Here is a 49018-nt window from a genome sequence, read left to right as displayed (position 1 = left end):
TCATTCTCCGGCGTGAGGCATTCGACGACGCGGCGCCGACAGGACCGCAGTTAGCGGGTGCGATCCGCGATTTCATCGCGAGCGCGGAGCTCTGGAAGGCGGCCACGCTTAGGAGCTTTGCCTTGACGGCAATGCAGCGCGCCGCACCACCGAAAGGGGCGCGGGCCGGCGGTCCGTGGATGCCAGTCACGGAGAAGAGCGGTCCTGCCCTCCGCGATTTCACGAACTACGCCCGCGAAGAGCCGGCGATCGAACTCGAGGCCCATGCCTAACTCGCTCGCGCAGCTGCTGACAGCGTGGCGCGCACGCGCCGGCGAGCTCCGTGAGTACGGCGGTGACGCCTCGGCTCGCGCGCTCGAGCACTGCGCAGACGATCTCGAGGCTGCGCTGCGCGCGGAGCTCGGCGAAGCACTGTCACTTGACGCCGCCGCGCGCGAGAGCGGATACAGCGTCGACCATCTCGCGCGCCTCATTCGCGAAGGCGCGATTCCGAACGCGGGGCGGAAACATTCGCCGGCGATTCGCCGTGCGGATCTGCCGCACAAGGCCGGAGCCTTGCGCACAGTTGCGCCAGGTGCCACATCCCGCTCGCAGATCGCGCAGTCCGTCGCCAACTCGTATCAAGGGGAACGGCGATGACTGATGCGAAACGATCGAAGCCGTGGAGCTATTCCACTGGCGAGCGAGGTAGGAACCGCGTGCGCGCGTTCGCACACGCGACGACGGGGCGAGTCTTTCTCGAGTATTACGAACAGGTCGGACGCGGCCTCAAGCCGAAGATCTGTCGCGTGGGACTCGGGGTATGCGATCGCGATCGGGCGAAGGCCGCGGCGGAGGAGCTGGCCGCTCGGCTCAGACGCGCAGAAGCACCGACACGAGAGCATGCGACGCTCGGCGTGCTGTTTGACAACTACGCGAAAGAAGTGACTCCGGACAAGTCGTTAGGCAAACAGAAGCACGACCGTGCATGCGCTGAGATGTTCCTTCGTGCGTTCGGTACCGACACCGAGGCACGGCTGCTCAGTCGTCGCGAGTGGGACCGCTTCATTCGTGATCGCCGCAGTGGCGCGATTCGCACGGAACACCAGAAGAAACGCCGGTCTGTCCGCAACCGGGTGATTGCCTACGATCTGCAGTGGCTCCTCGCGGTGCTCAATTGGGCGACCACGGCATCCAACGGCGCCGGTGGCGTCTTCCTCGACCGCAATCCGCTCAAGGGGTTCGAGCTGCCGCGGGAGCCGGCACCCGTGCGGCCGATGTTGTCGGACGAAGAATACCAGGCGATGCTCGCGGCCGCGCCGCGCGTGCATCCGTATTTCGAGCTCGCACTCGTGCTGGCGCACGAGACGGGACACCGCATCGGTTCGATCCGGCAGCTGAGGTGGTCGGATGTGCAGCTCGACGCACGGCTCATCCGTTGGCGAGCCGAGAGCGACAAGATTCAATTCGAGCACGAGACGCCGATGACGGACGCAGTTGGCGAGCTACTCGCGGCGCGGCGCCGTTCGACACTCAGTATCGGCGATGCATGGATATTCGCTGAGCCGGGCGATCCGGGTCGGCCCTGCGATCGGGACACGTTCTCGTGGTGGTGGGAAGAAGCCGAGCGGCACGCAAAAATTCCGCACGTCGCACGCCGCGGCTGGCACAGTCTCAGACGGACGTTCGCGAGCGAATTGAAGCACGTGCCGCTCAAGGACCTGTGCGAGTTAGGCGGCTGGAAGAGCGCGGATACGGTCATTGAGTGCTACATTCGGCCCGACGAGGCGACCATGCGCGACGCGCTAGCGCAGCGGAAGCCGATTCGGAAATCCGGGACGGCCTGACTTTTCGGAGTTCACACATGAGTTCACACATCGCGCCTCACACACCGATACAACACGGCCCCGCACGAGCCCGTAACTCGTTGCAGGGCCTAACGGATGGGGCGAGATTCGAACTCGCGAGGGCTGTTACACCCCACACGCTTTCCAGGCGTGCGCCTTAAACCACTCGGCCACCCATCCTGAATCAGACCCAAAACTAATGACGCGAGCCCGCCGAATACAGCGGGCTCCTCTTGGTTGAAATCGCCACGTGCGGGCGTTGCCGGCGCGTTGCGTTTCGCGCTACGGTCCGGGCGAGGCCGAGCTCGAGCCGGTCGCCGCACCACCGAACGCCGTCACGATTTTGAGCGCCTCGTCTTTGCTGAACCCCTTCGCCATGAGCGCGTCGTACAGATTGCGCACGAACGTCGCCAGGTTCTGCGCCGCGTCGGGCTTGGCAAGCACCGCCAAACGCGCAGTCAGCGATACGGCTGCGAGTTGCCCCATGCGCGCGGTCTGCTGATCCATCATCGACCGCAACATGGTTTCCATTGCGGCGCCCGAGGAGTCCGGCTTCGCCGGCGCCGTCGGCTGCTGGGCACTCGTTGCCGGTACGTACACGGCGAACAACACCGCCGCCAGTGCGATGCTCGCGGCGTGGCACGCGCCTAACACCGCGGGAAGGTTACGACTGCGCTGCATGACCGACCTCGGAGATGGGGAACCGCGCCTAACTTATGGCGGCGTGCGGTGCGCCGCCAGATGCATAGCCGGCGATGCGCTGCGTCCCCCGGGGCGCCGCCCTCGTTAGACCAGGCAACACATCGATCCGGAGATCAGGGCGCCAACACCGCCAGCACCAGCTGCGCCGTCTCCCGCGACGTTCCCTCGTAGTAGAACACATACACCTTGTGCGTCTTCTCATCCACCGCACAGGTGCGCGCCGCGCCGCCCGTCGGCACTTTCTCGACGACCGTGAACTTGTCCGGCGAATCCTCGTGCACCACGGTCATCGTGCTGTCCACGCGGTTCGCGTTGAACGCGAGCTTCGTTCCCGGATCGAACGCGTTCTCGTCGGCGCGGCTCGGCACGTGGATGCGCGACACGACGCTGCCGTTGTCGGCGTTGACGACCACCATCTCGCTGTCGCACGCCATGAAGAGCCGGCGCGACGCATTGTCCATCGCCAGACCCTGCGCGCGCCCGCAGTGCGGAATGCGGTAGGTATCCTCAATGTTGTAGCTCCTCGTGTCGACGCGCTCGACGAACCCCGAGTCCTCGACGTTGAGAAACAACTTCCCCTTCCCGTCCGCGACGCCCGACTCGAGGCCGACGCCGATGTTAGGCTTTGCGATGAGCGCTCCGGTCTTCATGTCGACCACCCACGCGTTCGGACCCTCCCATGTGAACGCGCGGTGCGTCACCGGATCGTAGCGAATGCCGTCGCCCTTCGTGTCGACGTGTCCCGTCACGGCCTGCGTCTTCAGGTCGAACAACACACCATCGCGAACGAAACCGCGGTTCTCATCGTGGGCGATGGCGTACCCGCCGCCGCCGCCCGCGATCGTGCCGATCGCCGTATCCTTGTCCACGTCGAACACCATGTCGCCTAACCCATAGAGCTTGCGCCCAACGGGATCCACAATGATGTAATCGGCGCGCGTGTGACCCAGCACCATGCGCTTGACCACGTGATAGTGCGGGGCCTGAGCCGCAACCGATGAGCTCGCAAGCGACAACGCCGCACATGCGGCGAACGATGCGAACACGCGAGACCGGAGCATGTCGTGTCCTCGGATGAAAGGATGCGATGCTAAACGGCGACCGACCGGCGATGCACCGCTTCGGGCGCCGTGCAGTACATCGTAAGCAGAATCAAGGTACACCGCGTACCTGCCAGCCACGTGACACGCCGCTGGAGATCCTCGCGGCGATGCCCGTAACAGGCCCCTCTCGGACGCTGCCGCACGACGCTCAGTCGGCCTTGAGCGCGACCGCTGGATCGACGCGCGCCGCCTGCCGCGCCGGGACGTAGCTGGCGAGCAACGCACTCACCACCAGCACGGTCGTCGCGACGCCGAACGACGCCGGATCCCGCGCCGACACTCCGACCACCCACGCGCCTAACAGACGCGCCGCGGGGGCAGCGCCGCGGCGAGGCCGAACAACGTCCCGATGACCACCGGGCGAACCGCCGCGCGCATGAAATCGCGCACGACAGCCTGCCTGGTCGCGCCGAGTGCCACGCGCATGCCGATCTCCCGCGTGTGCCGTGCAACGAGAAACGCGATGACACCGGCCAGCCCGAGCGCACAGGGAATGAGCGACACACCGCCGGCGGCCGTGAAGTCAAGGGTGCTGCTGCCACGCGTGATCCAGCGGGCTCTACGTTGGGCGGGTCATCGGCGCCGTGGCTTGGCGCCGGAGAGTGCTGACCTAGGGATCGCCGCTGTGCTCGCTTGGACGATCTCCACGCGGAGATCTTTTCTTGCCGAGCTTTGTGCGCGCCGCCTACATATAGGGCGCGCGCCGAGTCGATCGGCGCCGCCGCCGCGTTCACTGGATGCGGCATTCCCCGGGCAACACGGGAACCATGCTCATAGGGCTCACCGCACGCGCCGTCGTCGCGCCCTTTCTCAGCGGATGTCCGGCGCCCGTTAGGCAGCCGGCGGCATCGCCGTCGTGTTCGCGGCCAATACCGTGACCGCTGTACGGAGCTGGATGGACTCGCGCTATGCGCCCCACGTAAGGCGCTGCTCGGCCGGCCGCTCGAGCGCCACCGCCTAACGGTTCATGCGGGGCGTCGTCCTCGTGCTTGCGGCCGCGGCGATGCCCATCTGGCGGGTCGCCGCGCAGCCGGATTCGATCGCCGGATGGCGGGTCGTCGCCGGAGTCGACGCCGGCGCGCCGGACGGATGGGTGCAGGTGCGCGAGAACGCGACCGCCGGGACGCGCGTGCGATTCGGTCCCGACGTGCGCGTCCGGCGCGTGTTCGACTACTCGTTAGGCGTCGGCCGCCGGCTCGGCGCCCGCACGTGGGCCGACCTCGCGATCACGAGCACGACGCTCGATGGCCGCACGACGCTGCCCCGCGATGTCACGTTCAACGGCGCGACGCTCGAGCGCGGAACCGTTCTCCGCACATCCGTCGGCTTCCCACAATTCATGACGTTGACCGGCACCGTGAGCCGGCGCGTCTTGACGTTAGGCGGCGGCCAGCTCGATGTCCGCGGCGGGATCACGTTCGTCGCCCTGAGCTTCCAGTTGCACGGCACGCTCGCGCCCGGCAGCGCGTTGCACGAAACGAGCGAGGACTTCGTGACGCAGGAACTGCCCATACCGTTAGCCGGCGTGTCGATCGAGCTACCGGTTGCCGCGCGGCTCCGCGTATTCGCCGACGCCGACGGTTCGTACCTGCCGCGCGTCAACAGCCTGCGGCGCGAGGGCGGCGAGGTGACGCTGCGCCAGAGCGGCGCGAGCCTGATTGCAGGATTGCGCGGCGATGTCGCGAGAACGATGCGGATCGATCTCGGCTATCGCGCAAGTGTGCTCGCACAGCACGAGGCAAGTCGCGAAGACGGCAACGACATCGTGCTGCGATCCAGCATGGTCGCGCTGCGAGTCACACTCCGACGATAGCCGACCGCGCCGGCGCCGGCTGCCAGACGCCGGCGGCTCTCGCCTCGCTCTTCTACAAGAGGAGCCACACGTGCCGGCGTGCAAGCGCAAGACACGGGGGGCGTCGAGCCGCGAGGCACGCCGTGTGCGTACCGATAGCATGGGTGTGCGGCGACGGTTGCACCGCATCTCGTGGTGCGCGCCCGGCACTCACCTTCAGCAGGAGGGATCGACCATGGGAGACGTGAAAAACGCACCGCCCGGTCAGAGTGGCAATCCCGGTACGCCGAAGGAACGCGAGCACGAAAACCCCGATCGCGGCCACCGCGAAGAAGGCGGGATGGGCGGCAGCGGCCGGGAGAATCCCAATCACGAGCGGGATAGAGGAACTGGAGGCGGGAGTGGTGGCGGTGGCGGTGGCCAGTCAGGGAGCGACCCCAACCGTCAACGGGGCGGATCCGGCGGGTCCGGCGGATCAGGGGGCCACGGAGGCGGCGGTCACAGCACCTGATTGAAGTACCACCAAACGGCCAGCGACGAGTGATGTCGCTGGCCGTTTGGCGGCTGCGCGACGCAGCAGCCGTGGCAGCGCGTTCGCCTTGATGCGTGGATCCGGCGCGCGCAGGCGGACGCGCTGTCGTACTAACGGACGGGGTGAGATTCGAACTCACGATACGGTTGCCCGTACTCCGGTTTTCGAGACCGGTGCCTTCAGCCACTCGGCCACCCGTCCTTCACGGAACGTGAATGATGCCACGGCGCAGGGCGCGAGTCAACGCGCCGCCCCGCGCACGCTGCCCCCCACCCGTCCGCTCGCCCGCGCCGCGCGCGCCGCGCGCGCCGGCGCTCTTGACAGCCCATAGGTAGATAGCCAACATGTTGGCGACCTAACTATGGCGGCGCGCGTGCCCAAACCCACGAGCCAGAGCGACATCGTCCCCGGGACGCTCGACATGCTCATCCTCAAGACGCTCACGATCGGGCCCATGCACGGGTACTCGATCGCCCAGCACATCGCGCGCCTTTCCAAGGATGTGCTGCACGTCGAGCAAGGCTCGCTCTACCCCGCCCTCGAGCGCGTCCAGAAGAAAGGATGGGCCACCTCGCGCTGGCGCGCGTCGCCCACCGGACGGCAGGCGCGCTACTACACCATTACCGCCGCGGGCCGCCGGCACCTCGGCGAGACCAGAAGCGCGTATCAACGCACGGCGCTCGCCATCGCGCGCGTGATGCGGCGCGCCTGATCCCTGCCCGCTCATGTCGCTGATCGACGGCCTCCGCTATCGTCTCCGCGCTGTGTTCGGCGCCCGCCGCCACGCGCGCGACGCCGAGCGCGAACTGCGGTTCCATCTCGATCTCGAAGCGGCCCAACGCCGCCACGACGGCGCCCCGGCCGCGGACGCCGAGTTCGCCGCGCGCCGTCAGTTAGGCAACCGCACCGCGGTCGCCGAGGCCATGCGCCGCGTCGCGGGGCTCGGCTGGCTCGATACGACGCGGCAAGACGTGGCGTTCGCGCTCCGCGGCATCCGGCGCGCGCCGGGCTTTTCCATCGTCGCGGTCACCACACTGGCGCTCGGAATCGGCGCCGCCACGGCCATCTACGCCGTGGTCAACACGGTTCTGATCCGCCCTCTGCCGATCGTCGACGCCGATCGCGTCCTCGACCTCGAGTTGGTGCGGCCGGACTCGTCACACGAACCGACGATCTTCTTCGTGTCGGTGCCGCAATTCCTCCGCTGGCGCACGGAGCTGCGCAGCTTCGCCGCCATTGGCGCCGTCAGGCCGATGCGTGAGGCTCCGTTAGGAAAACACAGCTTCGCCGAGCGGCCGCTCTGGATGGATGCGAAGGACGTGGTTCGGGTCAGCGCCGTGACACCCAACTATTTCAGTGTGCTCGGAACGGCGCCCGCCCTGGGCCACGGATTCGGTGCCGGCGATGCTGGTGCGACCGCTGATCGCACCGCCATCTTGTCGTACGCCTATTGGCAGCGTGCCTACGCCGGCGATCCACACGCACTGGGCCGAACGATCGAATTCGGCGGCGACACCTACACGATCATCGGCGTCATGCCGAAAGGGTTCGCCTTCCCCGAAGATACGCAGGTTTGGACGTCCGCCGCACCCGACATCGAGTCATTCAAGACCAACGAATACACGTTCGGATTCCATGTGGTGGGCCGCCTGCGCAATGGCATCTCTTCAGCGCAGGCCTTGTCGGACCTGCGCACACGGTTCGCCTCCGACACGGTCGGCGTCCGCTCGCTGACAGACCTGCGCGTCGTGGCGCCGCGCGTTCGCGATGCATTGGTCGAAGAAGTGGCCACGCATCTGGTGATCATGACCGCGTGTGTCGGCCTGCTCCTGCTCATCGCCACGGCGAACGTCACGAACATGCTGCTCGTGCGCGGAACGGCGCGGCGCCACGAGATCGCCGTCCGCCTCGCGTTAGGCGCCGGGCGCCGCCGCGTCGTGCGGCAGCTCATCACCGAGGCGATGATGTTGGCGGCGCTTGGCGCGGGCGCGGGTCTTGGCGCCGCCGCCCTTATCGCCCGGTTCGTCGCGGCCGAGCCCACCCTCAACTTGCCGCGCCGCTCGTTCGTCACCCTCGATGCGTCGGTGGTCCTTGTCGCTGCCGTTGCCGCGATGGTAGTCGGTATCGTGTGCGGACTCGTGCCGGCGCTGACCGTCTCCCGCGAAGCGCTCGAAGCCACCTTGAGAAGCGAGACGGCGCGGCACAGCGTCGGGCGACGCCCTCGTCGACTGCGAAATGCTCTCGTGGTCGGACAAGTGGCGACGGCGATGGTGTTGCTCGCCGGCGCGGGGTTGCTCGTGCAAACATTCCATCACCTGATGGAGCTCCGACCCGGCCTTACGGAGGAGGGCGTCCTCACAGCGAGCATCTATCCTGGCTCGCCGGCGACGGACACGGTCGCACGCGTGCTGGCCGCTCGTCGCATCTCGGACCGCCTGCGCGCCTTGCCCAACCTGTCGGATGCGTCCGTCTCGACGACATCCCCGTTGGGCGGCGCGATCTCGTTCCGCGACCTTCGCGTTCCAGGGCTCGTACCGGCCGACTCCGCGAAGGCCTATACGTTGTTCGCCGGCATCGACAGACACTATTTCACGACGCTGGGCATTCGTGTCGTGCGCGGCCGCGCATTCACGGAACAGGATCTCGCGCGCCGCGATGTCGCGATGGTGAACGAGACGCTTGCCAAGCGCTACTTCGGCTCACTCGATCCGCTCGGTCGCCATATCATCGCCGCAGACTATCCGCTGCCGTTGGAAGTCATCGGCGTGGTGCAAGACATCCGGGGCCACACGGCAAGTCCAACGGCGGAGCCCGAGACGTACGTCCCGATCGCGGCCGAAGGCGCGCAGAATCTCTCGTTGATCGCTCGCGTCGTCCATGGCGACCCGCTCGCACTGGTGCCGGCGGTCGAGTCCGCCGTGGTACAAGCGGCACCGGGTTCGCGGCTCACGTACCTCGGTCCGCTCACGGCGCAGATGGGATACCTGGCGGGAACGGAGCACACGTATATGACACTCCTCGTCGGCTTCGCACTCGCCGCCCTGGTCATCACCGCGGTCGGCCTCTACGGTGTGATCTCCTACACCGTCGCCCAACGCAACCGTGAAATCGGCATCCGCATCGCCCTCGGCGCCTCGCCTAACACAGTACGGCGGAGAGTCGCGCGACAGGGACTGGGCCTCACGCTGGCCGGTGTCGGCGTGGGCGCCGCGGCGGCCGTCGTCGCGACGCGCGTGCTGCGCAACATGCTCTACGGCGTCGCCCCCGGCGACCCCTCCGTGCTCGCGGCCGTCGCGCTCCTGCTCCTGGCCGTCGCGCTCCTCGCCAGCTGGGTCCCCGCGCGCCGCGCCGCGGCAGTCGACCCGCTCGTCGCCATTCGCGCCGAATGACGGCCCCGTTAAGCAGCAGCCGGCCGGATGCCGCCATCCGCCCCCTCCGCGCCCGCGACCGACCCGCCGTCTCGCGCATCCTCGAGTCCACCGGCAAGTTCACGCCGGGCGAAATCGCCGTCGCCCTCGAGCTCGTCGACGCCTGGCTCGCCACCGGCGCCGCCAGCGACTACCTCTGCGCCGTCCTCGATGCCAGCGCCGACCCCGACCGCCCCGACGTGCAAGGCTACGTCTGCTACGGCCCCACGCCGCTCACCGAGTCCACCTTCGACCTGTACTGGATTGCCGTCGACCGCGCGGCGCAAGGCCGCGGCTTCGGCCGGCTGCTCGTCGAGTACGCCGAGCGCGAGGTGCGACGGATGCGCGGCTCCCAACTTCTCATCGAGACGTCGTCGCAGGAATCGTACGGCGCGACGATTCATTTCTACGAGCGCGCGGGTTACGCGCTCGTCGCGCGCGTGCCCAACTTCTACCGCGCCAACGACGACAAACTGATTTTCGCCAAATCGCTCTGACGCACGCGTACGATCACGTCGGCGTCACCAGCCGACGCTCCGCGAAAAACCGCGAGAGCACATCGCCGCATTCGTCGGCCAACACACCCGCCACCACCTCGGGGCGATGATTCAACCGCGGATGCCGCAGCAGATCGCCCACCGATCCGGCCATGCCGGCCTTGTCATCCCAGGCGCCCAGCACCACGCGCCCAACGCGCGCCAACACCATGGCGCCCGCGCACATCGCGCACGGCTCGAGCGTCACGTATACCGTGCACTGCTCCAACCGCCCATAGCCCAGCACCCGGATCGCCTGACGCACCGCCAGCAGCTCGGCGTGCGCCGTCGCATCCTTGTCCCGCACCATCCGGTTGGCCACGCGCGCGATCACCTCGTTAGGCCGACGCCCGTTGGACACGACGACGGCGCCCACGGGAACCTCGCCCGCGAGCGCCGCCTCGCGCGCCACGCTCAACGCCTCGCGCATCCACCGGATGTCGTCGCTGCTCACGGACGCCGGCCTCCACCGCGCGCCGACTCGCGGCCGTTGCCGCCCGCCGCCGCCTCGACCGGCTCGGCGCGCTCGAACTGCAACTCGCCCGCCTCGCCAGGCCCACGCGTCACCAAGATCCGGTCGCCCTCGTTGAACTTCCCTTCCAGCACCGACAGCGCCAGCGGGTTCTGCACGTACCGCTGAATCGCCCGCTTGAGCGGACGCGCCCCGAACGCCGGATCGAATCCCTCCTCGGCCAGGAACCGCTTCGCCTCCGGCGTCAGCTCGATCGTCAGCTTGCGCTCCGCCAACAGGCGCTCGAGATGGTGCAGCTGGATCTCGATGATCTCTTCGATCTGCTCCATGGTGAGCGGCTTGAAGATGATCACGTCGTCGACGCGGTTCAAAAACTCGGGCTTGAAGTGCTGCCTGAGGGCGCCCAACACGTGCGACTCCACCTCGGCCCAGTCGGCGGTGCCACGCTCCAGAATGAACTGGCTGCCGATGTTCGAGGTCATGATGATGACGGTGTTGCGGAAGTCCACGGTGCGGCCCTGCGAGTCCGTTAGGCGGCCGTCATCGAGGATCTGGAGCAGAATGTTGAACACGTCCGGGTGCGCCTTCTCGATCTCGTCGAACAGCACCACCGAGTACGGACGCCGGCGCACCGCTTCCGTGAGCTGGCCGCCTTCCTCGAAACCGATGTAGCCCGGGGGCGCTCCGATGAGGCGCGCCACGGCGTGCTTCTCCATGTACTCCGACATGTCGATGCGCACCATGGCCTGCTCGGAGTCGAACAGGAATTCGGCTAACGCGCGAGCGGTCTCGGTCTTCCCCACCCCGGTGGGGCCGAGGAAGATGAAGGAGCCGATCGGACGGTTCGGATCCTGCAGCCCGGCGCGCGAGCGCCTCACGGCGTCGGCCACGGCGCGCACGGCTTCCCGCTGCCCGATCACGCGCGATCCCAGCACGGTCTCGAGCTTCGTCAGCCGCTCCCGTTCGCTTTCCATCATCCGGGACACCGGTATACCCGTCCAACGGGCAACGATCTCCGCCACGTCGTCTGCGTCGACCTCTTCCTTGAGAAACTGTGGCCGGCCGCCGGGCTTGTTCTTGAGCGCCTGCTCAGCCTCACGCAGTTGCTGTTCCAGTTGCGGCACCTTCCCATACGTTATCTCCGCGGCCCTTCCAAGATCGCCCGACCGTTGGGCGCGGTCGGCCTCGATCCGCGCGGCCTCGAGCTGCTGCTTGATCTCGCCCACCTTGCCTAACGTGTCCTTCTCCCCCTGCCACTGCGCCTTCATCCCCGAGGCGCGCTCCCGGAGCTCGGCCAGCTCGCGCTCGAGCGACGTCCGCCGCTCCACCGACGCCGGGTCCTTCTCTTTCTGCAGCGCCTGCCGCTCGATCTCCAGCTGCATAATCCGCCGCTCCACTTCGTCGATCTCCTGCGGCATCGAATCGATCTCGATGCGCAGCCGCGAGGCGGCCTCGTCGATCAGATCGATCGCCTTGTCGGGCAGAAACCGGTCGCCGATGTACCGATTCGACAGCGTGGCCGCGGCCACCACAGCGCCATCCGTGATCCGCACGCCATGATGCACCTCGTAGCGCTCCTTGAGTCCACGCAGAATCGCAATCGTGTCCTCCACCGTCGGCTCACCGACGTACACCGGCTGGAACCGCCGCTCGAGCGCAGCGTCCTTCTCGACGTGCTTCCGATACTCGTCGAGCGTCGTCGCCCCAACCACCCGCAGCTCACCCCTCGCCAACATCGGCTTGAGCATGTTGCCGGCATCCATAGCGCCCTCTGCCGCGCCGGCGCCGACCAGCGTGTGCATCTCGTCGATGAACACGATGAACACGCCTTCCGCAGACGTGATCTCCTTGAGCACCGCCTTGAGCCGCTCCTCGAACTCACCGCGGAACTTCGCCCCGGCGATCAACGCGCCGAGGTCGAGCGCCACCAGCCGCTTGTTCTTGAGACCCTCCGGCACGTCTCCATTTACAATGCGCTGAGCGAGGCCTTCGACAATCGCCGTCTTGCCGACACCGGGCTCACCGATGAGCACGGGGTTGTTCTTGGTCCGGCGAGAAAGCACCTGAATCACTCGCCGGATCTCCTCGTCGCGACCGATCACCGGATCGAGCTTGCCCTTGCGGGCAGCGTCCGTGAGATCGCGCGTGAACCGCTGCAGAGCCTGGTACTGGTTCTCCGGACTCTGATCCGTCACGCGATGCGACCCGCGCACGGCCTGCAACGCCTCGAGCAGCGCGTCGCGATCGGCGCCTACCGATTTGAGTATCTCGTAGCTCTCCGTGCCGCGCACCGATGCCAGCGCAACGAGCATGTGCTCGGTCGACACGTACTCATCCTTGAGCGACTTGGCCTCCTCTTCGGCCTTGTCGAGCACCTGGTTGAGCTCGCGCGACATCGACGGCTGCGCGCCGCCCGACTGCTTCGGATACCGCTCCACCTCACGCTCGAGCCTGGCTCTCAAGTCCGTGACGTTGGCGCCGAGCTTGTGGAGCAAAGGGATGACGATGCCTTCGTCTTGCCCAAGGAGCGCAAGAAAGAGCTGCCCGTCGTACACGAGCGGATTTCCGTTGCGCCGAGCCATGGCGATGGCCTCGTTGAACGCCTCCGCTGCCTTGACTGTAAGTCGATCCGGGTTGATCATCGCTTGGATACCTGATAAAGTGCTTTAACAGATTTAGCCTAAGTTATTGTGCACACGCAGAAAGCAACGTTTATACCATATCCATGTGCCATTTCGGCGGATTTGGCGACGGCATGGCGACAGCGGCATAGGCGCAGTCAACACATTATCCACATAGTGTCTCGCGGGCGAGGGCGCAATCCGGCTATAGGGTACCCCCCTATACTTTCGCTCGCACATTTCGAGTCGCGGCGTATCGCTGGCGCCCTACTGCATTGGTGCCGGCGGCATGTGTGGGTCGTGAGGACCGAGGAACAGCGGGAGCCGTTGACGTGTGGTGAGGCAACTCGGTAGCGTTGCAGCCAATGATTGCGCGTCGCTTGGCGTTTCTCTTGTCGATCACGATGGTCGCGTGCATCGGCTGTCCGGGTGCGAAGATGCCGACCTCTTCCGTGGATGACTCGACGTTTGTGAGAACGATGGTCGAGTTGCAGCGGCTGCAGGGCGACACGACGTTGGACAGTCTCATGCGCGATTCGACGAGGCGCATCATTCTTCGGCGTCATGGGCTGACGACCGGTGAGTTGGTGCAAGCGGCCCGGGCAATGGCGTACGATCCTGCCCGAGCGGAGCGGGTCTGGACGGCGATCAGCAACGCAAGGACGCCGGGCGGATACAAGCCGATCAGGCGGGCGACGACACCGCAGGCGCCGCAGCACATCGCCACGCCGTCGAGGCCCTGATCCATTTCGCTGGGTGATGAGCCGCGTGAGTGTCGCGTACTCAGCCGCAGGCCTCTTCTGAAGCAGAAGCGCGGCGACGACTGGGTGTCGGCACCGCGCTTCGAGCGCCCGCACAAAACCGGCCGGGCTCAGTGGATCAGGATCAATTTCATCTCAGCACAATCATTTTTCTGCCGAGTGTGTGGCCGTCGAATTCGATGACGTAGATGTAGACACCGGACGGCACCTGACGAGCTGTGTTCATGTAGTTGCCGTTCCAGAACGCGGTGTACGATCCGCAAGTTAGCGTGACGTTCACCACGGGTCGGCCACTATCGGTATTGCTTGTCGAACCTCCTCCAGCACTGGATCCGGTGGTGCCTTGCAGGACCGGAATCCCGACCAATTGTGCAAGTACGTTGTAAATCCGCAAGGACACACGGTGCTGCCGGCCTGCGTCTTTCGAGCAGGTAGGTGGATCTCCGATGGTGAAAGGGATGACCGTGGCCGGATTGAAGGGGTTCGGGAAGTTCTGCCCGAGCTGCACCCCGGGGTTTCGCTCGCCAGCGGTAGGAGGGGAGATTGTGGTCCCCTGCGCCGCCGCCGAAGTCGGCACGAGCGTGCCTAGGGCAAGCACGGTAAGCAGCGCTGCCCAGCGGTGCTTCATGTGCCTTCTCCGACTGACGATAAAGAAAGCCTGTGGGGACACTCCTGCCAGTGGTTGTACCAACGTGCGAACCGCCGGCGAACATAGGCCGCCTGTAAGGCAGTGTCAAGAAAGGCGAATGCCCTCTCGCTCTGGACTTACGCGCGGCCCTGCCGGAGTGCGGGGGCCGAGGACTCGACCCGTCGCTCGTCGCTGTGTGAGACCGGTGCGATCGGCGTATTCGAGCAGCGGGATGAGATATTTTCGCGAGACGCCGAGGGCATCGCGCAGCTCGGACGGGGATTTATCTTTGCCGTCGGCCAACGCCGATCGGAGCACCGCTTCGAGTCGATCGAGGGCTGGGGCTGCGTAGTAGCGATCGGGTGCGACCTGGACGACGCGTCCTTGGCGTTCGAGCAGCTTGAGGACAGACATGCTGTCGGGCCCGAACTTTTGGGCGAGCTCGTCCACCGATGGTGGTTCGCGATCGGCCTGGTCGAGGGCGCGCGCGATGTCGTCGAGTGTCGTTTGCGCGTGTTGATCGAGGGTGGGCGTCCAGCCGTGGCGCATCACGAGGCCGCTGGAGACGTCTACCTGGTGTCGGCCGAGCAGCGTCGAAACGATGAGGTCGGCGAGGGCCTGATTGGCGGTGGTTTGTGCGCGGACGGATTGCAGCGGCGCGCCGGGATCGAGCGGAAACCTGGCGTGGTGGTCGTCGACGAGCGACGCGAAGCGCTGCTCGAGCGCCGTCACGATCGGGGCGGCGTAGAGGACGTCGCCCATGCGTCGCGCGTCGCCGGCGGCGGTGGCCAGCGCTTCGACGTCGGCCGGGTGTGCGCCGACGCGGACGGGAAGGGTCGATACGAGGACGCCTAACGGGCCGGCGTGCCGCAGCACTTCGTCCAGGCGCTGGGCCGGCGTCGCGGCATCAACGGTCCACGGGCGCGCTCGGCGCTGCGGCGGTGACGGGTCGTCGATCACGCCGCCGCCGATGGTGGTGAGCGGCGACGCGCTGCGGAGTACGAAGCGGTCGCCGGCTCGACCGACGACTGGCGCATCGAGGATGACGCGCGCGTGTTTGCGTGCTCCGGGCGCGAGCGCGCCGCCCGGGGCGACGATGCGCGCGCCGACTTCGACCGTGCCCAGGTGGAACCGGACGGTGGTGCGGGGCCCGAGTGCGCGCGGCGCATCGGGCAGCAGCGCCACGTCGGCGAGCAGCACGGTGGACGCCAGCCATGCATCGTCCGACACGAGGACGCTGCCTCTGCCTAACTCCGCCACGCCCAGGGCGGCGAGCGCGATGGCGGCGCGGGTGCCGGGCAGCGCCGCCTCGACTGCCGCGCCGTGGGACTCGATGTTCCGCACGCGGGCGGCCGCCCCGCCGGGCAAGACGCGCACGGCCGCATCTCGCGTTAGGCGCCCGCTCCACACCGTTCCGGTGACCACGGTGCCGGTGCCGCGCACGCTGAACGCGCGGTCGACGGGCAGGCGGAACAGGTCGGCGGCATCGCGCGCCGGCAGGGCGCGCACCGCTGCCGCGAGGGTCGACCGGAGGACGTCCAATCCGCGGCCGGAGACGACCGACGTTTCGACCATCGGCGTGCCGTCGAGCGCGGTGCCGGCAACCAGCGTTAGCACATCGTCGCGCACGAGCGCGAGCCAGTCGTCGTCGACCAAGTCGCACTTGGTGAGCGCGATCACGCCGCCTTTGACGCCGAGGATGTCGAGGATGGCCAGGTGCTCGCGGGTCTGCGGCATCACGCCTTCGTCGGCGGCGATGACGAGGAGCACGAGGTCGACGCCCGTGGCGCCGGCGAGCATGTTGCGCACGAAGGCCTCGTGGCCCGGGACGTCGACGACGCCTAACACCCCGTGGGCGCCGAGGTCGAGCGGCGCGAATCCCAGATCGATGGTGATGCCGCGCCGCTTTTCTTCGGCGAGGCGGTCGGTGTCGACGCCGGTGAGCGCTTTGACCAGGGCGGTCTTCCCGTGGTCGACGTGGCCGGCGGTGCCGAGAATCACGCCGTGCTCCAGGCGCCGAGCTCCCACACGTCGAAAGCGTTGAGGGCGCGTCCGTCGGCGACGTGGTGGTGCAGGAATTCGCGCAGCAGGCGCTGGTGCGCGCGCAGCTCGCGCGGCACGAGCGGCGCTGACGCGCTGCTGCCGGTGTCGCACCATGCGCCGATGGCCGCCCGTGCGTTAGGCGGCAGCGCGCGCGAACCGGGGTGGCGCCCGGCGCAGCGCACGCACAACACGCCGCCGGCGGCGTGGCTGAACGGCGCCGGCGCGTCCTGGCCTAACTCGTCGTGGCAGAGCGCGCACGCGTCGAGCGACGGCGCGAAGCCGAGCTGGGACACGAGCCGCCACGCGCCGGCCAGACCGGCCTCGCCCGCACGGGCAGCGTCCGACGCGGCGACCTGATCGAGCGCGTCGGCGAGCGCGTCGAACATCTCTTCGTTGGTCTCATCGGCCGCGCCGAACCGCAGCACGAGCTCGACGAGCGCCGAGGCGCTGGCAAATCGTCCGAGGTCATTGCCGATTTCGGCGCGTGCGTTCACGATTTCGAACGCGCCAAGGGTCTGGAGCTCCCTGCCCTGCTTCAGGTGGATCTGCGCCGCGCCCTGCGCGAAGAGGTCGAGGGCGGTGCCGAAGCGGCTCTTGGCGCGCCGGGCGCCCCGGGCCATGGCGGACTGCACGCCGGCGTCGCGCGTCAACAGGCGGACGATGACGGAGGTTTCGGAGTAGTCGAAGCAGTGGAGGACGATTGCCTCCGTCGTAAGGAGCATCCAGAAACCTACCAGTCGGAGAAGACCGGACAAAGCCGACAGACGGACAAAACCGACAGGCGGACAAAGCCGGACAATGCCGGAGTAACGGCGACAGGCGGACAAAACGGACAAAGCCGGACAATGCCGGATAACAGCAAGCGCGGAGGGCAGACGAAGCCCGATAACGCTCGTACGAGCTAGGAGAACTAAATTCCTCAACCTCCTTTCGTCTCTACTTTCGTGCGTGCCTTATCCGCCTTACGCTGTACTCCGGCATTGTCCGGAGTTGTCCGCCTGTCGCCTTACGCTGTGAATCCGGCATTGTCCGGATTTGTCCGTTTTGTCCGCCTGTCGGATTTGTCCGCCTGTTGTCCGCCTGTTGTCCGCCTTCAGTCGTGTCCGGCTGTTAGGCGGAATCCGACGTCGAGCGCCATGCCTGGTGCGCGGAAGCCGAAGATCGGAGCGTAGCGCGTGCCAAACACATTCGCGATCCGCGTCGTGAACGTGAGGCCGGGCGTCGCGCCGTGCGCGTCCATGATCGTCAACTCGCCGGCGAGATTCCAGAGCGTGTACGATGGCGCCTCGACGCGCACCGAGTTCAAGAAGTCGACGTCCACGCGGTTGCCCACGTAGCCGGCGGTGGCGAAGAGCGCGGCGCGCGGCGACGGACGATAGGCCAGTGTCGCACTGGCGAGATTGGTCGGGCGGCGCTGGAGCCGCTGGCCGTCGACGAACTCGGCGGTGGGGCCACCATTGATGCCGGCGTCGGTGACGCGGGTGTGCTGCCAGGTGTAGGTGCCCGCGAGCGAGAGCCCGCGCCATGACGCCGTGCGCGCGCTCAACTCGAGGCCATCCGCGATCGCGGACGTGAGGTTGAAATAGTTGGGCAGCGACGTGTCAGGCGGCGCGCCGTCGTACTGGATGATGTCGCGGAAGCGTTGGGCGAAATACGTCGCCGAGATGGCGAGCGCGCCGTGCGCGACATCCTGCGCCACACCGGCTTCCCAGCTTTGCGCCCGCTCGGGCTTCAGGTCGGGGTTTCCGCGCGCGAAGGACAGCGTCGACGACGTCTGATCGAACGTCGGCTCCTTGAACGCGTTGCCGATCGAGGCGTGGAGGCTCGTGCCGGGCAGGAGCACGTAGCCGGCGGCGAGACGATACGTGGTGAACGTGCCGAACTGGCTGTTGTCGTCGGCGCGCACGCCGGCGGTGTACGAAAACGCCTTGCCGACGTTGCCTAACGCTTGGGCGTAGTAGGCGTGGAGCGTGCGCTGCAGCGGGCCGGCGCCCGATTCGCGCGCGCGCTGCTGCTCGGCCGTGGCGCCGGCGGCGAGCGCTGCCCACGGCGCGGCGGTGAAGTCGAGGCGGCCGTCCACCGAGCGGCGGTAGATGCCGGCGCGCGAATCGTAGCACAGATCGCATTCGGCGCCGGGCGTGTCGGGAATCTGCGCCGACTGCTCGTGCTCGTCGCTGGCCGCGAACAGGGCGTGCGCCGTTAGGCGGTTGGTGATGCGGCGATCCGCGTCCAGCGACGCCAGGAGCCGCCGCTCGAGGTGGAACTGGGTGCTGTCGTCCACGGCGCCGGAAAAATCGGTCGGGATGTGCGCGCCGGCGTCCTCGTCGCGGAGGACGAGCTGCAGCGACGTTGCCGCGTCGGGCGCCAGGCGGAGCGCGCCGCTGTAGATGTCGTTGCGGCTCTGGCTGTTGAACGCGTAAATCCCATCGGTGCGGTGCCGCGCGACGGAGGCCGAGCCGCTGATCTTGTCCGAGCCGCCGGCGTAGGACACGCTCGCGTTGGACGTCCCGTAGGTGCCGCCGTCCACGCCTAACGTGAACCGGTCGGGCCCCTGCCCCGACCGCGTGAAAATCTGGATGACGCCCGTGACCGCGTTGGAGCCGTAGAGCACGCTCGTCGGGCCGCGCACGATTTCGATCCGGTCGATGTTGTCCGTCGTCAGGTTGGCGAGGTCGAGGAAGCCGCCGGGATCGTTCACCGGGACGCCGTCGACAAGCACCTCGGTGTAGTCGCTCTCGCCGCCGCGCAGAAAGAGCGACGTCTGCGAGCCGTACGAGCCGCTCTGCGGCGCGAACACGCCGGGCACGGAAGCGAGCGCATCGCCGAGCGTCGAGATACCTTGCGCGCGGAGCTCGGCGCCGGTGAGGACGGTCGTGCTCGCCAGCGGCGCGACGGGGGTCACGTCGACGCGCGTGGCGGTCACCACCACCGGGGCGAGGACCGCCGTGTCCGGCGAGGTCTGTTGGGCGTGACTAACGGACGACAGCGCGGCGCATGCCAGCGGGGTCGCGAGCAATGGGGCGAATCGCACGGACGGAATCCTCGGCGAACGTGAAATGCGGCGGCCGCTCACGGGGCGCGGCCGCGAAGGGGAAGGAGCGCCGGCGCGCCTACCGCCGGGTCGTGCGTGACGACGAGCGGCCAATCGTAGACCGGCTCGAGCACCGCGGCCTGCATCACCGCCGCAGGCGGACCGGCGGCGGCGACGCGGCCGCGGTCGAGCAGCACCATCGCGTCGGCGAACCGCGCCACGAGGTTGAGCTGGTGGCTCACGAGCAGAATGGCCATGCCTTCGCGGGCGAGGCGCGAGAACAATTCGAACATCGCCATCTCGTGCGCGATGTCGAGGAACGTCGTGGGCTCGTCGAGCACGAGCGCGTCGCCGCCCTGGGCGAGCGCGCGCGCGATGCGCACGCGCTGCCACTCGCCGCCCGAGAGCTCGTGGGTGCGGCGATCGGCCAACGGCTCGACGCCGGCCAGGCCGATGGCGCGGCCGACGGCCGCGTCATCGGCCGGGCCGGCGGCGCGCCACGCGCCCTCATGCGGGTACCTGCCTAACGCGACGTACTCCCGCACCGGCAGCGGAAACACGAGCGCCTCCCGCTGCGTCACCACCGCCACCGCCCGCGCGAACGCCCGCCGGTCCATGTCGCCGAGCGCCACGGCGTCGATCGCGATCGCCCCCGAGTCGTGGGGCTGCAGCCGGAGCAGCGCGCCCACGAGCGTGCTCTTGCCGCTGCCGTTGGGCCCGACCAGCGCCGTGATGGCGCCGCGGCGCGCCTCGAACGACACGCCGTCCACCGCCGGCTGCGCCGCGCGCGGATACCGCACCACCACGTCGCGGAACGCGATCATGCGAACCGCCGCAGCTGCACGAGAAAGAACGGCACGCCCACGAGCGCGGTGACGGCGCCCAACGGAAGGTCGGCCGGCGGATGCGCCACCCGCGCGACCAGATCGGCGCACACCACCAGCGCGGCGCCGAGGATCGCCGAGCCGGCGAGCAGCGGGCGGTGGCGGCGCAGGCCGGCGGCGCGCACCATGTGCGGCACCACCAGCCCGACGAATCCCACCAGCCCCGCCGCGGCAACCGTGGCCGCGGCCAGCAGCGAGCTCACCAGAAACACGCGCCGCCCCGCCGCAGAGGCGTCCAGGCCCAGGCCGGCCGCGGACTCTTCGCCCAACGCGAGCAGGTCGATGTCTCTGCCTAAGGCCAGCAGCACCGCGCCGCCGATCGCCGTATAGAGCGCGAGCCACCGCACCTGCTGCCAGTCGGCGCCGGCAACCGAGCCCATCATCCACCACAACGCGCCGCGAATCGTGTCCGCGGGGGCGTCGGCGAGCAGCACCATGATCGCCGCATTGGCGAACGCGCCGATCACCACGCCGGCCATGAGGAGCACGCGCGGATCGGCGCGGCCGCCGGCCGCCCGCGCGACGCCGATGGCGGCGGCGATGGCCGCCGCCGCGCCGGCGAACGCGCCTAACGGGAGCAGCACCGGGCTGCCGAGGCCAAGCGACACGACGATCACCGCGCCCACCGCCGCGCCCCCCGACACGCCGAGCAAGTAGGGCTCGGCCAGCGCGTTGCGCAAGGAACCTTGCAACGCTCCGCCCGACATGCCGAGCGCCGCCCCCACGAGCACCGCCAAGGCGACGCGCGGCAGCCGCAGTGCGCGTACGATGGCCACCGTGTCCGGATCGCCGCGGCCCAACAGCGCCGCGCCGATGGCGTGCGCCGACAGCGGCACCGCGCCCCAGAACACCCCCGCCGCCGCGAGCACCACCAGCGCCACGCACGCCAACGGCCAGAAAAGACGCCGCATCACGGGATCGCTCCGGGATGCAGCGCCCGCGCCAGCTCCACCGCCGCCTCGCCTAACCGTACCGACGGCCGCCCGACCAGCGACGTATCGATCACCACGACGTGCCCGGCGCGCACCGCCGGCACCGCCTGCCACGCGGCGCTCGACCGGATCACCGCCGCGCCCGTTGGGCCAACGAGAATGAGATCGGGATTGCGCCGCACGATGTCCTCCAACGACACCGGCAGCGACGGCCGCGGATCGTCGCCGTACACATTGCGCGCGCCGGCGATCTCCAGCAGCTCGGTCTGGAAGCTGCCGCCGCCCACAGTGATCACCGGCTCGTCCCAGATGTGCCAGAACACGCTCGGGTGCGCGAGCTTCGCGGTGGCCGACCGCACGCGCGCCAACGTCCGATCCACCGTGTCCACGCAGGTCGCCGCGCGCGCGCTGTCGCCGGTGGCCCTGCCTAACAGAAACGCCGTGCGGCGGAAGTCGGCGATGCGATCGGTGCGCACGGCAATCACCGCCACCCCGGCGGCGCGCAGCTGGCTCGCCGCGGCGCGGTCATCGTTGCTCGCGTATAGCACCACCAGGTCCGGATGCACGCCGAGCACCGCTTCGACGTTGGGCCGGAGGCCGGCGCCGAGGTCGGGCACGAGGCGCGCCGAATCCGGCCACAGATCCCAGTGCGTCCGCCCCACGAGACGCGGGCCCGCGCCGATCGCGAACAGGAGATCCGTCGTCGCGGGACTCAAGGACACGATCCGCGCCGGGTGCTCGACCGTGCCCGCGGCCACGGGGTCGCCGAAATCGTCGGCGACCGCCGGCGCCGGCCGCGCGTCGCGCCGCGTGCACGCGCCCAACGCGCAGCACGCGAGTGCGGCGACGGCGAACCAGCGGACTAACGGAGCACGATGCACGATGGGCACCTCCCGCGGCGGGAAGTGCCCAGTGGAAAAACGCGGGAGCTTCAGGAACTCGCGCGCATCGCCACCAGCCCTTCTTCCGAGGGTCTGATCGAGTGGCGCGGACGCGAGGCGTCTCCTGGCTTCGGGGCGCCGCGCTCGCCTTCCCAACCAAAGTCAGTGGCTCGAGAGCGCGGGAGTGATTCTCCCCGTTACAGTGGCGGGACCGCGCCGGAGTTGCACCGGCTTCCGGAACCCGCGACCGCTGTAGTTCAGTTGTCGATGCTCAATCCTACGCTCGCGTGCGGCGCGCGTCAAGCGCACGCGCCAGCGATCGCTTGAGCGCATCGCGGCGCTGCTCGTACTCCGCGCGCGCATCGCTCGACGGCTCCGCTTGCTGCTCAAACTGCGCATCCAGCGACGCGATCTCGCGCGCCAATCGTTCCGCGTCTCCGTCCGCCGGCGTCTCCGCCGGATGCCCAACGATCGCGATCCGCGGCGCGCGGCGCCGCGCGAACACGAACGTCAACGCGCCGAGCATCGCGACACCCAGCGCGATGGCGAGGATTGCCAGATACCGCTGTTGATGCGACGGCGTGCCGCTCGCCGGACTGTCCACCCGCAGCACCGCATCCGCCGGCTCGTTCTGCCCAACGTAGCGCGCGAACTTGCGCCCCTCGATCGCCACCGCGGCCTCGGCCTTGAGGTTGGGCGCGCTCACCGTGGCCCGCGGATCTTCGGTGAGCACCTCGAGCACGCTCACCGGTTTCGTCATCGGAATGGAGAGCGGAAAATCCTTGGCCGGCACACGGTACGAAAACGAGAGCTGCTTGAGCCCCGGCGCGATCGGCGCCACCACCTCGACGCGCCCGCCCGCGTCGCGCACCGCGCGCGGCGAGATGTCGCTCTGCCCAACGGAGAAACCGATGGCGCCCGGCGGCAGCAGCGCGGTCCACGTCGGGTGCGCATCGTCGCGCGAGATCGCGGTGATCCCGCTGTCGTTCGTGATCTCGTACACCTCGACGATGTCGTGCGACCCGTCGACGTTGGGCGCCGACACGATTACGTGGCGCCCGCGAACCGTGAGCGGAAACGTTCGCGAGGTCGTGTCGTACACGATGATTTCGGCGCTGTCGCCGGTGACGCGCGGCGTGAGCAGCGGCAGCGAGAAGTACGCGATGCCGGCGTATGACGCCGACACGAAGTAGATCGCGTCAGCGCGCCCCGTGTGCCGGTACCGGAATTGGTACCTGCCGCCGGCCGCCGTGCGCATCGAGTCGATCGGCCCCGCGGTGTCGGATCCGACGCGGTGCAGTGTCACCCAGATGCCCGGCACACCGGTGACGGCGCTGGAATCGGTCGAGTCCGGCCGCACCACGCGGCCGCTGACCAGGCGCGGCAGCGTATCAGGCGCGGTGCTCGTGTCCGGGCCTAACAGACTCGTCGAGCCCTGCGCGCGTGCGGGAGGGGGCGCCGCAACGGCGGCGATGGCGAGCCCGACCGCCAGCGCGCCGCGCAACCAGCCAAGAGAAAGGCGGCCGCTCAACGCGGCCGCCCCCGTGCGATGCGCCGTTCCGTTAGGCACCAGACGCGGCCGTCACAGGTTGAGTTTGCCGAAGTCCTCGGGACGCATCTTTTCCAGATACGCCTTGAGCTGCTCGGCCGACAGGTCGTGCTGCCCGTAGTCGGGCTCCGGACCCGCGAACGACACGCCGCTCGCGTCGCCGGCGCTCGTCGTCTCGTCCGCATCTTCGACGGAAATCTCGGTGAGCAGCGATTCCTGTGCGAAAATCGGCGCCGCCAGCCGCAGCGCAATCGCAATGCTGTCCGATGGACGCGCGTCGATGTGGAACACGTCGTCGCCGCGATGGAGATGCAGCTCCGCGTAATACGTGTTCTCCTGCACTTTCGTGATCTGCACGCGCTGGAGCGACGCGCCCATGCCGAGGATCAGCCGCTTGCACAGGTCGTGTGTGAGCGGCCGCGGCGGCTTGATCTTCTGCATTTCCATCACGATCGACTCCGCCTCCGGCTGACCGATCCAGATCGGCAGAAGCCGCTCGCCTTCCTTTTCCTGAAGAATGACGACGTACGAGTTGGACACGCTATCGAGCCCGAGACGGGCCACCTTGACTTCAACCATGAGTGCCTCCCTGGAGGCGTCACGTACCCATGTCCCACGACGCCAGGTACTTCTTCTGCTCGTCCGTCAGCACGTCGATGTTCGCGCCGACCGCGGCGAGTTTGAGCCGGGCGATCTCGCGATCGATGGCTTCCGGCACGCGGTGCACGTCGCGCGACAGACTCGCTCCCTTCTGTACCAGATACTCCGCGGCCAGCGATTGGTTCGCGAAGCTCATGTCCATCACGCTCGCCGGGTGTCCCTCGGCTGCAGCAAGGTTGATGAGCCGCCCCTCGCCCAGCAGAAAAATCCGCTTGCCGCGCACCACGTATTCCTCGACGAACGGCCGCACGTCCCGTGACTTGCCCCCGGCCAGCTTGGCCAACGCCGGGATGTCCACTTCCACGTTGAAGTGGCCCGAATTGCAGACCACCGCCCCGTCTTTCATGACGGTGAAATGCTCGGCGCGGATGACGCTGGTGTTGCCGGTGAGCGTGCAGAAGATGTCGCCGATCGGCGCTGCTTCGGCCATCGTCATGACGCGGTATCCATCCATGGTGGCTTCCAGCGCCTTGAGCGGATCGATCTCGGTCACCACGACGTTGGCGCCCTGGCCGCGCGCGCGCATGGCCACGCCGCGCCCGCACCAGCCGTAGCCGGCGACGACGAAGGTCGAGCCGGCGAGCAGCAGGTTGGTCGCGCGAATGATGCCATCGACGGTCGACTGGCCGGTGCCGTAGCGATTGTCGAACAGATGCTTGGTGAACGAGTCGTTCACCGAGATCACCGGGAATTGCAGCACCTTGTCCTTGGCCATCGCCTTGAGGCGGATGACGCCGGTGGTGGTTTCCTCCGTGCTGCCTAACACACGGGACACGAGCGCCTTGCGCCGCGCGCCATCCAGGCCTTCCACCCACCGGCGCACCGACTCCGGCAGGTCATCCAGTCTGCCTAACGCAATCATGTGGATCGCGCCGACGACGTCGGCGCCGTCGTCCATCGTGATCTCGGGCTCGTGCGCGATCGCGGCGCGGATGTGCTCGTAGTACGTGTCGTTGTCCTCGCCCTTGATCGCGAACACCTTGATGCCGTAGTCGCGCACCAGGTGTGCGGCGATGTCATCCTGCGTCGACAACGGATTCGACGCGCACAACGCGATGTCCGCACCGCCGGCCTTGAGCGTGATCATCAAGTTCGCGGTCTCGCTCGTGACGTGCAGACATGCCGACACGCGCTTGCCCTCGAGCGGCCGCTCTTTCGCAAACCGCTCCCGGATCTGCCGCAGCACCTGCATCGAACGCTCGGCCCACTCGGCGCGCTGGCGCCCGTGATCGGCGAGGTTCAGATCTCGAACGTCGTGCGAGGCAGAACGGGATTCCGACTTGGCGATGGTGGCCATGCGTGGTCCGGAAAGGGGTGAAGAGACGCGTCGACCCGAAAGAGCGCAGCGATTGCCGTGCCGCGTGGAGCGGCCGAGCGTCAAATCGCGCGGCCCAGGGCTTCGATGCGATCGGTGCGTTCCCAGGAAAAGTACGTGACGTCGCGGCCGCCGCGCTGTGTCGTGCACGCCTCGCGGCCGAAGTGCCCGTACGACGCCGTGCGCTGATAGATCGGCGCGCGAAGACCCAGCGCTTCGATGATCCCGCGCGGCGTGAGGTCGAACACCTCCCGCACGGCGCGTTCGATCTTGTGCTCGTCGACGGTTGCCGTGCCGAACGTGTCGACCATCACGCTCACGGGATCCCGCACGCCAATCGCGTAGGCCAGCTGCAGCTCGCAGCGGTGCGCGAGTCCGGCGGCCACGATGTTCTTGGCGACCCAGCGCGCCGCGTACGCCGCGCATCGATCGACCTTGGATGGGTCCTTGCCGCTGAACGCGCCGCCGCCGTGTCGCGCTGCGCCGCCGTAGGTGTCGACGATGATCTTGCGTCCCGTTAGGCCGGCGTCGCCCTGCGGACCGCCGACCACGAATCGTCCGGTCGGGTTGACATGGATGGCCGCGCGCCGCGCGTCGAACATCTCGGGCGGCAGCGTCGGCACGATGACGCTCGCGACGATCGCGGTTCGCAGATTCTCGGTCGAAATCGCGTCGGCGTGTTGCGTCGACACGACCACCGTCGGGATGCGCACCGGACGTCCATTCTCGTACTCGACGGTGACCTGCGCTTTCCCGTCGGGCCTGAGCCACGGCAGGTCGCCGCATTTGCGCCGCTCGGCTAACGCACGCGTGAGCGCGTGCGCGAGCTGGAGCGGCATCGGCATGAGCTCGGGCGTCTCGTCGGTCGCGTAGCCGAACATCATGCCCTGGTCGCCCGCGCCGCCGGTGTCCACGCCCATTGCGATGTCCGGCGACTGCCGATCGATGGTGCTCAACACCGCGCACGTCTTGTAGTCGAAACCGAACGTCGCATCGGTGTAGCCGATGTCGGCGATGGTCGAGCGGACGATGTCGGGGATCGAGACGTACGTGCAGGTGGTGATCTCGCCGGCTACGCAGGCAAGACCGGTCGTGACGAGCGTTTCGCACGCGACCCGTGCAGCAGGATCTTCGGCGAGGATCGCGTCCAGGACTCCATCGGAGATCTGGTCGGCAATCTTGTCCGGATGGCCCTCGGTTACCGATTCCGAGGTAAAAAGGAAGCGCTCGGGCACGCGAATCTCCAGCGCAGCCGTCGCAAGCGGCTCAGCGTCTGATCGAGAGTGAAATGACGGTCGAATGATACAGGCAGAGGAGAAGTCGGACAACCCGGAAGGCGGACAGGTCCGACAACGCCGGAGACGGCCGGAGGACTCAAAAGAGCGGACCAGCCGGACAAGGCCGGACAAGGCCGGACGTCTTAATGGAGGGGACAGGCCGTCCGTTCAGGCTTACGCAACGCTTCCATCGCGCAGGAATGGATCGCCTGCGGCGGTTTCCGTGAGGTGGTGCGCGAGGATGCGTTGGGCATCGTGCGCCGTGCGTGCGGCCAGCGCCTCGTTGGCGGCCTGCTCGGCATCGGCCACGGTGATCGCGCAGACGAGGCGTTTCACGAGCGGCACGGCGCGCGGCGCCACGCTCAGCTGGCGCACGCCGAGTCCGATGAGTGCGAAGGCCATGAGCGGTTGCGAGGCCATCTCGCCGCACACGGTGACATCGATGCCGTGCTCGGCGCCAATGCGCACGGTGCGGTAAATCAACCGCAGTACGCCGGGGTGCAGCGGCGTGAAGCGGTTGGCGATGTTCGCGTTCCCGCGGTCGACGGCGAGCGTGTACTGGGTGAGATCGTTGGTCCCGATGCTGAAGAACGACGCGTCGCCGGCGAATGTGTCCGCTGCGATCGCCGCCGCCGGCGTTTCGACCATCACGCCGAGCGGGACGTCGTCGCGGTACGGGACCCCGCGTTGGGCGAGCTCGGCGGCCGCTTGCGCGATGAGGGCGCGCGTGCGGCGCACTTCGTCGACGCTCACGACGAGCGGCAGCATGATGCGCAGGTCGCCGTGCGTGGCGGCCCGGAGGAGCGCGCGCAGTTGGACCAGGAAGATGTCCTGTTCGTCGAGGCACATCCGGATGGCGCGCCAGCCGAGGAAGGGATTCGCCTCGGTGGGATATCCGCCGACGGGGAGTTTGTCGCCGCCGATGTCGAAGGTGCGGATGACGACGGGATGGTGCGCGAACGCCTGCACGACGCGCCGATAGGCGCGGTACTGCTCCTCCTCGTCGGGCAGCGTGGTGCGGCCCACCATGAGGAATTCGGTGCGCATGAGCCCGACGCCGTCGGCGCCGCTGGTGACGGCCGCCGACGCTTCGTCGGGCAGGTCGACGTTCGCGCGCAGCGTTAGGCGAATGCCGTCGCGCGTGACGGGCTCGACGCCCGTGAGTCCCGCGAGCTGCTCGGCCATGGCCACCTCGCGCCGCGAGCGCTCTTTGAAGGCCGAGATCTCCTCGTCGCTGGGCTCGATCACGAGCGTGCCCGCGCCGCCGTCGAGGATGGCGCGCTCGCCGCCCCGCAAGGTCTGGGTGGCGCGGCGCAGCCCGACCACCGCCGGGATGCCTAACGATCGGGCGAGGATCGCCACGTGCGACACGTGCGTGCCGGCGTCGGTCGCGATCGCCGCGATCGCGTCCCGATCCAGCTGCACTGTCAGGCTCGGCGTCAGATCGTGCGTCACCAGGATCGCGTTCGCGCCCTTGGGCAGGTCCACCGGGTCGTGATCGGGCAGGCCTAACAGCAGCGACAAGACGCGGATCTGCACGTCGGTGATGTCGCCCACGCGCTCCCGCATCATCGGCGACGCGTGCCGCGCGAAATGGTGCCGCCACTCCAACATGGTGATCTCGAACGCCGACTCGGCGCTCAGATTCTGCCTGACCAGCCCCTCCACGCGCCCGATGAGCTCCGTGTCCTCGAGGATGAAGAGCTGCGCGTCGAAGATGCGCGCTTCTTCTTCGCCGGCCTGCCCCGCTGCACGCGCACGCACCCGGCGCAGCCGCTCGCGCGCGCGCTCCAGCGTCGCGTGAAAGCGCGCGATCTCCGGCTCGATCTCGTCGTCACCGACGATGCGCTGCGGCACCTCGGGCACCTCCCACAAGAGGAGGTGCACCGTGCCCAGAATGATGCCGGGCGACGCGGGAATCCCGTCCAGCTTACAGGCGGACACGGCGGGACACGGCCGGACACGGCCGGACGAAAAGTTGAAGGCGGACACGTCCGGACAAAGCCGGACACGGCCGGACGAAAAGCTGAAGGCGGACAAAACGGACAGCGCCGGATACGGCCGGACGAGAAAGCTGAAGGCGGACAAAACCGACAGAGCCAGACACGGCCGGATAAGCGGCTAAAGGCGGACAAGATTGAAGGCGAACACGGCGTGACACGACTAGGCACGCCTGGACGTGAGCTTTCACAGCCCCACACCCGAATGCCGCCAACGAATTGAGTTTTGTTCTAACGGAATTGATATCCATTTCTATTTCCCGAGAAATCAGTCGACAAAATCTCAAGAGTTCGCCCGGTCGTCTCCGGCGTGTCCCGTCTTGTCCGCCTTCAGCTTTTCGTCCGGTCGTGTCCGGCGTGTCCGCCCTGTCCGCCTTCAGCCGTATCCGGCTCCGTCCGTACTGTCCGGCTTCATTGCTCGCCGAATTTGCGCGCCACCAAATCTGCGATCGCCTGCACCGCCTGCTCCGCGTCCGGCCCATCGGCGCGCACCACCAGCTCGGCGCCGCACTCGGCCGCCAGCATCATCACGCCCATGATGCTCTTGCCGTTCACCTCGAGATCGTCGCGCACCATCGTGATCTCGCTCTGGAACTTCGACGCGGTCTTCACCAGTTCCGCCGCGGGGCGCGCGTGCAGGCCGTTCTTGTTCACGATCCTAACGGAGCGTTCCATGATCATCTGGCGATCGAGATGAGGATCAGTACGGCGAGCACCACCAGCGCGGCGCGCCATCCTTCTACGCGCGCGGGCAGGCGGACGAGAAGCGCGGCCAGGACGATCGCGAAGAGCGCCGCGAGCGGCAACGCGATCGTCCAGTCGTGCGACGGAATCTCCAACCCGCGCCGGCCGATCACGCGGGCAATGGCTAACGGGAGCGCCAGTCCGGCCAGGAACAGCACGGCGCGCGCCAGATACTGCGGCCCGCGCTGCAGCAAGGGGCTGCCGAGCGATGCGGCGACGCGCAGACCGCCGCGCCATCCCGTGTTCACGCCCCAGGCGCGCAGCGCAACGTGCCCGGCGTTGTACAAGCCGAGAAACAGAATCACGATGACCAACGGCGATGCCCGCAAGCCGAACGCGAGCAGCGCGACGAGCGAGCAGAACGGAAGCCATCCCGCCCACACGAGCCGGTCCCCGAGGCTGCCCAACGGACCGCACATCGCGGTGCGAAAGCGTTCGATCTGCGCCGCCGGCCTGCCTTCGAGCTCGGCGCGCACGAGCGCGCCGATCGCCACCGCCGCGAGATACGGGTGCGCGTTGAAGTATCGCGTCTCGCGCGCGAGCGCGTCCTTGTAGGCCGGACCGTCCGGACCGCCCGGCAGCTCGCGCAGCGCCGGCTCGGCGCAAAACCCGATGCCCGGGCCGAGCATGGTCTCGTAGTTCCACGAGCCCTGCACGGCGAACATGCGCGTGAACACGGCGATGCGCGCGCTCCACGAGAGCGCGGGCGCGATCGCCGTCGGGGCGCGATCGGGCCCGGTCACGCGACGATCACCAGCACGACGCCCAACACGGCGCCGGCCAGGAGATACCATTTCGATCCGGCCGCGCCGTGCGACTGCCGCCAGATCGCGCCTCCCGCCACCGCGGCTGCCGCCGCGGCGAGAATCGAATGCGACGCCGCGCGCCCCACGGTCCAGTGCGCCAGCACGAAGTCGTTGATCGGCGTCCACACCAGGAGCGCGATGGCGGTGACGATCGCGGCACGGAGCAGGTCCGCCGTTAGGCACCTGATCTGGAGCGTCATCACGGCGCGCCGGGATCCCGCTTCCATGGCCGGGAGCGCGCGCTCGGCCCACACCCCGTTGAGGCGTCGCAGCGCGTACATGCTCCACCCGCCGGCCCAGGCCGTCGCGATGCCTACGAACACGCCCAGAATGATGGCGCCCGGGCGCATCACGAGGTGGGATCCGGCGATGGCGCCGCCGACGAGCGAGGCGCTGCCCCACTCCGGATAGCGCGATGCGCCCACGGGCAGCGTCTCCATGGCGACCATTTCGAGCACGGCGCCGGTGAGCACGCCGGCGGCGACGTTGCCGGCCAGCGCGCCGCCTAACGTCGCGGCGACGATCGGCCGCGACAGCATCGCCTGCGGGAAGCTCACGACGTCCGCGCCCAACAGGGCGCCGAGGAGCGAGAACGGGAGCAGCTGGGCGGCGGCGATCATGCCGAGCGGGCGCCCGCCAGCTCGCCTAACCGCATCGCGCGCGCCGACGGCACGTCGCGCACGGTGACCGTGACGCCGCGCGCGTCCATCGCGCGCAGCGCCTGCTCTTCCTCCGGACTCAGGAACAGGTAGCGCAGCCGCTCCGTGCGGCCCGGGCGATGGTGGATGCCGCCGACGTTCACCTCGCGGATCGCCGGCGCCCGCTCCGTTAGGCGGCGCATGGTGTCCACGTCGCCCGTGAGCAGGATGCCGTGCCGCGGATCGGCCCGCCACTCCGCCAGGTGCGCCACCGCGTCGTCCACCGACGCGAAGTACAGCGCCACCTCCGGCGGTACGCCCATGCGGTACAGCTCGCGCTCCCACTCGCTCCCCGCCACCTCATCGTCCACCAGCACCACGAACCCCAGGTCCATCGGCTGGCCCCAGCCGACGATCACCTGGCCGTGAATCAGGCGATCGTCGATGCGGTAGAGCTCAATTGGCACGCGGGCGCCCCGTGAGCACGCGCAGCGCGCTCCCGCCGCGCTCGACGGCGGCCGCTATCGCATCCGCGTCGGACACGCCGTCGCGCAGCGCGTACTGCAGCAGCGCCGGCAAATTGACGCCGGTCACGACGATCAGATCGGGCCGGTCCTTGAGCACCCGGCAGGCGGCAAAGTTGCAGCTGCCCGCGGGCAAGTCGGTGAAGATGACGCGCGCGCCTAACGCATCGATGCGCTCGCGCAGCAGCGCGTCGATCTGCGCCGCGCCCAGATTCTGGTTGGAGAGCGGCGAGAACCGGTCGCCGCGTCCGGTGATCAGATCGACCGCCTCCACCAGCGCTTCGGCCACCGTGCCGTGCGCGAGGACGATCGCCTTGGGACCCGCCGGCGTCGGCGGGCTCGCAGTCTCACTCATCGTCTTCCGCCAGATATTGCCGCACGTCGGACGCGGCGCGCATGCGGCTCATGAGTCGTTCGTTGAACGCTTCGGCGGCATTGATCCCGCTGTAGCGCAGCAGATGGTTCATCGCGACCACCTCCGCCACCACCGTGATGTTTTTTCCCGGGTTGAGCGGAATCGTCACGCGCGGAATCGGCACGTCGAGAATGGTCGCCGTCGCCCCGTCGAGTCCGGTGCGATCCACCTGATCCGCCTGATCCCAGTGCTCGAGCTGCACCACCACCTCGATGCGCTTCTGCTGGCGCACCGAGCGGATGCCAAACACCGATGGAATGTCGATCACGCCGACGCCGCGAATCTCCATGTGGTGCCGCTGCAGCTCGTGCCCGCGTCCGATGAGCACGTCGTTGCCGCGGCGGGTGGCGATCACAATGTCGTCGGCCACCAGCCGGTGTCCGCGCTCGACCAGATCGAGCACGCACTCCGATTTGCCGATGCCGCTTCGCCCAACGAACAGCAGCCCGACGCCGTAGACGTCGGCCAGCGACGCGTGCAGCGTGGTGCTCGGCGCAAATTCCTCGTCGAGCGCCGGCTTGACGCGGCGGTAAAACTCGGTGGTCTTGAGGCTCGACCGCAGCACCGCGACGCCGTGGCTGGCGGCGATGTCGCGCATCTCGTTAGGCACATCCAGCCGCTTGGTGACCACCGCGCACGGGACGTCGAACGAGAAGAACCGCTCGAGCACCATGCGGCGGCGGTCTTCCGGCAGCGACAGGAGATACGTGATCTCGGTCTCGCCGAATACCTGCATCCGCTTGGATGGAAAGCGCTCGACGAACCCCGCCAGCACGAGGCCGGGGCTCGAGACCTCGTTCACCGAGATCACCCGGTCCAGTCCCGCGCCATCGCCGACGAGCTCGAGCTGCAGCGTATCGCGCAGCAGGTCGAGCAGACGCGCCACCGTGAGCGGTTTGGTCACGCGCGCGCCGTTTTCGGGCGCCGCTCGTTCGCGGGCCGCTTGAGGCGCAGGATCTGCGCTTCGACGCGCCGCGCTGCTTCGGCTAACGCAATACCGGCGCTCCGATGCCGCGCCGCGCCGACCAGGGCGCGGCGCCGCGGCGTGTGCAACACGATCTCGACCTTGCGCGTGCTGCCGTCCTGCTCGAAGCGCACGGTCGCGTCCACCGGCCGATGGAGCAGCGAGCCGAGCCGGCCGATCACGCGTTCGGCGCGCGTCCGCAGCATGTTGGAAAGTTCCATGTGATGGGCTTGTACGGTGATGTCCACAGGGCTACCCCTCCTTCGACGCTCCAACGATCTCCCCGAGATGTTGTTCCGTTAGGCGCGCGGCGTCCGGCCAGGTGAACCGCTCCGCGAAGCGGCGCCCGTTGGCGCCGAGCCGTTCGACGAGCGCGGGATCCGCCGCCAGGCGCGCAAAGGCCGCCGTCAGCGCCGGAATGTCTCCATGCGGCACCAGAAACCCGGTCTCCCCGTCGCGCACCGACTCGCGCAACCCCGGCGAATCCGACGCCACGACCGGCGTCGCGCAGGCCGCTGCCTCGAAGTTGGTGATCCCCCATCCCTCCTTTGGCGATGTCAGCGCGAGCGCCCATGCTTCGCGCACCAGGGACAACTTCGTTGCGTCATCGATGAACCCAAGAAACCGTACCCTGCCTCCAAGGTCAAGCGACTGCGAGAGCCGTTCCAACTCCGGCCGGTAATCGCCGGTCCCTGCGATCGCCAGCGCGGCGGTCGGGTGCTGCATCGCCGCGAACGCGCGAATGATGAGATCCACGCGCTTGTAGCGTTTGAGCCGTCCGAGATAGACGAACAGCGGTTGGCGAGCGCGAGCCCCCGGTGCCGGCGCCGGCGTGTAATTCGTGGAGTCGATCCCCGGATAGATGACGCGGATGCGCGAGCGCGCGATGCCGCGCGCCACCAGATCCTCCGCCGTGCTCTCGCTGATCGCCTCGAACGGCGCGTTGTTGTAGTAGTGGACGAGCGGGCGCTCGAGCGCCCAGACCATGCCGGCCATCAGGTACGACACCTCCTGAAATGCCGTGGTGCCGAAAAGATGCGGGACCAACGCCATCACCGGCCGCGTCGTCCAGCGCGTGGTGTACAACGGAATCTTGTTGATGTCCTCGACCAGCACATCATCGCCTGCTGCCGCCAGGTGGCGCTTGTAATATCGACGCGCCATGAACTGAAACGTATACCGAGTACCGACGCGATGGACATCGATGCCGTCGAGCACCGTGCGCGGCGCGCAAGCGTCCCAACCGCTGCAGAGCAGCGTGACGCGGTGGCCGGCCGCGGCCAGCCGGCCGAAGATTTCGTGGAGATGGGTCTCGGCGCCGCCGGCCTGCGGGTTCTCGCGGTCCTGCCAGTTGACGAGCAGGATGCGGAGCGGCCGTGCGGGCGCGCTCACAACTTGCCTGACCGACGGGCGAGCGCGTCGAGCACGCCGTTGACGAACCGCGCGCTGTCCTCCCCGGCGAAACGCTCGGCCAGCCTAACGGACTCCTGCACGACGACCTTCGGGGGCGTGGCGCCCAGCCGCAGCTCCGCTGCGCCTAACCGCAAGATGGATCGCTCCACGGCGCCTAACCGATCGAGGCGCCAGTTGGTGGTCACGTCCGTGAGGTCCGCATCGATCGCCCGCTCCTCCGCCGCCACCGCCCGCACCAAGGCCATCGCACGGTCCCGCAGCGGCCGGGCGAGCGCCAGGTCGTCCCACATCCGCTCGGCCACGCGCGGCAGGGCGGCGTTCCCCTGGCTGCCGGCCCCGCGCACATCCCATGCGTACACCGCCTGGAGCGCCCGCGCGCGGGCGCGCGTCTCAACCCTCATCCGCCACGTTCAACCGGTCGAGCAGGTCCGCCATCTCGAGCGCGGCAATCGCGGCGTCCCACCCTTTGTTGCCGTGCGTGCCCCCGGCGCGCGCCGCCGCTTGCTCCATCGTGTCGCACGTGAGCACGCCCAACGTGACCGGCGTGTCGTATTCGGCGGCGACGTTGGCGAGGCCGCTCGTCGACTCGCGCGCGACGACATCGAAGTGCGGCGTGTCGCCGCGGATCACCGCGCCCAACGCAACCAGCGCGTGGTATCGCTCGGACGCGAGCAGCGCGCGCGCCGCGGCCGGCAGCTCCCACGCGCCCGGCACCCACACCACGTCGATGTCATCGTAGGCGACGCCGTGGCGCGTCAGCGCGTCCATCGCGCCGTCCACCAGGCACTGGGTGACGGCTTCGTTGAACCGGCTGACCACGACCGCGATCCGGCGGCCTTGCCCAACGGGAGTTCCGGCGAATTCGGGCATCAGTGCGCGAGCAGGTGTCCGAGCTTCGTCTGCTTGGTTTCGAGGTAGTCGCGATTCTCGCTCGTGGCCGGCGCGCGAATCGGGACGCGCTCGTCCACCGTCAGGCCGTAGCCCTCGAGCCCGACGAGCTTGCGCGGGTTGTTGGTCAGCGGCCGGATGGACTTGAGCCCCAGGTCGAGCAAAATCTGCGCGCCGATGCCGTAGTTGCGCAGGTCGGGCTTGAATCCGAGCCGCTCGTTCGCTTCGACCGTGTCGGCGCCGCCGTCCTGCAGCTCGTACGCCTTGAGCTTGTTGAGCAGTCCGATGCCCCGCCCTTCCTGATCCAGGTACACCACCACGCCCCGGCCTTCCTCGGCGATCATCTGCATGGCGGCCTGGAGCTGCCAGCCGCAGTCGCAGCGCAGCGAGCCGAACACGTCTCCCGTTAGGCACTTGGAGTGCATGCGCACCAGCACGTGCTCGCCGTCGTGCACGTCGCCGAACACGAGGGCGATGTGCTCGTGCTGGTCGACGTCGTTGCGGTAGCCGCTGATGCGCCACTCGCCCCACTCCGTCGGCAGCCGCGCCTCGGCCACCCGGTGCACCAACCGCTCGGTCTTGAGCCGGTGCGCCACCACTTCGGCGACGGTGATGAACGTGAGCCCGTGCCGCTCGGCGAATTGCTCGAGCTCGGGCCGGCGCGCGGGCTGGCCATCCTCGTCGCGCAGGATCTCGCAGATCACGCCCGCCGGGTACAACCCGGCGCGCCGCGCCAGATCGATGGCCGCTTCGGTATGGCCGACGCGTTGCAGCACGCCGCCATCGCGCCCGCGCAGCGGCTGGATGTGCCCGCCGTAGCGCAGATCGCCGGGCAGCGACGCCGGATCCACCGCCACCTGAATGGTGCGCGCGCGGTCCTGCGCCGAGATGCCGGTGGTCACGCCGAATCGCGGCGCGGCGTCGATGCTCTGCGTGTACGCCGTGCGATAGGCGTCGATGTTGTTCTCGCTGACTAACGTTAGGCCGAGTTGGTCGCAGCGCTCGCCGGTGAGCGCGAGGCAGATCAGACCGCTGGCGCGCTTGGCCATGAAGGTGATGATCTCCGGCGTCACCAGCTGGGCGGCGCAGATGAGATCACCTTCGTTCTCGCGATCCTCGTCGTCGGCCACGATGATCATGCGGCCGGCGGCGATGTCGGCGATGGCCTGCTCGACGGTTCCGAAGGGCATGGTCAGCGCACCGCCGCGAGGTATGGGGCCACGAGCCGCTGCACGTACTTGCCGATCACGTCCGCTTCGACGTGCACGCGCCGCCCAGGCGCGAGATCGCCCAGCGTGGTGTGGCGCAGCGTGTAGTCGATGAGCGACACCTGCACCACATCGACCGCCGGCATGTCGTTCACGGTAAGGCTCACGCCGTCCAGCGCAATCGATCCGTGCGGCACCACGAGGTCGGCCAGCTCCCGCGGAAGGCGGACGTCCACCAGCCGCGCGTCGCCCTCGGTGCGCGCGCCGACGACGGTGCCGGTATCGTCCACGTGTCCCTGCACGAGATGCCCGCCTAACCTGTCGCCCGCCCGGAGCGCACGCTCGAGGTTGACGCGCGTCCCCGGCTCCCACGAGCCGATCTCCGTGCGCTCGAGCGTCGTGACCACGGCCGCCACGCTGAACCACCCGTCACCATGCTCGCGTACCGTTAGGCACGCGCCATTGAGCGCGATGCTCTCACCTCCCGACAGGCGGACAAACGCGGAGCGCACGCGCAGCTCGCGGCCAGCCGGAACGTCCGCTACCCGTTCGATGGTGCCAATGTCGGAGATGATGCCGGTGAACACGTTAGGGCCGACTGAAGGCGGACAACGCCGGACAAAGCCGGAGAACAGCGACACGTGGACTGAAGCCGGACAAGGCCGGACAGAGCCGGAGAAAAAGCTTAGACGTATGCAACACGGAGTACATAAGTGATTGTTCCAGGAGTTATTTCTCGGGCGCTTACGCCCGCGCTTTCTCTGCCTTACCTCAAGCAGCGTCTTTGTTGATCCCGGCGCGGCTGCGCGTCGTCTGCCTACCGGGGATTCTCAAGCTCTGTCCGGCCTTGTCCGTCTTGTCCGCCTTTCGCTGTTCTCAGGCTCTGTCCGGCGTTGTCCGCCTGTAGTCCGCCTGCACACGATCATGCTGTCGTCGCCGAATGCGCGTCGTTCGAGCACTCGAAACCGGTGCGCCTGTCCAATGGGTGTTCCGTTCGTGAACGCGAACGCATTCTGCGCTCCCGAGCCGAGTACGATAGGACCCTGAAAGATAACCAAACGGTCGATCAGAGATTGCTCCATGAGCGCACCCGTAAGTCGCGCTCCGCCCTCGACAAGCAGCGATCGGATACCCTCCGACTTCAGATGTTCCAATCCATTATATAGCGAGCTCGTCCGCAGCACCGTGACCCCGGCCGCCTCCAACGCGCGCGCAGCGCGGGCCGGGGGATGCTCGGCCACGACCATTACCGGGACGTCGCGCGCGGTGCGAACGAGCGCCGAGTCGAGCGGCGTGCGTGCGTGGCGGTCGAAGATAACGCGGCGCGGGGAAATGCGCGGCGCGGGTGCGTCCCGAACTGTGAGCTGTGGGTTGTCGGACAGCACCGTGCCGATGCCGACCGCCACCGCGTCGTGGCCGGCGCGCAGTTCGTGCGCGGCGGCGCGAGCGCGGCGGCCGGTGATCCAGCGCGAGCAGCCGGCGGCGTCGGCGATGGCGCCATCGATCGTGAGCGCCAGCTTGAGCGTGATCCACGGGCGGTTCGCGCCGAACGAAAAGAAAAACGCGGGGTCGACCTCGAGCGCTCGGCGCTTCTCGATTCCTGTAACGACGTCGATGCCGGCATCGCGCAGGCGCGACGCGCCGCCCGACGCTTTCGGGTTCGGGTCCAGGGCGCCGATCACGACGCGCGACACGCCGGCCTCGATCAGGGCGCGCGTGCACGGCGGCGTCTTGCCTTGGTGCGCGCACGGCTCGAGCGACACGTATACGGTGGCGCCTTTGGCCAGCGGTCCCGCGGCGTCGAGTGCCGCGGCCTCGGCGTGCGGTTCGCCGAACCGCGCGTGCCAGCCTTCGCCGACGATGTGGTCGCCGCGAACGACGACGGCGCCGACCATGGGATTCGGCGCCGTCTGGCCCCAGCCGCGTTTGGCCAGGTCGATCGCCCGGCGCATGAACGCGCGATCGCGCCGCGCGGCCGGGGTTTCCGTTAGGCGGTCAGAACGCAAGGCGGGCGCCGATCGACCCGTACCAGCGCGACTGGTTGACGTCGTCGGCGAACGTGTTGAAGGTGCGCACCGAGCCGCCGGACACTCTGCCTAACTCGGCCACCAGCTTCACGAACGGAATCACGTTGAGCGAGACGTCGCCGAAGATGCTGGTGCGGGTGGGGCTCACCATGAGCGCCACCGGCGTCGGCTGCGCTTGGCCATCTACTGTGGAGGTGAGCTTGGCGCTCGCGTCGTAGTAGTCGCGGCCGAAGCCCGCGGCGAGGCTCACCCAGAGCAGATTCTTGCTGGCCACGACCCGCCAGGCTTTGGTGCGAAGATCCAGGTCGCGCACGGAAAAGCTTTCCGTGGAGCTGGCGGTGGCGAAGATCGACGTCATGGGCAGGCTCCGTTCCTGATAGGTGACGGAGATGCCCGGCGTGAGCGCCGTCTCCTGAAGCAGGCCTAACCGAACGCCGTAGCCGAACCGGATGGCGCCGGTGGGATGGCCGATGCGCACGCCCGTCTGCTCTACCGACGGCAGATACGAGGCGCTGACGAGCGCGTCGAGTCCCCCGATGTACGTGAGCCCGATCGGGAAGCCGCGGAAGACGCCCAACGCGCCGTCGATTTCCGGGAACACGACCGTCTTGTTGTTGGTCGTGTATCCGCTGGCCTCGGGCGCGCCCGGCCCGACGTTCACGCCCTGCACGTCGGGGATGCTCGCGTTGAGCAGGTTCACCCGCGCGCCGATGCTGAAGTGGCCCAGCCCGCCTAACGTGCCACCCTGGCCCAACGTCGCGTTGCCGCCGGCGACGAGCGTGCCCAACTGCGTGTTCAAGTACTGGTACAGGTCCACCGCCTTCTGGCATCCGTCGCCGCCGGCCACTTCACTGCGGACGGGACCGCCCGCGGGACCGGTCGCCACGATCACCTGGTTGCACTGCGGATTCTCGACCCCCTGCGCCCCCACCGACGGCGCGGCGATCGCTGCGGCAACTGCGAAGACGAACCAGATACGCTGCATGCTCGACCCCTCCTTGGACTACGCCAGAGTCACCTGCCCCGTACCGGCGCGCACCTCGCCTAACTCCCACGCGTCGATCGAACACGCGCGCGCGGCGGCGATCACGTCGGCCTGGGCGCCGGGCGCCGCGAACACGACCATCCCGACCCCCATGTTGAACGCCCGGAACATCTCGGCCCGCGGCACATCGCCCCCGCGCGCCAGCACTTGGAATACGTTAGGCACCGGCCACGACGCCGTCCGGACCACCGCATCCATGCTGGGCGGCAGCGCCCGATTCACGTTTCCCGTGAGACCGCCCCCGGTAATGTGCGCCATGGCGTGCACCAGGTGAAGCACCGGCTCGAGCGCCGCGCGATACGAGCGATGGACGCGGAGCAGCACGTCGGCCACCGATCCGTCTTCGCCCGGAAACCGGGCGCCCACCGTTAGGCGCATCCGCTCGAACACGATCTTGCGGGCCAGCGAATAGCCGTTCGTGTGCAGTCCCGAGCTGGCAAGCCCGATGAGCCGATCGCCTACCCGAACCCGCTCGGCGCCCAGCACCGCGTCTTCCTCGACGCAGCCCACGATGAACCCCGCCAGATCGTAGTCGGGCGGCGTGTACACCCCCGGCATCTCGGCCGTCTCGCCGCCCACCAGCGCACACTTGTTCTCCCGGCAGCCCGCCGCCACGCCGCGCACCACACTCTCGACCACCTCGGGCACCAGCACGCCGAACGCCACGTAGTCGAGAAAGAACAGCGGCAGCGCGCCCTGCACCAGGATGTCATTCACGCAGTGGTTCACCAGGTCGTGGCCGATCGTGTCGTGGCGATTCGCCTCGATCGCCACCTTGATCTTGGTTCCCACGCCGTCGGCGCTCGACACCAGCACCGGCGCGCGCATCCCCGGCGGCACGCGGAACTGTCCGCCGAATCCGCCGAACTTCCCGCGCGCGCCGGCCGTGAACGTCGACTCGACCAGCGCCTTGATGCGCTGCTTGGCCGCGTCGGCCGCGTCGATGTCGACCCCGGCGTCGCGGTAGTCGAGCGGCACGCTCACGCCGGAATCTCCTGCTCGACGCTGACTAACCGATGGAACTCCTGCACGCGCGCCGCGATGTCGTCTTCGCCGATCTCGAGGAACCGCGTGATCGAGAAGCGCTCGACGGCGAACGACCCCATGGCCGAGCCGTACACCACGGCCCGGCGGAGATTCGTGTCGGTGACGGTGCCGCAGCGCGCGAGATAGCCGATGAACCCGCCGGCGAACGAATCGCCCGCGCCCGTGGGGTCGAACACGTTTTCTAACGGAAAGGCCGGCGAGAAGAACACGCTCCTGGGTCCGAACATGAGCGCGCCGTGCTCGCCCTTCTTGATGATCACGGTCTTGGGGCCGTGCGACTGGATCCAGCGCGCCGCCTTCACGAGGTTCGCTTCCTCGGTGAGCTGGCGCGCTTCGGCGTCGTTGAGCGTGACGAGATCCACGTGGCCGAGCAGCTCGAGGAGGTCGCTACGGCGGCTTTCGATCCAGAAGTTCATCGTGTCGCACGCCACGAGCTGCGGCTTGTGCACCTGTTGCAGCACGTCCAACTGGAGCCGCGGATCGATGTTGCCGAGGAAGACGAACGGCGCGTCGCGGAACGCTTCGGGAATCTTGGGACGAAAGTGCGAGAAGACGCCGAGCCGGGTCTCGAGCGTTTCGGCCGTATTCAGATCGTGGCGGTAGCGGCCGCGCCAGCGAAATGATTCGCCCTGGGCGCGTTCGATCCCCGTGAGGTCCACGCCGCGCTCGGCCAAAACGTCCAGTTGGTCCACCGGGTAGTCGCTGCCCACGACGCCCACCATCTGGACGTCGGTGAGCAAACTTGCCGATGCCGCGAAGAAGACCGCCGAGCCGCCGAGCACGTTCTCGGCGCGGCCGAAGGGCGTTTCTACCGAGTCGAGCGCAATGGAGCCGACGACGAGGACGGTCATGTGTGTTCGAGTGCGGTTGAGACTGAAAGGTAGCGCGACGACGCTCTATTCGCTCGGGCGCCGAGAGCTGAAGCTACCCCGGGGGTCATTGCGGTGTCCACAAAATCGGGTACGCATTGGCCCGATGCTCGGCGCCGCGTCAGCGCACGCTTGCCCCACCTCGCGGCGCATGCCTTGCAAAGGTTGGCCGGGTGAACAGCCGGCGTTGCGCCAACGCCCAGCCGGCCCGACCCGTCACGCGTCTGATGCCAGGTCTGTCCCGTTTCGCCGCAATCGCCGCTGCCGCGTGGTTCGCGTTCGCGACCGCGGCGTGCAGCTCGAGCACGTCGCCTAACGGACCGGTGGGGTCGGTGAAGGTCTCGCCCTCCGTCGACACCGTCGCGGTCGGCAAGACCACCGCCCTGCAGGCAACGGTGACGAGCCCGGGCGGCCAGACCATCTCCGGCCAACGAGTTTTCTGGAACACTGGAAACGCGTCAGTGGGAACGGTGTCCGACGCCGGCGTCGTGACCGGCCGCGCGCAGGGGACCGTGCAGATCGCCGCGAGCGCCGGCGGCGCGTCCGGCATTTCGACCATCACGGTGCTCCCGCCGCGCGTGGCGTCGGTGTCGGTGTCTCCGGGCCGCGACACCATCGTGCTGCCCGGTAGCGCACAACTGACCGCGACGCCGTTCGACGAGAACCATGAGCCGCTCGCCGGCCGGACGGTGGCGTGGAACAGCAAGTCGCCTAACGTCGCCACGGTGAATGCCAGTGGACTCGTCACCGGCGTGGCGGCCGGCGCAGCCACCATCACCGCGACCAGCGACGGGCAGTCCGCGAGCGCCGTGGTCGTCGTGCACGCGCCCGTCGCCGTGACCGTCATGATCACACCGGCTTCTGCCACGCTCACCGTGGGTAAGAGCACCACGTTGACTGCCAAGGTGAAGGACGAGAGAGGCCGCGTGATCCAGGGCGCGCCGATCGCGTGGACCTCGGCGACGCCGTCGGCGGCGACCGTGTCCGCCGAGGGCGTCGTGAAAGCGGTCGGCGCGGGCGCCGCAATCATCACGGCAAGAAGTGGCAACGCGTCCGGGAGCGCGGCCATTGTTACCGTTGCGGCGCCGAAGCCTGCGCCTGCTCCCGCGCCGCCGCCGGCACCGGCACCGGCACCGGCACCGAAGCCGCCGCCTGACCCGAAGCATAAACCTTCGCCGCCGCCGCCCGCACCCAAGCCAGCGCCTAACCCGAAACCGCCGCCGGGTTCAGGCCACCACTAGCCCTGACCCTGGGGGCGGGCAACCAGCTATCGCCAGCCCAGCGCGGGCGCCACGTGCGTCAGGATCGACTCGATCACGTGCGCGTTGTACTCGACGCCGAGCGTGTTAGGCACGGTGAGGAGGAGGGTGTCGGCTAGAGCGATGGCCTCATCGCCCCGCAACGCTTCCACCAGCACGTCCGGCTCGGCCGCATACGACCGGCCGAAGATGGCGCGCATGTTGTCGAGGATCCCGATCTGATCGCTCGACTCATCGCGGCCGAAGTAGGCGCGGTCGCGGTCGTTCATGAGCGCGAAAATCGAGCGGGACACCGAGACGCGCGGCTCGCGTGTATGCCCGGCGTCGGTCCAGGCTTGCCGGAAGATGCGGATCTGGCGGGCCTGCTGGACGTGAAAGGGTTCGCCCGATTCGTCTTCCTTGAGGGTGGAGCTTTGGAGGTTCATCCCATGCTGCGCGGCCCAGATAGCGGTTGCGTTAGACGCCGATCCCCACCAGATGCGATCGCGGAGTCCGGGGGAATGGGGCTCGAGGCGAAGCAGCCCGGGCGGATTGGGAAACATGGGTCGAGGATTGGGTTTGGCGAATCCTTCGCCGCGCAGCAGATCGAGAAAGACTTCCGCATGACGCCGACCCAGGTCCGCGTCGGTTCCCCCTTCGGGCGGCGTGTAGCCGAAGTGACGCCAGCCTTCGATGACTTGTTCCGGCGAGCCTCGGCTGATGCCGAGCTGGAGACGGCCATTGCTGATCAGATCGGCCGAGCCCGCGTTCTCGACCATGTAGAACGGGTTCTCGTACCGCATGTCGATGACCGCCGTTCCGATCTCGATGCGACTCGTCCGGGCAGCGACGGCCGCGAGAAGCGGAAAAGGAGACCCGAGCTGCTGGGCAAAGTGATGCACGCGAAAGTACGAGCCGTCCGCGCCGAGTTGTTCCGCCGCAACGGCGAGCTCGATCGATTGCTGAAGGACATCGCGCGCCGATCGCGCGACCGATGGGCGCGACGGTGTCCAATGACCGAAGGACAGGAATCCGATCTTTTTCATTGCGTCATTAGGGGTTTTTCGACGAAAGCGGCCCCGGCGCGGCCCAGCTGCACCGTCACGTCATGCTGCGCGCCATCATCCACCAACGGGATCGCCGGTGTGTCGAGCACCTGGCCGTCGACGCTGATGGCAACGGCGGCCGCGATGTCGTCTGTGACATGCACGGCGATGATGTACAGACTTCGTCCATAGCGATACCGAATTTCATACTGCCGCCAATCGCGCGGAAGGCAGGGGTGTATCGAGAGCATCGCACCCTGCTTCACGACACCGAGAATCGCCTCCACGCCCACGCGATACATCCAGCTCGCGGAGCCGGTGTACCACGTCCATCCGCCGCGCCCAACGTGTCCCTCGGCCGCATAAATATCGGCGGCTACGACGTAGGGCTCGACCTTGTATCGGTCGACGTCGGTCGGCGTTCGCGAGCGGGTGAGGGGGTTGAGCATCTGAAACATCTCGAACGCGCGATCACCGTCGCCGCGTCGCGCCGTTGCGAGTGCCGCCCAGAGCGCCGCGTGCGTATACTGACCGCCGTTTTCGCGGACGCCCGGCAGGTAGCCCTTGATGTAGCCGGGATCGTGAGGCGTGTGGTCGAACGGCGGAGTGAGCAGCAGCACGAGCCGCGCGTCGTCGCGCACCAGATGCGCATCCAGCGAGCGCATCGCGCGCGACTGCCGCTCTTGATCGCCGGCGGCCGAGATCACGCTCCAGCTCTGGCCCAACGAATCGATGCGGCATTCGTCGCCTAACGCGGAGCCCAAGGGCGTGCCATCGTCGAAGTAGGCGCGGCGGTACCATTCGCCGTCCCAGCCGTCTGACTCGACGGCGCGCGCGTACGCGCCGGCCTGCGTCAGGAATTCGTCCGCGAGCGCGGCGTCGCCACGCGCGGCCGCGACCGGCGCAAACGCGCGCAGCGTGGCGATGAGAAACCACGCCAGCCAGACGCTCTCGCCGCGCCCTTCTACCCCCACACGGTTCATGCCGTCGTTCCAATCGCCGCCCCCGATCAGCGGCAGCCCGTGCGCGCCGGCCGTGCACGCCTTCCGTAAGGCGCGGATGCAGTGCTCGTACACCGTTCCGGTCTCCCCCGGCACCTGCGGCACCTCGTATGCCTCGTGCTCGCCCGGCTCGAGCGCCCGCATCGTGAGAAACGGCGCTGATGCATCGAGCACCGACGCGTCGCCGGTGACGCGCACGTAGTGATCGACGACGTATGGAAGCCACGCCATGTCGTCGGAGAACCGCGTTCGCACACCGCGTCCGCTGCCCGGGTGCCACCAGTGCTGCACATCTCCCTCGATGAACTGGCGCCCCGCGGCGCGAACGATGTGTTCCCGCGCCAACTCCGGCGCCGCATAGACGAACGCCATCACGTCCTGCAGCTGGTCGCGGAACCCGTAGGCTCCGCCGCTCTGATACAGCGCCGAGCGCGCCCACATGCGACACGAGAGCGCCTGGTACAACGTCCATCGGTTGAGCATCGCATCGAAGGTCGGTTCCGGTGTGCGCACGGTGATCACCGAAAGCCGTTCCGCCCAACCGGCAACGGTCTGCGCCACCGCCGACTGTGCTCGCCTAACGTCACCGTATCGCGCCGCGAGCTCCCGGGCCTCGGCGCGGCGCGGCGCCGCGCCCAGGATGACGACCACGTCTCGCGTTTCTCCGGGCCCGATGTCGATTTCGCATTGGAGCGCGGCGCACGGATCGAGACCCACGCCCGCGGCGCCGAGGAGGTTCCGCCGGACGCTCGCGGATCCGCTACCCGTCGCGGCGCGCGCGAGTGCCGCCGGAGCATTGGGCGCGCCGTTCCGCCCGAGGAACTCCCTCCGGTCGCCGGTGTGACCGATCACGCGTTCGCTCACCGCCGTGAACGCCACCCATTCGGCGAACTCGGGATCGAACGTATTCTGCGCGAAGATCGCCCCCAGGTCCGCCTCGAACGACGTTCGCACCTGATGTTGCGTGTGCTCGCGGAGCACGCCGAGCGTGAGCTCGGTGTAGGCGGTGAGGATGATCCTGCGCCGCCGGCCATCATCGTTAGTCAGCCGCAGCACCGAAATCTTGACCGCGTCGTTCTCGGCAATGCCGCACACGAGATGCGTCCTGATCCGCGTGTGCTCGTGCTCGAACGACGACTGTCCCGGCTCGTGGCGCACGACGTACGGTGTGTAATTCTGGACCGGCGCCGGTGTCGCGCTCCACACGTCGCCGGTCTCGTCGTCTTGCAAATAGATCGCGTCGCCGACCGGATCGCTCACCGGATCGTTGTGCCACGGCGTTAGGCGAAAAAGATAGCTGCTCCCGGCCCAGGAAAACCCCCCGCCTCGCTCCGTGACGATGAAACCGCCGTGCGGGTTGGCGATCACGTTCGACCACGGCGCCGGCGGGACGTGATCGCCGTACACGCTCATCTGATACGCGCCGTCGTGTGCGATGCCGCCAAAGCCGTTGGTGTCGAGCGGTCGCGACGGGCCGCCGCCCCTCACGTCGACCGCGTGCGAAGAGACGTCGGACACGAGCGCCGCGCTCGCCTTGCCGTCCGAGCGCAGACGAGAACCCAGATCCCACAACGGGCGCACGGCTTGCGCGGCGCGACGTCCGGATGCCCGCAACGGCGTCAAGAACGGGCCGCCATCATCCTCTTCGCGTTCGTCCGCCGGCTTCGACGCCTCGATGATCCGTCCAAGCGAGCGGCCGTCGCACGGCACGTGCACGCGCGCCGTCGCACGCAGCATCAACAGATCCGCGGCGCTGAGCAAATCCCGTCGGCGCACGAACGCGCCGCCGGGCCGGTCCGTGATGCTCGAGTCGCTCGACGCGAACAACGTTGCGGTGATCTGCTCGTTGAGCGCCTGCAGATACGTATGCGGCTGCTCGTTCAGCACGACGAGATCGACCGTCATACCGTGGCGCCGCCAGAAGTGGTGTGCCGCGAACAATTGGCGCAGCGTCGGCAGTCCGTCGGCCGAGTCGATCGTCGCCAGGACGATCGGCCAGTCGCCGGAAATTCCGTTAGCCCAGAGGCGGGCCTGCGACCCGTTGTTGCGGCGCAGCTCGGATTGGGGAGCGCGCAGTTCCGGGCACGCATAGAAGAGAGAGCCCGCCAACTCCTGGAAGGAGGCCGCGTCTGCAGGAGTGATGTCGAGCTCGTTCAGTTCTACTTGCGCCGATGTCCACGCCAGGTCGAGTGCGCGCTGCGCGGCGTGCGGATCGTGATACCGGCCGGCGAGCTCGAACGCGCGCTCGCGGCTCGTGGCGACGAGCGTCGTGAACGCGACCGACGCCGATTGGCCCGGCGCCAATCGAACACGCGTGCGCAGCGCAAAAATGGGATCGAGGACGGCGCCCGTGGTACCGGACAGCGGTCCATCGACGTCGAGCGCGACCGGGTCGCGAACCGAACGGCCGCGGCCGAGGAACCGCGCACGATCGGTCTCGCAGCTCGTTAGGCCGACGCGCTCCGCGCCGGTGTCGACCACGTGGACACACCACAGCGGTCGCTCGTTGGCCGACCGGGGACGACGAATGGCCGTGATCGCCGAGCACCAGGCATGCCACTCGGTCTCGATAAAGAGATTCCCGAACGCCGGATGCGCACGATCCGCATCGGGCGGTGCGAGAACGATCTCGCCGTAACTCGTCAGCTCGACGTCGCGCGTCGCATCCGAGTTGTTGGTCACGACCACCCGCCTCACTTCGGCCGCGTCGTCAGGGACAACGCCGATTTCCGTGCGCGTTTCGATGTCGCCGTCGGCGCGGTGGAACGTGACGCGGTCGGTGGCCAGCACGGCCTTGTACCGGTCGGCCTCGACGCACACCGGCTGATGCGCGGCAGACCACACTGCCCCGCGCGCGATATCCTTGAGGTAGCAGAACTGCCCGCTGTGATCTCGCGTTCCATCCGCCCGCCACCGCGTGACGGCGAGATCCTCGAATCGGCTGTAGCCGCCGCCGGCATGGCTCACCATGATCGTGTAGGGCGCACGTCCTAACAGGGCGACGTGGGGCTGCACGGTGTCCGGTGTATCGAACTCACGAACCGCCGCGCGCTCCACGTCGGAGGCAGAACGTGCTTCATCGGAACGCGACGGCTGCGTGTCCTGCAGCTCGAGCCGTCGCGGAATGCGCTCGTGTAGCAGCAAGCTCGCCGAGCGCATCATCGGGTCGGCGTGAAACCGGCGTTGCCACACGTCGGCGGTGAGCACATTCGTGAGTGCGACGAGTCCCATGCCGATGTGATGCGCCATGAACGTCCTAACGACGGCGTACCGCCGGCCCGGCTCGGGACGCGAGTAGTCGAGCGCATCGCGGAATCCATACGATCCGAGCGCGCCGCCGCGCTCGAGCGTGCGCAAATTTGCGAGCGCCTCATGCGGATTCACCATCATCGCCAGCACCGTCGCATACGGAGCGACGACGAGATCGCGAGCCAGCCCGCGCTTGAGCGCGAGATCGGGAACGCCGAAGGCGCGGTACTGATACGTGAGATTGCGGTCGCGCAGGTTGTACGCGCTCTCGCTCACGCCCCACGGAACGCCGCGTGCTCCGCCGTACGCAATCTGCCGATGCACTGCGCCGCGATACGTTTGGTCGAGCAGCGTGAACGGAAGCGATTCCATCACGAGCACCGGCATCAGGTACTCGAACATGCTGCCGCTCCACGACACGAGCGCCGTCGCGCCGGCCGCGTGCGTGAGCGTGCGGCCGAGTCGGAACCAGTGCTCCACCGGGACCTCGTTCTTGGCGACGGCAATAAAGCTCGCGAGGCGCGCTTCGGAGGCCAGGAGGTCGTAGTACGATCCGTCGAGCGAGTGCGTGCTCTGCTGGTATCCGATGGCGAACAACCTGCGCGCCGGGTCGAAGAGAAAGCGGAAATCCATCGACGTCGCATACGCCGACGCGCGCCGGGCGAGCACATCGAGGCGCGCGACTAACGAGGCGGCGGCCGGCGAGCGCGCGCTCAAGTACCTGAGCGTGACGCGGCCGCGCGGCACATCGTCGGAATCGCCGGCGCCGAGTGCGCCGCGAAGGGCCTCGTGCTCGGCGATGCGGCGCAGGCTCCAGTTTATCCACTCGGTGACCGGCGCCGCTGCCTCGTCCGGCAGCGCTCCCGCTCCGAGCGCGCCTAACGCGCGGCCGAGCGGCGCGGCGGCGGCGGAGAGGGGCGCGGCCGCATCTACCAAAGCCGCAT

Annotated in this window: 45 protein-coding genes, 2 tRNA genes and 1 riboswitch; of the genes, 9 read left to right on the top strand and 38 right to left on the bottom strand. The window is 68.2% G+C overall.

All coding sequences use genetic code 11. From position 1 onward, the window contains the following. The 3 genes from VFW04_04130 to VFW04_04120 all read left to right on the top strand — a co-directional run. Positions 1–272, top strand: a 272-nt coding sequence (locus tag VFW04_04130; protein ID HEX5178492.1) for a hypothetical protein, incomplete at its 5' end; no start/stop codon positions are given. Further along, positions 265–639, top strand: a complete 375-nt coding sequence (locus VFW04_04125; GenBank protein HEX5178491.1) for a hypothetical protein — start codon at positions 265–267, stop codon at positions 637–639. The genes VFW04_04130 and VFW04_04125, both read left to right, overlap by 8 nt. A 59-nt stretch (positions 640–698) precedes the next feature. Continuing rightward, positions 699–1826: a tyrosine-type recombinase/integrase gene (locus tag VFW04_04120; protein ID HEX5178490.1), complete on the top strand. Its 1128-nt coding sequence runs from the start codon at positions 699–701 to the stop codon at positions 1824–1826. Positions 1827–1919: 93 nt separating this feature from the next. Here the strand turns inward: VFW04_04120 and VFW04_04115 are convergent. From VFW04_04115 to VFW04_04095, 5 genes are all read right to left on the bottom strand, one after another. After that, positions 1920–2006, bottom strand: a tRNA-Ser gene (locus VFW04_04115). Between the two features lie 102 nt (positions 2007–2108). Then, positions 2109–2507, bottom strand: a complete 399-nt coding sequence (locus tag VFW04_04110) for a hypothetical protein (GenBank protein HEX5178489.1) — start codon at positions 2505–2507, stop codon at positions 2109–2111. Between the two features lie 134 nt (positions 2508–2641). Beyond that, entirely contained in the window at positions 2642–3589 is a 948-nt protein-coding gene (locus VFW04_04105; protein ID HEX5178488.1) for a hypothetical protein, read from the bottom strand. Between the two features lie 190 nt (positions 3590–3779). Beyond that, entirely contained in the window at positions 3780–3920 is a 141-nt protein-coding gene (locus VFW04_04100; protein ID HEX5178487.1) for a hypothetical protein, read from the bottom strand. Between the two features lie 8 nt (positions 3921–3928). Beyond that, positions 3929–4135, bottom strand: a complete 207-nt coding sequence (locus tag VFW04_04095; GenBank protein HEX5178486.1) for an FtsX-like permease family protein — start codon at positions 4133–4135, stop codon at positions 3929–3931. A gap of 463 nt (positions 4136–4598) precedes the next feature. Here VFW04_04095 and VFW04_04090 point away from each other — a divergent pair, with 463 nt between their 5' ends. After that, positions 4599–5444 carry a hypothetical protein gene (locus VFW04_04090; protein HEX5178485.1) on the top strand — a complete coding sequence of 282 codons (846 nt, stop codon included), beginning with the start codon at positions 4599–4601 and terminating at the stop codon, positions 5442–5444. Between the two features lie 625 nt (positions 5445–6069). On the opposite strand, the gene VFW04_04085 is transcribed toward VFW04_04090, so the two are convergent. Beyond that, positions 6070–6156: transfer RNA gene (locus VFW04_04085), tRNA-Ser, on the bottom strand. 172 nt (positions 6157–6328) lie between these two features. Between VFW04_04085 and VFW04_04080 the strand changes: the two genes are divergently transcribed. Genes VFW04_04080 through VFW04_04070 form a run of 3 tightly spaced genes read left to right on the top strand, consistent with a single transcriptional unit; the run spans position 6329 to position 9859 of the window. Next, positions 6329–6667, top strand: a complete 339-nt coding sequence (locus VFW04_04080) for a PadR family transcriptional regulator (protein ID HEX5178484.1) — start codon at positions 6329–6331, stop codon at positions 6665–6667. A gap of 13 nt (positions 6668–6680) precedes the next feature. Further along, positions 6681–9344, top strand: a complete 2664-nt coding sequence (locus VFW04_04075; protein ID HEX5178483.1) for an ADOP family duplicated permease — start codon at positions 6681–6683, stop codon at positions 9342–9344. Beyond that, positions 9341–9859 (top strand): N-acetyltransferase, encoded by a 519-nt coding sequence (locus tag VFW04_04070; GenBank protein HEX5178482.1) that lies wholly within the window; start codon positions 9341–9343, stop codon positions 9857–9859. The genes VFW04_04075 and VFW04_04070 overlap by 4 nt, the downstream gene beginning before the upstream one ends. Positions 9860–9872: 13 nt before the next feature. Here the strand turns inward: VFW04_04070 and tadA are convergent, their stop codons facing one another. Beyond that, entirely contained in the window at positions 9873–10352 is a 480-nt protein-coding gene (gene tadA / locus VFW04_04065; GenBank protein ID HEX5178481.1) for a tRNA adenosine(34) deaminase TadA, read from the bottom strand. After that, positions 10349–13012 carry an ATP-dependent chaperone ClpB gene (gene clpB, locus VFW04_04060; protein HEX5178480.1) on the bottom strand — a complete coding sequence of 888 codons (2664 nt, stop codon included), beginning with the start codon at positions 13010–13012 and terminating at the stop codon, positions 10349–10351. The genes tadA and clpB overlap by 4 nt, the downstream gene beginning before the upstream one ends. 344 nt (positions 13013–13356) lie before the next feature. Here clpB and VFW04_04055 point away from each other — a divergent pair, with 344 nt between their 5' ends. Continuing rightward, positions 13357–13734, top strand: coding sequence for a hypothetical protein (locus VFW04_04055; GenBank protein ID HEX5178479.1), 378 nt, complete (start codon positions 13357–13359; stop codon positions 13732–13734). 148 nt (positions 13735–13882) lie between these two features. On the opposite strand, the gene VFW04_04050 is transcribed toward VFW04_04055, so the two are convergent. The 28 genes from VFW04_04050 to VFW04_03915 form a co-directional block, all read right to left on the bottom strand. Next, positions 13883–14380: a hypothetical protein gene (locus VFW04_04050; GenBank protein ID HEX5178478.1), complete on the bottom strand. Its 498-nt coding sequence runs from the start codon at positions 14378–14380 to the stop codon at positions 13883–13885. Positions 14381–14485: 105 nt separating this feature from the next. Then, positions 14486–16381 (bottom strand): selenocysteine-specific translation elongation factor, encoded by a 1896-nt coding sequence (gene selB / locus VFW04_04045; GenBank protein ID HEX5178477.1) that lies wholly within the window; start codon positions 16379–16381, stop codon positions 14486–14488. Further along, complete coding sequence (recO, locus tag VFW04_04040) at positions 16378–17145, bottom strand: DNA repair protein RecO (GenBank protein ID HEX5178476.1); 768 nt, start codon at positions 17143–17145, stop codon at positions 16378–16380. Before recO ends, selB begins: the two co-directional genes overlap by 4 nt. A 371-nt stretch (positions 17146–17516) precedes the next feature. Continuing rightward, on the bottom strand, positions 17517–19454 hold the full coding sequence (locus VFW04_04035; GenBank protein ID HEX5178475.1) for a TonB-dependent receptor: 1938 nt from the start codon (positions 19452–19454) through the stop codon (positions 17517–17519). 38 nt (positions 19455–19492) lie between these two features. Beyond that, entirely contained in the window at positions 19493–20278 is a 786-nt protein-coding gene (locus VFW04_04030; protein ID HEX5178474.1) for an ABC transporter ATP-binding protein, read from the bottom strand. Continuing rightward, positions 20275–21249, bottom strand: coding sequence for an iron ABC transporter permease (locus VFW04_04025; GenBank protein HEX5178473.1), 975 nt, complete (start codon positions 21247–21249; stop codon positions 20275–20277). The genes VFW04_04030 and VFW04_04025 overlap by 4 nt, the downstream gene beginning before the upstream one ends. Then, positions 21249–22151 carry a helical backbone metal receptor gene (locus VFW04_04020; GenBank protein HEX5178472.1) on the bottom strand — a complete coding sequence of 301 codons (903 nt, stop codon included), beginning with the start codon at positions 22149–22151 and terminating at the stop codon, positions 21249–21251. Before VFW04_04020 ends, VFW04_04025 begins: the two co-directional genes overlap by 1 nt. A gap of 119 nt (positions 22152–22270) precedes the next feature. Then, positions 22271–22387, bottom strand: a riboswitch (cobalamin riboswitch). Between the two features lie 41 nt (positions 22388–22428). Beyond that, positions 22429–23721, bottom strand: coding sequence for a hypothetical protein (locus tag VFW04_04015; GenBank protein ID HEX5178471.1), 1293 nt, complete (start codon positions 23719–23721; stop codon positions 22429–22431). A gap of 12 nt (positions 23722–23733) precedes the next feature. Then, positions 23734–24279 carry a bifunctional nuclease family protein gene (locus VFW04_04010; GenBank protein HEX5178470.1) on the bottom strand — a complete coding sequence of 182 codons (546 nt, stop codon included), beginning with the start codon at positions 24277–24279 and terminating at the stop codon, positions 23734–23736. Positions 24280–24298: 19 nt separating this feature from the next. Then, complete coding sequence (gene ahcY / locus VFW04_04005; protein ID HEX5178469.1) at positions 24299–25657, bottom strand: adenosylhomocysteinase; 1359 nt, start codon at positions 25655–25657, stop codon at positions 24299–24301. Positions 25658–25737: 80 nt separating this feature from the next. After that, positions 25738–26910: a methionine adenosyltransferase gene (metK, locus tag VFW04_04000; protein HEX5178468.1), complete on the bottom strand. Its 1173-nt coding sequence runs from the start codon at positions 26908–26910 to the stop codon at positions 25738–25740. A 216-nt stretch (positions 26911–27126) separates the two neighbouring features. Next, on the bottom strand, positions 27127–28896 hold the full coding sequence (gene ptsP, locus VFW04_03995; GenBank protein HEX5178467.1) for a phosphoenolpyruvate--protein phosphotransferase: 1770 nt from the start codon (positions 28894–28896) through the stop codon (positions 27127–27129). A 467-nt stretch (positions 28897–29363) separates the two neighbouring features. Continuing rightward, positions 29364–29633: an HPr family phosphocarrier protein gene (locus tag VFW04_03990; protein ID HEX5178466.1), complete on the bottom strand. Its 270-nt coding sequence runs from the start codon at positions 29631–29633 to the stop codon at positions 29364–29366. Continuing rightward, complete coding sequence (locus VFW04_03985) at positions 29630–30439, bottom strand: PTS system mannose/fructose/sorbose family transporter subunit IID (GenBank protein HEX5178465.1); 810 nt, start codon at positions 30437–30439, stop codon at positions 29630–29632. Before VFW04_03985 ends, VFW04_03990 begins: the two co-directional genes overlap by 4 nt. After that, positions 30436–31122 carry a PTS sugar transporter subunit IIC gene (locus VFW04_03980; protein HEX5178464.1) on the bottom strand — a complete coding sequence of 229 codons (687 nt, stop codon included), beginning with the start codon at positions 31120–31122 and terminating at the stop codon, positions 30436–30438. Before VFW04_03980 ends, VFW04_03985 begins: the two co-directional genes overlap by 4 nt. Then, positions 31119–31607 carry a PTS sugar transporter subunit IIB gene (locus VFW04_03975; protein ID HEX5178463.1) on the bottom strand — a complete coding sequence of 163 codons (489 nt, stop codon included), beginning with the start codon at positions 31605–31607 and terminating at the stop codon, positions 31119–31121. Before VFW04_03975 ends, VFW04_03980 begins: the two co-directional genes overlap by 4 nt. Beyond that, positions 31597–32019, bottom strand: a complete 423-nt coding sequence (locus tag VFW04_03970; protein HEX5178462.1) for a hypothetical protein — start codon at positions 32017–32019, stop codon at positions 31597–31599. The genes VFW04_03975 and VFW04_03970 overlap by 11 nt, the downstream gene beginning before the upstream one ends. Further along, a complete protein-coding gene (hprK, locus tag VFW04_03965; GenBank protein ID HEX5178461.1) occupies positions 32012–32983 on the bottom strand; it encodes an HPr(Ser) kinase/phosphatase in 972 nt (323 codons plus the stop codon). The genes VFW04_03970 and hprK overlap by 8 nt, the downstream gene beginning before the upstream one ends. Continuing rightward, positions 32980–33291 carry an HPF/RaiA family ribosome-associated protein gene (locus VFW04_03960; protein ID HEX5178460.1) on the bottom strand — a complete coding sequence of 104 codons (312 nt, stop codon included), beginning with the start codon at positions 33289–33291 and terminating at the stop codon, positions 32980–32982. Before VFW04_03960 ends, hprK begins: the two co-directional genes overlap by 4 nt. 4 nt (positions 33292–33295) lie before the next feature. After that, entirely contained in the window at positions 33296–34435 is a 1140-nt protein-coding gene (locus VFW04_03955; protein HEX5178459.1) for a glycosyltransferase family 4 protein, read from the bottom strand. Further along, positions 34432–34857, bottom strand: a complete 426-nt coding sequence (nusB, locus tag VFW04_03950) for a transcription antitermination factor NusB (protein HEX5178458.1) — start codon at positions 34855–34857, stop codon at positions 34432–34434. The genes VFW04_03955 and nusB overlap by 4 nt, the downstream gene beginning before the upstream one ends. Continuing rightward, positions 34847–35326: a 6,7-dimethyl-8-ribityllumazine synthase gene (gene ribH / locus VFW04_03945; GenBank protein HEX5178457.1), complete on the bottom strand. Its 480-nt coding sequence runs from the start codon at positions 35324–35326 to the stop codon at positions 34847–34849. Before ribH ends, nusB begins: the two co-directional genes overlap by 11 nt. Next, positions 35326–36534 carry a bifunctional 3,4-dihydroxy-2-butanone-4-phosphate synthase/GTP cyclohydrolase II gene (locus VFW04_03940; protein HEX5178456.1) on the bottom strand — a complete coding sequence of 403 codons (1209 nt, stop codon included), beginning with the start codon at positions 36532–36534 and terminating at the stop codon, positions 35326–35328. The genes ribH and VFW04_03940 overlap by 1 nt, the downstream gene beginning before the upstream one ends. A gap of 2 nt (positions 36535–36536) precedes the next feature. Beyond that, positions 36537–37139 (bottom strand): riboflavin synthase, encoded by a 603-nt coding sequence (locus VFW04_03935; GenBank protein ID HEX5178455.1) that lies wholly within the window; start codon positions 37137–37139, stop codon positions 36537–36539. A 243-nt stretch (positions 37140–37382) separates the two neighbouring features. Further along, complete coding sequence (gene ribD, locus VFW04_03930; GenBank protein HEX5178454.1) at positions 37383–38558, bottom strand: bifunctional diaminohydroxyphosphoribosylaminopyrimidine deaminase/5-amino-6-(5-phosphoribosylamino)uracil reductase RibD; 1176 nt, start codon at positions 38556–38558, stop codon at positions 37383–37385. Continuing rightward, on the bottom strand, positions 38548–39564 hold the full coding sequence (locus tag VFW04_03925; protein ID HEX5178453.1) for a hypothetical protein: 1017 nt from the start codon (positions 39562–39564) through the stop codon (positions 38548–38550). Before VFW04_03925 ends, ribD begins: the two co-directional genes overlap by 11 nt. Positions 39565–39582: 18 nt before the next feature. Continuing rightward, positions 39583–40608, bottom strand: a complete 1026-nt coding sequence (purM, locus tag VFW04_03920; GenBank protein ID HEX5178452.1) for a phosphoribosylformylglycinamidine cyclo-ligase — start codon at positions 40606–40608, stop codon at positions 39583–39585. Next, complete coding sequence (locus tag VFW04_03915) at positions 40605–41522, bottom strand: PfkB family carbohydrate kinase (protein HEX5178451.1); 918 nt, start codon at positions 41520–41522, stop codon at positions 40605–40607. Before VFW04_03915 ends, purM begins: the two co-directional genes overlap by 4 nt. A gap of 245 nt (positions 41523–41767) precedes the next feature. Here VFW04_03915 and VFW04_03910 point away from each other — a divergent pair, with 245 nt between their 5' ends. Then, positions 41768–42781, top strand: coding sequence for an Ig-like domain-containing protein (locus tag VFW04_03910; protein ID HEX5178450.1), 1014 nt, complete (start codon positions 41768–41770; stop codon positions 42779–42781). Between the two features lie 26 nt (positions 42782–42807). Here the strand turns inward: VFW04_03910 and VFW04_03905 are convergent, their stop codons facing one another. Then, positions 42808–43824 (bottom strand): LLM class flavin-dependent oxidoreductase, encoded by a 1017-nt coding sequence (locus VFW04_03905; protein ID HEX5178449.1) that lies wholly within the window; start codon positions 43822–43824, stop codon positions 42808–42810. Continuing rightward, positions 43821–49010, bottom strand: coding sequence for a glucoamylase family protein (locus VFW04_03900; protein ID HEX5178448.1), 5190 nt, complete (start codon positions 49008–49010; stop codon positions 43821–43823). Before VFW04_03900 ends, VFW04_03905 begins: the two co-directional genes overlap by 4 nt. Between the last annotated feature and the right edge of the window lie 8 nt (positions 49011–49018).

Source organism: Gemmatimonadaceae bacterium, assembly GCA_036273715.1.
Lineage (GTDB): Bacteria > Gemmatimonadota > Gemmatimonadetes > Gemmatimonadales > Gemmatimonadaceae > JADGGM01.
Note: the sequence above shows the minus strand (reverse complement) of the source record. Positions and strands in the feature narration are given on the sequence as shown.

Excerpts from the sequence above, each read along its gene's own strand:
- VFW04_04025 (HEX5178473.1), bottom strand. The coding sequence starts at position 21,249 with ATGCGGCGTCTTTTCTGGCCGTTGGCGTGCGTGGCGCTGGTGGTGCTC.
- VFW04_03990 (HEX5178466.1), bottom strand. The coding sequence starts at position 29,633 with ATGATCATGGAACGCTCCGTTAGGATCGTGAACAAGAACGGCCTGCAC.
- VFW04_04010 (HEX5178470.1), bottom strand. The coding sequence starts at position 24,279 with ATGGTTGAAGTCAAGGTGGCCCGTCTCGGGCTCGATAGCGTGTCCAAC.
- VFW04_03970 (HEX5178462.1), bottom strand. The coding sequence starts at position 32,019 with ATGAGTGAGACTGCGAGCCCGCCGACGCCGGCGGGTCCCAAGGCGATC.
- VFW04_03910 (HEX5178450.1), top strand. The coding sequence starts at position 41,768 with ATGCCAGGTCTGTCCCGTTTCGCCGCAATCGCCGCTGCCGCGTGGTTC.
- VFW04_04070 (HEX5178482.1), top strand. The coding sequence starts at position 9,341 with ATGACGGCCCCGTTAAGCAGCAGCCGGCCGGATGCCGCCATCCGCCCC.
- VFW04_03905 (HEX5178449.1), bottom strand. The coding sequence starts at position 43,824 with ATGAAAAAGATCGGATTCCTGTCCTTCGGTCATTGGACACCGTCGCGC.
- VFW04_04030 (HEX5178474.1), bottom strand. The coding sequence starts at position 20,278 with ATGATCGCGTTCCGCGACGTGGTGGTGCGGTATCCGCGCGCGGCGCAG.
- VFW04_04125 (HEX5178491.1), top strand. The coding sequence starts at position 265 with ATGCCTAACTCGCTCGCGCAGCTGCTGACAGCGTGGCGCGCACGCGCC.
- clpB (HEX5178480.1), bottom strand. The coding sequence starts at position 13,012 with ATGATCAACCCGGATCGACTTACAGTCAAGGCAGCGGAGGCGTTCAAC.
- VFW04_04105 (HEX5178488.1), bottom strand. The coding sequence starts at position 3,589 with ATGCTCCGGTCTCGCGTGTTCGCATCGTTCGCCGCATGTGCGGCGTTG.
- VFW04_03925 (HEX5178453.1), bottom strand. The coding sequence starts at position 39,564 with ATGCAGCGTATCTGGTTCGTCTTCGCAGTTGCCGCAGCGATCGCCGCG.
- recO (HEX5178476.1), bottom strand. The coding sequence starts at position 17,145 with ATGCTCCTTACGACGGAGGCAATCGTCCTCCACTGCTTCGACTACTCC.
- ribH (HEX5178457.1), bottom strand. The coding sequence starts at position 35,326 with ATGCCCGAATTCGCCGGAACTCCCGTTGGGCAAGGCCGCCGGATCGCG.
- VFW04_04055 (HEX5178479.1), top strand. The coding sequence starts at position 13,357 with ATGATTGCGCGTCGCTTGGCGTTTCTCTTGTCGATCACGATGGTCGCG.
- VFW04_03980 (HEX5178464.1), bottom strand. The coding sequence starts at position 31,122 with ATGATCGCCGCCGCCCAGCTGCTCCCGTTCTCGCTCCTCGGCGCCCTG.
- nusB (HEX5178458.1), bottom strand. The coding sequence starts at position 34,857 with ATGAGGGTTGAGACGCGCGCCCGCGCGCGGGCGCTCCAGGCGGTGTAC.
- VFW04_04090 (HEX5178485.1), top strand. The coding sequence starts at position 4,599 with ATGCGGGGCGTCGTCCTCGTGCTTGCGGCCGCGGCGATGCCCATCTGG.
- VFW04_04050 (HEX5178478.1), bottom strand. The coding sequence starts at position 14,380 with ATGAAGCACCGCTGGGCAGCGCTGCTTACCGTGCTTGCCCTAGGCACG.
- VFW04_03915 (HEX5178451.1), bottom strand. The coding sequence starts at position 41,522 with ATGACCGTCCTCGTCGTCGGCTCCATTGCGCTCGACTCGGTAGAAACG.
- VFW04_04110 (HEX5178489.1), bottom strand. The coding sequence starts at position 2,507 with ATGCAGCGCAGTCGTAACCTTCCCGCGGTGTTAGGCGCGTGCCACGCC.
- VFW04_03940 (HEX5178456.1), bottom strand. The coding sequence starts at position 36,534 with ATGCCCTTCGGAACCGTCGAGCAGGCCATCGCCGACATCGCCGCCGGC.
- VFW04_04075 (HEX5178483.1), top strand. The coding sequence starts at position 6,681 with ATGTCGCTGATCGACGGCCTCCGCTATCGTCTCCGCGCTGTGTTCGGC.
- ahcY (HEX5178469.1), bottom strand. The coding sequence starts at position 25,657 with ATGGCCACCATCGCCAAGTCGGAATCCCGTTCTGCCTCGCACGACGTT.